60 protein-coding genes and 4 tRNA genes (2 of these 64 cut by a window edge) are annotated in these 54,383 nt (G+C 66.2%); 26 read left to right on the top strand and 38 right to left on the bottom strand.

Annotation, left to right across the window (positions count from 1 at the left end; all coding sequences use genetic code 11):
* Positions 1–1,316 carry the 5' portion of an RNA polymerase sigma factor gene (locus tag MSP7336_RS20040; RefSeq protein WP_113964421.1) on the bottom strand. Its footprint begins 379 nt before the window's first position, so only the first 1,316 of its 1,695 coding nucleotides appear in the window; the start codon lies at positions 1,314–1,316; its stop codon lies off the left edge, out of view.
* 193 nt (positions 1,317–1,509) lie between these two features.
* A complete protein-coding gene (ppgK, locus tag MSP7336_RS20035) occupies positions 1,510–2,280 on the bottom strand; it encodes a polyphosphate--glucose phosphotransferase (RefSeq protein ID WP_069396606.1) in 771 nt (256 codons plus the stop codon).
* A 95-nt stretch (positions 2,281–2,375) separates the two neighbouring features.
* On the opposite strand from ppgK, the gene MSP7336_RS20030 reads away from it, so the two are divergent.
* The gene (locus MSP7336_RS20030; protein WP_113964420.1) at positions 2,376–3,245 is read left to right on the top strand and encodes an inositol monophosphatase family protein; all 870 of its coding nucleotides are present in this window, start codon (positions 2,376–2,378) and stop codon (positions 3,243–3,245) included.
* 5 nt (positions 3,246–3,250) lie between these two features.
* Here the strand turns inward: MSP7336_RS20030 and cei are convergent, their stop codons facing one another.
* Complete coding sequence (gene cei, locus MSP7336_RS20025) at positions 3,251–3,898, bottom strand: envelope integrity protein Cei (protein ID WP_069396608.1); 648 nt, start codon at positions 3,896–3,898, stop codon at positions 3,251–3,253.
* Between the two features lie 185 nt (positions 3,899–4,083).
* Between cei and MSP7336_RS20020 the strand changes: the two genes are divergently transcribed.
* Positions 4,084–4,386 carry a DUF4193 domain-containing protein gene (locus MSP7336_RS20020; RefSeq protein WP_069396609.1) on the top strand — a complete coding sequence of 101 codons (303 nt, stop codon included), beginning with the start codon at positions 4,084–4,086 and terminating at the stop codon, positions 4,384–4,386.
* A gap of 17 nt (positions 4,387–4,403) precedes the next feature.
* On the opposite strand, the gene MSP7336_RS20015 is transcribed toward MSP7336_RS20020, so the two are convergent.
* Positions 4,404–4,880, bottom strand: coding sequence for a DUF3093 domain-containing protein (locus tag MSP7336_RS20015; protein WP_069396610.1), 477 nt, complete (start codon positions 4,878–4,880; stop codon positions 4,404–4,406).
* 25 nt (positions 4,881–4,905) lie between these two features.
* On the opposite strand from MSP7336_RS20015, the gene dut reads away from it, so the two are divergent.
* Together dut and MSP7336_RS20005 are read left to right on the top strand one after the other, a co-directional pair.
* Positions 4,906–5,370, top strand: coding sequence for a dUTP diphosphatase (gene dut / locus MSP7336_RS20010; protein ID WP_069396611.1), 465 nt, complete (start codon positions 4,906–4,908; stop codon positions 5,368–5,370).
* A 135-nt stretch (positions 5,371–5,505) separates the two neighbouring features.
* Complete coding sequence (locus tag MSP7336_RS20005) at positions 5,506–6,252, top strand: DUF3710 domain-containing protein (RefSeq protein WP_069396612.1); 747 nt, start codon at positions 5,506–5,508, stop codon at positions 6,250–6,252.
* 20 nt (positions 6,253–6,272) lie between these two features.
* Here the strand turns inward: MSP7336_RS20005 and MSP7336_RS20000 are convergent, their stop codons facing one another.
* Positions 6,273–6,974, bottom strand: coding sequence for a hypothetical protein (locus tag MSP7336_RS20000; RefSeq protein WP_069396684.1), 702 nt, complete (start codon positions 6,972–6,974; stop codon positions 6,273–6,275).
* A gap of 136 nt (positions 6,975–7,110) precedes the next feature.
* Between MSP7336_RS20000 and MSP7336_RS19995 the strand changes: the two genes are divergently transcribed.
* Both MSP7336_RS19995 and MSP7336_RS19990 read left to right on the top strand, forming a co-directional pair.
* Positions 7,111–7,482 (top strand): OB-fold nucleic acid binding domain-containing protein, encoded by a 372-nt coding sequence (locus MSP7336_RS19995; protein ID WP_069396685.1) that lies wholly within the window; start codon positions 7,111–7,113, stop codon positions 7,480–7,482.
* A 44-nt stretch (positions 7,483–7,526) separates the two neighbouring features.
* On the top strand, positions 7,527–8,126 hold the full coding sequence (locus MSP7336_RS19990; RefSeq protein ID WP_069396686.1) for a DUF3159 domain-containing protein: 600 nt from the start codon (positions 7,527–7,529) through the stop codon (positions 8,124–8,126).
* Between the two features lie 97 nt (positions 8,127–8,223).
* On the opposite strand, the gene MSP7336_RS19985 is transcribed toward MSP7336_RS19990, so the two are convergent.
* Together MSP7336_RS19985 and MSP7336_RS19980 are read right to left on the bottom strand one after the other, a co-directional pair.
* Positions 8,224–8,886, bottom strand: coding sequence for a potassium channel family protein (locus tag MSP7336_RS19985; protein WP_069396613.1), 663 nt, complete (start codon positions 8,884–8,886; stop codon positions 8,224–8,226).
* A gap of 40 nt (positions 8,887–8,926) precedes the next feature.
* Positions 8,927–9,601: a potassium channel family protein gene (locus MSP7336_RS19980; protein ID WP_113964419.1), complete on the bottom strand. Its 675-nt coding sequence runs from the start codon at positions 9,599–9,601 to the stop codon at positions 8,927–8,929.
* 80 nt (positions 9,602–9,681) lie between these two features.
* Between MSP7336_RS19980 and MSP7336_RS19975 the strand changes: the two genes are divergently transcribed.
* Together MSP7336_RS19975 and MSP7336_RS19970 are read left to right on the top strand one after the other, a co-directional pair.
* Entirely contained in the window at positions 9,682–11,676 is a 1,995-nt protein-coding gene (locus MSP7336_RS19975; RefSeq protein ID WP_113964418.1) for an APC family permease, read from the top strand.
* Entirely contained in the window at positions 11,673–12,851 is a 1,179-nt protein-coding gene (locus tag MSP7336_RS19970) for a class I SAM-dependent RNA methyltransferase (RefSeq protein ID WP_113964417.1), read from the top strand. Before MSP7336_RS19975 ends, MSP7336_RS19970 begins: the two co-directional genes overlap by 4 nt.
* 6 nt (positions 12,852–12,857) lie before the next feature.
* Here the strand turns inward: MSP7336_RS19970 and MSP7336_RS19965 are convergent, their stop codons facing one another.
* From MSP7336_RS19965 to MSP7336_RS19955, 3 genes are all read right to left on the bottom strand, one after another.
* The gene (locus MSP7336_RS19965) at positions 12,858–14,186 is read right to left on the bottom strand and encodes a PPE family protein, SVP subgroup (RefSeq protein WP_113964416.1); all 1,329 of its coding nucleotides are present in this window, start codon (positions 14,184–14,186) and stop codon (positions 12,858–12,860) included.
* A gap of 10 nt (positions 14,187–14,196) precedes the next feature.
* Positions 14,197–14,496, bottom strand: a complete 300-nt coding sequence (locus tag MSP7336_RS19960) for a PE family protein (RefSeq protein WP_113964415.1) — start codon at positions 14,494–14,496, stop codon at positions 14,197–14,199.
* Positions 14,497–15,047: 551 nt separating this feature from the next.
* Positions 15,048–16,337: an ArsB/NhaD family transporter gene (locus tag MSP7336_RS19955; protein ID WP_113964414.1), complete on the bottom strand. Its 1,290-nt coding sequence runs from the start codon at positions 16,335–16,337 to the stop codon at positions 15,048–15,050.
* Positions 16,338–16,689: 352 nt separating this feature from the next.
* Between MSP7336_RS19955 and dxs the strand changes: the two genes are divergently transcribed.
* Positions 16,690–18,603, top strand: coding sequence for a 1-deoxy-D-xylulose-5-phosphate synthase (dxs, locus tag MSP7336_RS19950; protein ID WP_113964413.1), 1,914 nt, complete (start codon positions 16,690–16,692; stop codon positions 18,601–18,603).
* 14 nt (positions 18,604–18,617) lie between these two features.
* Here the strand turns inward: dxs and MSP7336_RS19945 are convergent, their stop codons facing one another.
* From MSP7336_RS19945 to MSP7336_RS19920, 6 genes are read right to left on the bottom strand one after another with little or no spacing between them, the layout of a single operon-like run.
* Positions 18,618–19,871 (bottom strand): HRDC domain-containing protein, encoded by a 1,254-nt coding sequence (locus MSP7336_RS19945; RefSeq protein WP_113964412.1) that lies wholly within the window; start codon positions 19,869–19,871, stop codon positions 18,618–18,620.
* Between the two features lies 1 nt (position 19,872).
* Entirely contained in the window at positions 19,873–20,475 is a 603-nt protein-coding gene (locus tag MSP7336_RS19940) for a DUF3000 domain-containing protein (RefSeq protein ID WP_113964411.1), read from the bottom strand.
* 33 nt (positions 20,476–20,508) lie between these two features.
* Positions 20,509–21,324, bottom strand: a complete 816-nt coding sequence (locus tag MSP7336_RS19935; RefSeq protein ID WP_069396688.1) for an enoyl-CoA hydratase/isomerase family protein — start codon at positions 21,322–21,324, stop codon at positions 20,509–20,511.
* Between the two features lie 10 nt (positions 21,325–21,334).
* Complete coding sequence (locus MSP7336_RS19930) at positions 21,335–23,023, bottom strand: GMC family oxidoreductase (protein WP_113964410.1); 1,689 nt, start codon at positions 23,021–23,023, stop codon at positions 21,335–21,337.
* Positions 23,016–23,753, bottom strand: a complete 738-nt coding sequence (locus tag MSP7336_RS19925; protein ID WP_069396623.1) for a gluconate 2-dehydrogenase subunit 3 family protein — start codon at positions 23,751–23,753, stop codon at positions 23,016–23,018. Before MSP7336_RS19925 ends, MSP7336_RS19930 begins: the two co-directional genes overlap by 8 nt.
* 2 nt (positions 23,754–23,755) lie before the next feature.
* Positions 23,756–24,220: a hypothetical protein gene (locus tag MSP7336_RS19920; RefSeq protein WP_244917567.1), complete on the bottom strand. Its 465-nt coding sequence runs from the start codon at positions 24,218–24,220 to the stop codon at positions 23,756–23,758.
* Between the two features lie 135 nt (positions 24,221–24,355).
* Between MSP7336_RS19920 and hemE the strand changes: the two genes are divergently transcribed.
* From hemE to MSP7336_RS19900, 4 genes are read left to right on the top strand one after another with little or no spacing between them, the layout of a single operon-like run.
* The gene (hemE, locus tag MSP7336_RS19915; protein WP_113964408.1) at positions 24,356–25,405 is read left to right on the top strand and encodes a uroporphyrinogen decarboxylase; all 1,050 of its coding nucleotides are present in this window, start codon (positions 24,356–24,358) and stop codon (positions 25,403–25,405) included.
* Positions 25,399–26,742 (top strand): protoporphyrinogen oxidase, encoded by a 1,344-nt coding sequence (locus tag MSP7336_RS19910; RefSeq protein WP_069396689.1) that lies wholly within the window; start codon positions 25,399–25,401, stop codon positions 26,740–26,742. Before hemE ends, MSP7336_RS19910 begins: the two co-directional genes overlap by 7 nt.
* Before the next feature lie 4 nt (positions 26,743–26,746).
* Positions 26,747–27,442 (top strand): hydrogen peroxide-dependent heme synthase, encoded by a 696-nt coding sequence (hemQ, locus tag MSP7336_RS19905; protein WP_069396626.1) that lies wholly within the window; start codon positions 26,747–26,749, stop codon positions 27,440–27,442.
* Complete coding sequence (locus MSP7336_RS19900) at positions 27,439–28,179, top strand: class I SAM-dependent methyltransferase (protein WP_113964407.1); 741 nt, start codon at positions 27,439–27,441, stop codon at positions 28,177–28,179. Before hemQ ends, MSP7336_RS19900 begins: the two co-directional genes overlap by 4 nt.
* Positions 28,180–28,220: 41 nt before the next feature.
* Here MSP7336_RS19900 and msrB read toward each other — a convergent pair whose 3' ends face one another.
* From msrB to MSP7336_RS19880, 4 genes are read right to left on the bottom strand one after another with little or no spacing between them, the layout of a single operon-like run.
* On the bottom strand, positions 28,221–28,655 hold the full coding sequence (msrB, locus tag MSP7336_RS19895) for a peptide-methionine (R)-S-oxide reductase MsrB (protein WP_069396627.1): 435 nt from the start codon (positions 28,653–28,655) through the stop codon (positions 28,221–28,223).
* Positions 28,652–29,926, bottom strand: a complete 1,275-nt coding sequence (gene aftC / locus MSP7336_RS19890; protein WP_113964406.1) for an arabinofuranan 3-O-arabinosyltransferase — start codon at positions 29,924–29,926, stop codon at positions 28,652–28,654. The genes msrB and aftC overlap by 4 nt, the downstream gene beginning before the upstream one ends.
* A 12-nt stretch (positions 29,927–29,938) precedes the next feature.
* On the bottom strand, positions 29,939–31,495 hold the full coding sequence (locus MSP7336_RS19885; protein ID WP_069396629.1) for an alpha/beta fold hydrolase: 1,557 nt from the start codon (positions 31,493–31,495) through the stop codon (positions 29,939–29,941).
* A gap of 44 nt (positions 31,496–31,539) precedes the next feature.
* Positions 31,540–32,283: a pyrimidine reductase family protein gene (locus tag MSP7336_RS19880; protein ID WP_113965122.1), complete on the bottom strand. Its 744-nt coding sequence runs from the start codon at positions 32,281–32,283 to the stop codon at positions 31,540–31,542.
* A 34-nt stretch (positions 32,284–32,317) separates the two neighbouring features.
* Between MSP7336_RS19880 and zapE the strand changes: the two genes are divergently transcribed.
* Entirely contained in the window at positions 32,318–33,337 is a 1,020-nt protein-coding gene (gene zapE, locus MSP7336_RS19875; RefSeq protein ID WP_113964405.1) for a cell division protein ZapE, read from the top strand.
* Here zapE and MSP7336_RS19870 read toward each other — a convergent pair.
* From MSP7336_RS19870 to MSP7336_RS19860, 3 genes are read right to left on the bottom strand one after another with little or no spacing between them, the layout of a single operon-like run.
* A complete protein-coding gene (locus MSP7336_RS19870; protein ID WP_113964404.1) occupies positions 33,318–33,815 on the bottom strand; it encodes a GNAT family N-acetyltransferase in 498 nt (165 codons plus the stop codon). The genes zapE and MSP7336_RS19870 overlap by 20 nt on opposite strands.
* Positions 33,803–34,327 (bottom strand): hypothetical protein, encoded by a 525-nt coding sequence (locus MSP7336_RS19865; RefSeq protein ID WP_113964403.1) that lies wholly within the window; start codon positions 34,325–34,327, stop codon positions 33,803–33,805. The genes MSP7336_RS19870 and MSP7336_RS19865 overlap by 13 nt, the downstream gene beginning before the upstream one ends.
* Before the next feature lie 52 nt (positions 34,328–34,379).
* Positions 34,380–35,093, bottom strand: coding sequence for a Clp protease N-terminal domain-containing protein (locus MSP7336_RS19860; RefSeq protein WP_069396633.1), 714 nt, complete (start codon positions 35,091–35,093; stop codon positions 34,380–34,382).
* A gap of 94 nt (positions 35,094–35,187) precedes the next feature.
* Here MSP7336_RS19860 and MSP7336_RS19855 point away from each other — a divergent pair, with 94 nt between their 5' ends.
* The gene (locus MSP7336_RS19855) at positions 35,188–35,457 is read left to right on the top strand and encodes a hypothetical protein (protein WP_142706820.1); all 270 of its coding nucleotides are present in this window, start codon (positions 35,188–35,190) and stop codon (positions 35,455–35,457) included.
* A gap of 3 nt (positions 35,458–35,460) precedes the next feature.
* Here MSP7336_RS19855 and MSP7336_RS19850 read toward each other — a convergent pair whose 3' ends face one another.
* Positions 35,461–35,940 carry an SRPBCC family protein gene (locus MSP7336_RS19850; protein ID WP_113964401.1) on the bottom strand — a complete coding sequence of 160 codons (480 nt, stop codon included), beginning with the start codon at positions 35,938–35,940 and terminating at the stop codon, positions 35,461–35,463.
* Between the two features lie 106 nt (positions 35,941–36,046).
* Here MSP7336_RS19850 and MSP7336_RS19845 point away from each other — a divergent pair, with 106 nt between their 5' ends.
* Complete coding sequence (locus MSP7336_RS19845) at positions 36,047–36,403, top strand: DUF732 domain-containing protein (protein ID WP_113964400.1); 357 nt, start codon at positions 36,047–36,049, stop codon at positions 36,401–36,403.
* On the top strand, positions 36,400–36,588 hold the full coding sequence (locus MSP7336_RS19840) for a hypothetical protein (RefSeq protein WP_113964399.1): 189 nt from the start codon (positions 36,400–36,402) through the stop codon (positions 36,586–36,588). Before MSP7336_RS19845 ends, MSP7336_RS19840 begins: the two co-directional genes overlap by 4 nt.
* Positions 36,589–36,594: 6 nt before the next feature.
* On the opposite strand, the gene MSP7336_RS19835 is transcribed toward MSP7336_RS19840, so the two are convergent.
* A complete protein-coding gene (locus MSP7336_RS19835; RefSeq protein WP_181786860.1) occupies positions 36,595–36,828 on the bottom strand; it encodes a DUF732 domain-containing protein in 234 nt (77 codons plus the stop codon).
* Between the two features lie 208 nt (positions 36,829–37,036).
* On the opposite strand from MSP7336_RS19835, the gene MSP7336_RS19830 reads away from it, so the two are divergent.
* Complete coding sequence (locus tag MSP7336_RS19830; RefSeq protein ID WP_069396692.1) at positions 37,037–37,315, top strand: hypothetical protein; 279 nt, start codon at positions 37,037–37,039, stop codon at positions 37,313–37,315.
* A 91-nt stretch (positions 37,316–37,406) separates the two neighbouring features.
* On the opposite strand, the gene MSP7336_RS19825 is transcribed toward MSP7336_RS19830, so the two are convergent.
* The 3 genes from MSP7336_RS19825 to MSP7336_RS19815 all read right to left on the bottom strand — a co-directional run bounded on the left by MSP7336_RS19825 (position 37,407) and on the right by MSP7336_RS19815 (position 37,666).
* Positions 37,407–37,481: transfer RNA gene (locus MSP7336_RS19825), tRNA-Val, on the bottom strand.
* 16 nt (positions 37,482–37,497) lie between these two features.
* Positions 37,498–37,568 (bottom strand) — tRNA-Cys (locus MSP7336_RS19820).
* 25 nt (positions 37,569–37,593) lie between these two features.
* Positions 37,594–37,666: transfer RNA gene (locus MSP7336_RS19815), tRNA-Gly, on the bottom strand.
* A gap of 168 nt (positions 37,667–37,834) precedes the next feature.
* On the opposite strand from MSP7336_RS19815, the gene MSP7336_RS19810 reads away from it, so the two are divergent.
* Positions 37,835–37,909 (top strand) — tRNA-Val (locus MSP7336_RS19810).
* A 33-nt stretch (positions 37,910–37,942) separates the two neighbouring features.
* Here MSP7336_RS19810 and MSP7336_RS19805 read toward each other — a convergent pair.
* Positions 37,943–39,640 (bottom strand): DUF7159 family protein, encoded by a 1,698-nt coding sequence (locus tag MSP7336_RS19805; RefSeq protein WP_113964397.1) that lies wholly within the window; start codon positions 39,638–39,640, stop codon positions 37,943–37,945.
* Between the two features lie 206 nt (positions 39,641–39,846).
* Positions 39,847–40,959: an enolase C-terminal domain-like protein gene (locus MSP7336_RS19800; protein WP_113964396.1), complete on the bottom strand. Its 1,113-nt coding sequence runs from the start codon at positions 40,957–40,959 to the stop codon at positions 39,847–39,849.
* 43 nt (positions 40,960–41,002) lie between these two features.
* On the opposite strand from MSP7336_RS19800, the gene MSP7336_RS19795 reads away from it, so the two are divergent.
* Positions 41,003–42,778, top strand: a complete 1,776-nt coding sequence (locus tag MSP7336_RS19795) for a glycoside hydrolase family 15 protein (protein WP_113964395.1) — start codon at positions 41,003–41,005, stop codon at positions 42,776–42,778.
* A gap of 9 nt (positions 42,779–42,787) precedes the next feature.
* On the opposite strand, the gene MSP7336_RS19790 is transcribed toward MSP7336_RS19795, so the two are convergent.
* The gene (locus MSP7336_RS19790; RefSeq protein ID WP_113964394.1) at positions 42,788–44,746 is read right to left on the bottom strand and encodes a SpoIIE family protein phosphatase; all 1,959 of its coding nucleotides are present in this window, start codon (positions 44,744–44,746) and stop codon (positions 42,788–42,790) included.
* A 123-nt stretch (positions 44,747–44,869) separates the two neighbouring features.
* On the opposite strand from MSP7336_RS19790, the gene MSP7336_RS19785 reads away from it, so the two are divergent.
* The 3 genes from MSP7336_RS19785 to MSP7336_RS19775 are packed head-to-tail and all read left to right on the top strand — an operon-like array spanning position 44,870 to position 47,162.
* Positions 44,870–45,355, top strand: a complete 486-nt coding sequence (locus MSP7336_RS19785; RefSeq protein ID WP_342353141.1) for an oxidoreductase — start codon at positions 44,870–44,872, stop codon at positions 45,353–45,355.
* Positions 45,352–46,842, top strand: coding sequence for a molybdopterin-dependent oxidoreductase (locus tag MSP7336_RS19780; RefSeq protein WP_069396642.1), 1,491 nt, complete (start codon positions 45,352–45,354; stop codon positions 46,840–46,842). Before MSP7336_RS19785 ends, MSP7336_RS19780 begins: the two co-directional genes overlap by 4 nt.
* 2 nt (positions 46,843–46,844) lie before the next feature.
* Positions 46,845–47,162 carry a hypothetical protein gene (locus tag MSP7336_RS19775; protein ID WP_069396643.1) on the top strand — a complete coding sequence of 106 codons (318 nt, stop codon included), beginning with the start codon at positions 46,845–46,847 and terminating at the stop codon, positions 47,160–47,162.
* Here the strand turns inward: MSP7336_RS19775 and MSP7336_RS19770 are convergent.
* Entirely contained in the window at positions 47,098–47,466 is a 369-nt protein-coding gene (locus MSP7336_RS19770; RefSeq protein ID WP_069396644.1) for a hypothetical protein, read from the bottom strand. The genes MSP7336_RS19775 and MSP7336_RS19770 overlap by 65 nt on opposite strands.
* Before the next feature lie 10 nt (positions 47,467–47,476).
* Positions 47,477–48,529, bottom strand: a complete 1,053-nt coding sequence (locus MSP7336_RS19765) for a YncE family protein (RefSeq protein ID WP_069396645.1) — start codon at positions 48,527–48,529, stop codon at positions 47,477–47,479.
* Positions 48,530–48,652: 123 nt separating this feature from the next.
* Between MSP7336_RS19765 and MSP7336_RS19760 the strand changes: the two genes are divergently transcribed.
* On the top strand, positions 48,653–49,210 hold the full coding sequence (locus MSP7336_RS19760) for a hemerythrin domain-containing protein (RefSeq protein WP_069396646.1): 558 nt from the start codon (positions 48,653–48,655) through the stop codon (positions 49,208–49,210).
* 5 nt (positions 49,211–49,215) lie between these two features.
* Complete coding sequence (locus MSP7336_RS19755; protein WP_113964393.1) at positions 49,216–49,878, top strand: UdgX family uracil-DNA binding protein; 663 nt, start codon at positions 49,216–49,218, stop codon at positions 49,876–49,878.
* On the opposite strand, the gene MSP7336_RS19750 is transcribed toward MSP7336_RS19755, so the two are convergent.
* From MSP7336_RS19750 to MSP7336_RS19740, 3 genes are all read right to left on the bottom strand, one after another.
* Positions 49,875–50,924: an SDR family oxidoreductase gene (locus tag MSP7336_RS19750; RefSeq protein WP_244917497.1), complete on the bottom strand. Its 1,050-nt coding sequence runs from the start codon at positions 50,922–50,924 to the stop codon at positions 49,875–49,877. The two genes, MSP7336_RS19755 and MSP7336_RS19750, sit on opposite strands and share 4 nt — an antisense overlap.
* 61 nt (positions 50,925–50,985) lie before the next feature.
* Positions 50,986–51,426, bottom strand: coding sequence for an anti-sigma factor antagonist (locus tag MSP7336_RS19745; RefSeq protein ID WP_113965114.1), 441 nt, complete (start codon positions 51,424–51,426; stop codon positions 50,986–50,988).
* Positions 51,427–51,843: 417 nt separating this feature from the next.
* Complete coding sequence (locus MSP7336_RS19740; RefSeq protein ID WP_113964392.1) at positions 51,844–52,500, bottom strand: DedA family protein; 657 nt, start codon at positions 52,498–52,500, stop codon at positions 51,844–51,846.
* Positions 52,501–52,586: 86 nt separating this feature from the next.
* Here MSP7336_RS19740 and MSP7336_RS19735 point away from each other — a divergent pair, with 86 nt between their 5' ends.
* Positions 52,587–53,366: an IclR family transcriptional regulator gene (locus MSP7336_RS19735; protein ID WP_113964391.1), complete on the top strand. Its 780-nt coding sequence runs from the start codon at positions 52,587–52,589 to the stop codon at positions 53,364–53,366.
* 40 nt (positions 53,367–53,406) lie between these two features.
* Here the strand turns inward: MSP7336_RS19735 and phtC are convergent, their stop codons facing one another.
* Positions 53,407–54,159 carry a 3,4-dihydroxyphthalate decarboxylase gene (phtC, locus tag MSP7336_RS19730; RefSeq protein WP_113964390.1) on the bottom strand — a complete coding sequence of 251 codons (753 nt, stop codon included), beginning with the start codon at positions 54,157–54,159 and terminating at the stop codon, positions 53,407–53,409.
* A protein-coding gene (hcaB, locus tag MSP7336_RS19725; RefSeq protein ID WP_069396651.1) for a 3-(cis-5,6-dihydroxycyclohexa-1,3-dien-1-yl)propanoate dehydrogenase crosses the window boundary here: on the bottom strand, positions 54,156–54,383 show its end. 555 nt of this gene lie beyond the right edge of the window; only the last 228 of its 783 coding nucleotides appear in the window; its start codon lies off the right edge, out of view — the gene reads right to left on this strand; the stop codon is at positions 54,156–54,158. Before hcaB ends, phtC begins: the two co-directional genes overlap by 4 nt.

The raw sequence follows: 54,383 nt of genomic DNA, 5'->3' as shown, positions 1-54,383 counted from the left end.
ATCTCCTTGGCGAGCTCCTCCGGCGTGGGCTCGCGGCCCAGATCCTGCAGCAGCTCGCGCTGGATGCGGCCCAGCTTGTTGATCACCTCGACCATGTGGACCGGGATGCGGATCGTGCGGGCCTGGTCGGCCATCGCGCGCGTGATCGCCTGGCGGATCCACCACGTCGCGTAGGTCGAGAACTTGTAACCCTTGGTGTAGTCGAACTTTTCCACCGCGCGGATCAGACCCAGATTGCCTTCTTGGATCAAGTCCAGAAACGCCATGCCGCGACCGGTGTACCGCTTGGCCAGCGACACCACCAACCGCAGATTCGCTTCCAGCAGATGGTTTTTCGCACGGTCGCCGTCTCGACAAATCCACGCCATGTCGCGGCGCTGCGCGGCGGGCAGCTTCTCGCCACGTTCGGCCATCTCGGCCATCAGCTGCGTGGCGTAGAGGCCGGCTTCGATTCGCTTGGCCAGCTCGACCTCTTCTTCGGCGTTGAGCAGTGCCACCTTGCCGATCTGCTTGAGGTACGCACGCACCGAGTCCGCCGAGGCGGTGAGCTCGGCATCCTTGCGGGCTTGGCGCAACGCCTCCGACTCGTCTTCGTCCCACACGAAATCGCCTGAGGCTTTGTCCTTTTCGGACGGCTCGGCGAGTTCGTCCTCCTCTTCCTCGTCCTCAGCGACGGGTTCGGCGGTCGCCACCGGCGGCACCACCTCTGCATCCTCGGCGACGGCCTCCTCGAGCTCGGTGTCGTCGTCGGCCGACACCTCCACCTCGAGTTCTTCGAGGTTCAGGTCTTCGGCGTCGAGCTCGATAACTTCGTCCGGCTCCACTTCGAGATCGGGCTCGCCGTCGAGGTCCTCGAGAATCTCGTCGGTGTCGACCGCATCGGGCTGGATCTCAGTGTCTTTGGCGCCTTTGGCGGCTTTGGTGTCTTTGGCGGTTTTGGTCGTTCGGGTGGTTTTGGCGGCTTTGGTGGTTTTGGCGGCTTTGGTGGCTTTGGTGGTCTTGGTGGCTTTGGTGGTCTTGGTGGCCGTGGTGGCGGCTTTGGCCGCAGGGGCTTTCTTCGCAGGACCACCGGCAGTTTTGGTACCGGTGCTCTTGGCCGATGCGCGGCGCTTGCTGTCGGCGCCGTTGGCCGGCGCCTTGGCCGATTTGGCCGGAGTCTTGGTGGCTCGTGTTGCTGTTTTGGTGGCCCGTTTGGCAGGAGCGGCGCCATTGGGAGACTTGACCGTGGATCGCTTCGCCCCGTCTTTAGCGGGCGACTTGGTAGCGTTACGCTTTGCCGGCTCGTCTGTTGCCGGGCGTGCTTTGGTCGCTGCCAACGTAAATCCCTTCGGTATGACTTAGTTGTTCGGGCCGAGCCTTCGGCGCTGCTGGCACGCGCTACCGAAAGTGTCGCCTATGTCGGATGTCGGCCTTGGTATCAGCGTGGATGCTCGCCGCTGTTGGTCCGGCGGTCGCCGGTGACCATTGTAACGACACAGCCCGCCCACACCGGGTACCGCACGCAAAAATTCAGTGGGTGACGTCGCTGGTCGCCGCCATCGCCGCGCCGACGATTCCCGCGGTGTTCAGCAACGCTGCCGGGACCACCGGGGTCCGGTTTTCCAGCAACGGAACCCATTTCTCGGCCTTGCGGCTGATTCCACCTCCGGCGATGAACAAATCCGGCCAAAACGCGTTCTCGAGGGCGATCAGGACCCTGGTCACCTGCTTGGCCCACTGCTTGTAGCTCCACCCCATTTTGTCCCGGACTGACGACGCGGCCCGGTGCTCGGCTTCTTTGCCGCCCACCTCGAGATGACCGAATTCGGTGTTGGGCAGCAAAATCCCGTTGTGGATCAGGGCCGAGCCGATCCCCGTCCCGAATGTGAGCAGCACCACCACGCCGGATTGGTTCTTGCCCGCGCCATACCGTTCTTCGGCCAGTCCGGCGGCATCGGCGTCGTTCAGGACGACGACATGCCGACCGTTTAACTCCGCGCTGATGACGTCCCGTGCGTTAGTGCCGATCCACGACTTGTCGACGTTTGCTGCGGTGCGGGCGACGCCCTCGATGATGACACCCGGATAGGTGACACCGAGCGGCCCCGACCAGCCGAATTCGTCGACCACGGCAGCGACGGTCTTCGCGACCGCCGCGGGAGTGGCAGGCTGCGGGGTCGGCAGCTTGAACCGATCGCCGATCAGTTCGCCGGTGTTCAGGTCGACAATGCCGCCCTTGATGCCGCTGCCACCGACGTCGACGCCGAACGCACGACGCGCGGTCGAGTCGGTGCTGGTCATCGGACCTCCTCGGCGAGACTTGAATTGTCCGCCCACACACTAATGCGTCGACGCGCGGTTGGCGGGCGTGTGAGCCGCTGTGCTGCGATAGGTCGGTGACCACAGCTGACAACCACCCCGCCCGGCTGCGTTCGGTGGCCGAATCGCTGGCCGCCGAAGCGGCGGCGTTCGTGCGTCGTCGCCGCGCGGAAGTGTTCGGCGCCGATGCGCGCCCGCAGGGGAGCGAAGCGGTGCGGACCAAAACCACCCCGACCGACCCGGTGACCGTCGTCGACACCGAAACCGAGCGATTGCTGCGAGATCGACTGGCGCAACTACGATCTGGTGATCCTGTTCTCGGTGAGGAGGGCGGTGGGCCGGCCGATCCCACCGCAACCGCCGCCGACAAGGTGACGTGGGTGTTGGACCCCATCGATGGCACGGTGAACTTCGTCTACGGTGTGCCGGCCTATGCGGTTTCGGTGGCCGCGCAAGTCGGCGGCGTGTCGGTCGCGGGCGCCGTGGCCGACGTCGTCGCGGGGCGGGTGTACTCGGCGGGCGCCGGGCTCGGTGCGCACGTCAGTGACGATCAGGGCACCCGCCGGTTGCACTGCACGGCGATCGACGATCTGTCGTTGGCGTTGCTGGGCACCGGGTTCGCATACTCTCGCCGCCGGCGCAGCGCACAGGCGACGCTGCTGGCCCAGATGCTCCCCGTGGTGCGCGATGTCCGCCGGATCGGTTCTGCCGCACTCGATCTGTGCATGGTCGCCGCCGGCCGGCTCGACGCGTACTACGAGCACGGGCTGCACGTGTGGGACTGCGCGGCGGGAGCGTTGATCGCGGCCGAGGCGGGTGCCCGGGTGATGTTGCCCGAACCGGGAGGACCCGCCGCCGGGCTGGTGTTCGCCGCGGCGCCCGGGATAGCTGACCAGTTGCTCGCCACCCTGGAGCGAGCCGGCGGTCTGAAGCCAATCGCAGACTAGGCCGATCAGCAGGTGTTGGCGTGGACCTTGGCCACCAGCGCGGGATCGGCCGGTTCGGCGCCGGGCCGCAGCCCGGCCAGTACCGCATCGATGTCATCGCTGTGGGCGAGCGCGGTGAATTCGGTTCCCAGCGCCAGATCGACGGAGTCGTCGGGGCGGTCATCGCGGAACAACTCGGCGCAGGGCACCACCAGCCACACTGCCGCCGCAGCGGCCTGACCGATCTCCCCGAAGCGGATCTGGCCTTCACAGGTCAACCGGGTGTTGGCGTAGATTGGGTCGTTCGCAGCGGTCGGCTGGGCGAAGCCAAGATCACGCAGCGCGCCGGCCACGTCCGCGGCCTGACCGCCGCGGCCGCTGGCGTTGAGCACCCGGATCCTGGTGTCGGCCAATTTGGCCGGGCTGACGTTTGCCATGGTGCTGCGCAGAACCGGCTCGCCCAGCCGCGGTTGAGCCGGGTCCGTCTGCTCTGGCGGCGGATTGCACACCACCGCCTCGTGCACGTCGGGCGGACGGGTCAGCGCGATCGTCCATACCAGCGCGGTGAGCACCACGAGAACGATCAGCGCAAAGATGGCGGGCCGGGCGTTACGACGCCGGAAGGGCCGGCCGTGCTTGTCGAAAGCCGTGCCTTCTGTGATTTGCGCGACCACGTGAGCACTCTAATCGGACGAAGATGGCCAGGTTTAAGACGCCAGACCATGGTCAACGCATAGTTGTGAGGTAAATCACACTTGAATAGCCCGGCATACGGGCACGAATCGTTTGGCGGATGCGTTCGACGCTGGTACAAAGCGTTGCCTGCACAGTTACAAGGGGGAGCGAGGGGAGAAGCCGAATGGCTACCGACTATGACGCCCCACGGCGAACCGAGACCGACGACGTCTCGGAAGATTCGCTTGAGGAGCTCAAAGCGCGGCGAAACGAGGCGGCCTCAGCGGTGGTCGACGTCGACGAATCCGAGTCCGCTGAATCGTTCGAATTGCCTGGCGCCGACTTATCCGGCGAAGAGCTGTCGGTGCGCGTTATTCCGAAGCAAGCTGATGAGTTCACCTGCTCGAGTTGCTTTCTGGTCCAGCACCGCAGTCGGCTCGCTAGCGAGAAGAACGGCGTGATGATCTGTACCGACTGCGCGGCTTGAGCGCCCACGGGTGGGACTCAGCTGCGCAATGCCGACAGCACCCGGTCCGGGTGGCGGCAGCTCACCAGCCAGTAGGGCGTCGGGTCATCCGGGTCGTCCAGGACGACTAGCACCATGGGACCGACCCACGCCCGATGCAGCACGTAGGCTGCGGGATCGAGCTGGCGCCCGAGCGCCGCTGACTTGGCCGAGCGGGGAACCTCCGCGGATCGAGCGATCACGGTGACGGGCAGGTGCGCCTGGTCGGCCCACAGTTCGACGCCGTCGTCGCCGACGCTGACGCGGACCTCCATTCGCCCCAGCCACAACAACGCACCCGCGGCGACGGCGAACAACACCACGAACGGTAACCAGTCGGGCAAACTGGGCACCCCCTGGTTGACCTCCAAGGCGATGATCGCCGCGGCCGCGAAACCCAGCGGCCACCACCACCACGGCACCCACAACCGTTCGCGATACCGCACGCTCTGCGGCGCGACGCGCGTACTCGACACGCGGTCAAGGGTAATCTGTGGCCCCGTGTCGACCAGTCTGGCGATTGTCCGCCTCGACCCGGAACTGCCGCTCCCCAGCCGTGCCCATCACGGCGACGCCGGTGTCGATCTCTTCAGTGCCGAGAATGTTGAACTCGCGCCCGGGCATCGTGCCTTGGTGCGCACAGGGGTCGCGGTGGCAATCCCGCACGGAATGGTCGGCTTGGTGCATCCGCGATCGGGATTGGCTGCGCGCGTAGGACTTTCGATCGTCAATAGTCCCGGCACCATCGACGCCGGGTATCGTGGCGAGATCAAGGTCTCGCTGATCAACCTCGACCCGGTGACGCCGATCGTCATACATCGCGGCGACCGCATCGCCCAGCTGCTGGTGCAGCGGGTCGAGTTAGTCGAACTGGTCGAGGTGGCGTCGTTCGACGAGGCCGGGCTGGCGGATACATCCCGTGGCGACGGTGGCCACGGTTCCTCCGGCGGACATGCGAGCTTGTGACCCGCTTCCGACGATGCAGAGGGCTTCCGACAATGCAAAGGGCTTCCGACAACGCAAAGGGCTTCCGACAACGCAAAGGGAGAGCGCGATGAGGTGGCCGTACCACCCGCGTGCGGGGGATAGGGGCGGCGAGTAATGGCATTCGGTAGACGCAAAGCCAAGGCCGACCAGTCCACTTCGGTACAGCCGGACGCGGCAGACGCACACCAGCCTTCGGATATGCCGGTCGAGCCGCAGTCCGAGGACCTGGAAGGCCCGTTCGACATCGAGGATTTCGACGATCCCGCGGCCGCTCAAGTCGCCCGCCTGGACCTCGGTTCGGTGCTGGTGCCTATGCCGCCCGCGGCCCAGCTGCAGGTCGAACTCACCGACACCGGTGTGCCGAGCGCGGTATGGGTCGTCACGTCCAACGGCCGCTTCACCATCGCGGCCTACGCCGCGCCCAAAACCGGCGGGCTGTGGCGTGCGGTGGCCGCCGAACTCGCCGACTCACTGCGCAAAGACGGTGCCCAGGTCACCATCCAGGACGGCAAGTGGGGCCGGGAGGTGGTCGGAACCGCAGCCGGCGTGGTGCGTTTCATCGGGGTCGACGGGTATCGCTGGATGATCCGCTGCGTGGTGAACGGCTCAAGCGAAACCATCGACGCGCTGGCCGAGGAAGCCCGAGAGGCCTTGGCCGACACCGTGGTTCGCCGCGGCGACACGCCGCTGCCGGTTCGGACCCCGCTGCCGGTGCGGCTGCCCGAGGCGATGGCGGCCCAGCTGCAACAGGCGGCCGCACAAGCGGCCGCCCAACAAGGGCAAGCTGCAACCGCACCTGCCCAACGCCGCGGCGCCTCCGGATCGGCGATGCAGCAGTTACGCAGCACCACAGGCGGTTAGCGCTTGGCCCTAGAGTCGCTTCAGAGCAGGTCGTCCAGCGCGGCCAGGCAGGCGGCACCGAGTGCGGCGGGTTCGGCGCCAATCTCGTCGAGCGTCAGCGTGCGCAACGCAGCGCGGGGGGCAGCGTTGACCCATTCGACCCCGACCGCCAGCGGATGGATCGGATCGTCGATCGCCGCGGCGACCCCCAGCGGTGCGGCCAGGCGCCCCAGCTCGGCTTGGTTCGGCGCGATATAGCCAGCGGCTTCGTCCATCGCGTCGGGTAGCTGCGGCCATTGCCCGCGCCAGGAGCGAGCCAACTCCTCGCCCAGCCAGGGCGGGCTCGACGCCCGCATTTGTGCCGTGGTCCGCGCCAGTCCCTGGCGGCGCAGCTGATCCGCGGAGTGCCGCGCCGCAAGCGCGGCCGGAGCGCCGTCCGGTGCGCCCGTCCAGGCAGGCAGCGCGGCGAGTACGGCCAGCGTCCGGTCCGGATGCTGTAGTGCCCAGGCGGCGGCGACCGCGGCACCGATCGATATGCCGCCGACGGCGATCGGACCTGCGTGGGCGGCATCGTCCAAAGCGGCGCGGTAGCCCGCGACGAGCCGGTTTGGGCGCGGCGCCGGCGTCAGCACCCTCGCGCCGCTGTCAGCCAACGGGCCGGCGAATGCCCGCGCGGCGTAGTCGTCGTCGGACCCGGTACCCGGCAGTATGACGGTTTTCACACCGCGCAAATCCGCAGCCACAGCGTCGATACTGCCCGGCTTCGGTGGGTACTGGACCGGCACCCCGGCGATCTCGTGGCGAATGGGAACCAACAGGTCTACGGTGTCCGTTGGCATGTTGTGGATCGGCTAGACCGAATGGGTTTTGAACGAGGTGATGGCGACGGCCGAAGGTTATCTGCGCCGGCTGACCCGTCGGTTGACGGAGGACCCTGAGCAGCGCGACGTCGAGAAGCTGTCCGAGGAGGCGGTCACTACTGGCGCGCAGCGCGCGATCGACTGCGAGCGCGGCCAAGAGGTGACGATGGTCGGCACTCTGCGCAGCGTGGAGACCAACGCCAAAGGCTGTGCCGGCGGCGTGCGCGCCGAGTTGTTCGACGGCACCGACACGGTTGCGTTGGTGTGGCTGGGTCAGCGCCGAATCCCGGGAATCGAGTCGGGTCGCACGCTGCGGGTGCACGGGCGGCTGGGCAAGCTGGACAACGGCACGAAGGCGATTTACAACCCGCACTACGAAATTCAGCGGTGACCGGTCGCAAACCGGCCACCGACCGCAGCGCCGTCGACCAGGTAATGGCCCAGTTGGGCGGCGTCAGCGGGCTGATCTATTCCTCGCTGCCGGTGGTGGCTTTCGTGGGGGTTTCCAGCGTGTCGGGTTTGCGCCCGGCCGTCGGCGCTGCGCTCGGAGTGGCCGCGCTCGTCCTCCTGTGGCGGCTGATCCGCCGGCAGTCCACGCAGCCGGCAGTGTCTGGATTTGTCGGCGTCGCGATCTGCGCAGCGATCGCGTATGCCCTGGGGCAGTCCAAGGGCTACTTCCTGCTTGGCATTTGGATGTCGTTGGTGTGGGCCGCGGTGTTCGCGGTGTCGGTGCTGATCCGCCGGCCGGTCGTGGGTTACCTGTGGAGTTGGGTCGGCGGACACGACCGAAGCTGGCGTGAACAGCGCCGCGCCGTTTACGTCTTCGACATCGCCACGCTGACCTGGGTGCTGGTTTTCGCGGCTCGATTCGTGGTGCAGCGGCTGCTCTACAACGCCGACCAGACGGGCTGGCTGGCGGTGGCCCGGATTGCGATGGGCTGGCCGCTGACGGCGTGCGCGGGCGTCGTGACGTATCTGGCGATCAGGGCCGCGCGACGGGCGTTGAGTTCGGCTCCGGCGCCGAGTGTGAAATGACGGTTGTCAGTGTGAATCCAGGGCGGTTTCTGGCGCCCCCGAAATCCCGCTCTGCGTTCACACTGGGCGCCAACGATTCACGCTGGGCGTAACGGCGTCAGCGCGCCGGCAGCAGCAGCGCCCGCAACTCCTCCTCCACCTCGGTAGCCGCGACGAAGAGCAACTCGTCGCCACCCTCGAGTGGCTCGTCGGCCTGCGGCACGATCACTCGCGCGCCGCGCAGAATCGTCACCAGCGCAGCGTCCCGCGGCAACTGAAGTTTGCGCACCGGCTTGCCGCCCCAAGGCGTGTCGTCGGGCAGCGTGATCTCAACCAGGTTGGCCTGTCCCTTACGAAATTCCATCAGCCGCACCAGGTCTCCGACCGCGACGGCCTCTTCGACCAGGGACGCCAGCATCCGCGGGGTGGACACCGCCACATCGACACCCCAGGCATCGGTGAACAACCATTCGTTGCGGGGATCGTTGACCCGCGCCACCACCCGGGGCACAGCGAACTCCGTTTTGGCCAGCAGGCTCAACACCACGTTGGCTTTGTCGTCGCCGGTGGCGGCGACCACGACGTCGAACTCCTCGAGGTGAATCGACTCCAGCAGGCTCAGCTCGCAAGCGTCGCCCAACCGCCAGTGCGCGGCCGGTATGGCGTCGACGTCGAGATGTTCGGGGTTGCGCTCGATCAGGCTGACCTCGTGGTTGCTCTCGATCAGTTCCCGGGCTATCGACCGGCCGACCGCGCCGGCCCCTGAGATCGCAACTTTCATCGGGTCCGCTCCTCAATCCGGCGGCTGCGCCCTCGGCGCGTCACGACTCGAGATCCTCACTGGGTGGCATGGCGGCGATGGCGCTCGCCTCCGCGGCGTGACCGGCGATCGCGGCGACATAGACCTGATCGCCGGCCTGGATGACCGTCTTAGGCTCGGGCAGCAGCCCGCTGCCGAACCGAATCATGAACGCGACCCGGGCGCCGGTGGCGGCCTCCAGCTCGGTGACGCGGTGTCCCACCCAGTCCTCGTGCAGCACCACTTCGACGACGGCGACGGTGCCGGTCGGGTCGCGCCACTTGGTGGTATCGGCTGCCTCGCGGGTGAGCGCGTTGAGCAAACGATCGGTGGTCCACGGCACGGTGGCGATCGTCGGGATGCCCAGCCGCTCATAAACGGCGGCGCGTTTGGCGTCGTAGATCCGGGCCACCACGCGCTGCACGCCGAAGGTCTCCCGGGCCAGCCGGGCCGAGATGATGTTGGAGTTGTCGCCGGAGGACACCGCGGCGAAGGCGTCGGCCTCTTCGATGCCCGCCCGCAGCAGCACATCGCGGTCGAACCCGACGCCGAGCACCCGCTCGCCGGCGAAGTCCGGGCTCAGCCGGTTGAAGGCGGTGCCGTCGCGGTCGATGACCGCAACGTCATGGCCGATCCGGGACAGGCCGTCGGCCACCGACGACCCCACCCGGCCGCACCCCATCACCACTACCCGCACCTGAGGTCCTCATCTCTGTGTGCTATGTCCGGTCTACGGAACGCTACCGGCAACCGCCGGTGGGCTTACTCTTGGCTCTCGTGTCCAAACTATCCACTGCGGCGCGCCGGTTGGTGCTGGGTCGGCCATTTCGCAGCGACCGACTGAGTCACACTCTGCTGCCGAAGCGGATCGCGTTGCCGGTGTTCGCCTCGGACGCGCTGTCGTCGGTCGCTTACGCTCCCGAGCAAGTGTTTTTGATCCTTTCGATGGCTGGGCTGGCCGCGTACTCGTTGACGCCGTGGATCGGTCTGGCGGTGGCCGCGGTCATGCTCGTGGTGGTGGCCAGCTACCGGCAGAACGTGCATGCCTACCCCTCCGGAGGCGGCGACTTCGAGGTGGTCACCACCAACCTCGGGGACAACGCGGGCTTGACGGTCGCCAGCGCGCTGATGGTGGATTACGTTCTGACCGTCGCTGTTTCGACAGCGTCCGCCATGTCCAACATCGGCTCGGCAATCCCGTACGTGGCAGAACACAAAGTGTTGTTCTCGGTGATCGCCGTCTTGTTGGTAACGGCGATGAATCTGCGTGGGGTCCGCGAATCCGGTGTGGCATTTGCCATTCCGACGTATGCCTTCATCATCGGGATGGGCGCCATGCTGGGGTGGGGGTTCTTCCGGATCTTCATGCTCGGCGACCAGCTGAAAGCCGAATCCGCGGGTTTCGAAATGCAGGCCGAACATGGCAAGATCGCGGGCTTCGCCCTGGTATTTCTGGTGGCCCGGTCGTTTTCGTCCGGATGCGCGGCGCTGACCGGTGTCGAGGCGATAAGCAACGGGGTGCCGGCGTTTCGTAAGCCCAAGTCCCGCAACGCCGCCACCACACTGCTGATGTTGGGAACCATCTCGGTCACTCTGCTGATGGGCATCATCCTGCTGGCCAACAAGACCGGGGTGCAGATAGCGGAGAACCCCGCAAAGCAGCTTTCCGGTGCACCGCCGCACTACATTCAGAAAACCCTGGTCGCCCAGTTGGCGCAGACCGTATTCGGCAGCTTTCACATTGGCTTCTTGCTGGTCACCGCGGCGACCGCGCTGATCCTGGCACTGGCGGCCAATACCGCGTTCAACGGCTTCCCGGTACTGGGCGCGGTACTCGCCCAGCACAGCTACCTGCCGCGCCAGCTGCACACCCGCGGCGATCGATTGGCTTTCTCCAATGGCATCGTGTTCCTTTCGGTAGCAGCCCTGTTGGCCATCATCTCGTTCAGCGCCGAGGTCAGCGCGCTGATTCAGCTCTACATCGTCGGGGTTTTCATCTCGTTCACGCTAAGCCAGATCGGCATGGTCAGGCACTGGACTCGCTTGCTGCACAACGAAACCGAACCGGTGGCGCGGCGCAAGATGATCCGTTCGCGGATCGTCAACACCATAGGGTTCCTGTCCACCGGCACGGTATTGCTCGTCGTGTTGGTGACCAAGTTTGTCGCCGGGGCATGGATCGCGGTGGTGACGATGGCGGCGCTGTTCATCTTGATGAAGGCGATTCGCAGGCACTACGACGCGGTCTCGCGTGAACTGCGCGAGCAGGAAGCCGAACGTGAGGAAATGGTGCTGCCCAGCCGCAACCACGCCCTGGTACTGGTTTCGAAGTTGCATCTGCCGACACTGCGGGCACTGGCTTACGCCCGCGCCACCCGCCCCGATGTGTTGGAGGCCATCACCGTCAGCGTCGACGACGCGGAAACCCGTGAGCTGGTGCGTAAATGGGAGGACAGTGACATCACTGTGCCACTCAAGGTCATCGCCTCGCCGTACCGGGAGATCACCCGTCCGGTACTTGACTACGTCAAGCGACTCAACAAGGAATCGCCGCGCACCGTGGTGACGGTGTTCATCCCGGAGTATGTCGTGGGCCATTGGTGGGAACAGCTGCTGCACAACCAGAGCGCGTTGCGGCTCAAGGGCCGGCTGCTGTTCATGCCGAACGTCATGGTGACCTCGGTCCCGTGGCAGCTGTCGTCGTCGGAGCGCCTGAAGCCAATGCAGCCTCATCTGGCTCCGGGGGATGCCCGGCGAGGTATTTTCGATTGATCGAACTCACCCTGACCACCGGCGCGCCGGCCAACGGGGGCAGCTGCGTGGCCCGCCATGACGGCCGGGTTGTTTTCGTTCGCTATGCGCTGCCCGGCGAACGCGTACGGGTGCGCGTCACCGCGGATCGTGGTTCCTACTGCCACGCTGAGACGCTCGAGGTGCTCGAGGCGTCAGACGATCGAATCGACTCACTGTGCCCGATCGCCGGCGCGGACGGCTCGGGATGTTGCGACCTGGCGTTTGCGCAGCCCGAGGCTGCGCGTGCGCTCAAGGCCGAAGTGGTCGGCAATCAGCTTGCACGCCTTGGTAATTACCAGTGGTCGGGCGTCGCCGAGGCGTTATCGGAGGCGGGTCCGACCGGTTGGCGTACCCGGGTTCGGCTCGGTGTGGGTGACGACGGTCGCGTCGGCTTCCATCGTTACCACAGCGACGAATTGGTCACCGAACTGAACTGCGCCCAGTTGCTCACCGGGATGACCGACGGTCTGGCCGAGACGGACTGGCCGCCGGGCGCGCATGTGCATGTCGTCGTCGACGACGACGCGCAACGGCACGTGGTGTGCAGCATGCGGCAGGGCCGACGGACCTCGACGGAGGTGATCGAGGGCAGCTACCAGGCGCTGCAGCGGGCGGGTCGGCGCAGCTGGCGGGTGCCGGTGACCGCGTTTTGGCAGGCTCACCGCGACGCGGCAGACTGCTATAGCTCGCTTGTCAGCGAGTTCGCGCAGGCCGGCCACGGCATGATCGCGTGGGATCTCTACGGCGGTACGGGGGTGTTCGCGGCGGCCTTGGCCAAGGCGGTGGGGGAATCCGGACGGGTGGTGACGGTCGATACGTCGCGGACGGCGTCGCGCGCTGCGCGAGCGGCATTGTCCGACCTCCCGCAGGTGTACGTGATCAACGATTCGGTGCGCCGCGCGCTGGCCGCCGAATCTGACCGCGCCGACGTGGCGGTCCTGGACCCGCCGCGCGGGGGCGCCGGTCGCGACGTCATCAACATGCTGGCCGACGCCGAAGTTTCTCGTGTGATGCACATTGGTTGTGAGGCGGCATCATTCGCGCGGGATATCGGTCTGTATCAAGGACACGGCTATGTCGTCGAAAACATCCGGGTGTTCGACTCGTTCCCGCTGACGCATCACGTCGAGTGCATAGCGCTGCTGACGCGCTGACGGCCATCACTGACCGAGCAGGCGTCGTTTCTGCTCGGTGAACTCGTCGTCGGTCAGGATTCCGGCGTCCCGAAGGTCGGCGAGTTCGCGCAGTTCGGCCGAGATGCTCGTGATGGGGCCGCTCGGCGACCGTTCTGGCGCCCCGGCCCGCTGGCGCATCGGCGTGCCGGGCTGGTCGCGACGCCGCCCGCCAACTGTGCCGGCCAGGGCGCGCCCAGCCATGCCCGCCAACGCCATCTCGCTGAACGTGGTCCCCGAGCTGGCCGCCAGGCCCTCAGCCGCGGCGCCGGCACCGGTGATTGGCGTTGTCACCGCGGCGGTGTGGAACGCCGGGGCGGCCGCAGCCCAGCCGGGCGGCACCGACAGCCGACCCACAGTGCTCGCCTCGCCGAGACCCGCAGACACCGACGTACCCCAGCCCGGAAACACTTCGAATCCCGGGTACACGCCACCGGTCTCAATCTGCGCGGCCTGCAGGGCAACACCGATGCCGGCGACATCTACGCCGAATGAGCCGGCCGTATCGATACCGAAGGTTCCGAGTCCGTCCACCGCTAAGGCACCAAATGCACTGAAACCCAAGCCCGCCAGGCCAAGGGCAAGGCTGGGGTCGATGGCTTGGGCCGGCGCGGCAGGCAACGACGTGACTGCAGCTGTTGGAACCGCAGACGATGATGAGGTCAGCGACGTCGCCCCTTCCAATGCCGTGGGCAAGCCCGAGGTGAGCTGTGACATCGCCGTCGACGTGTTTTGGGTGGCCGAGGCACCGGTGGCTTGGCCGACCGCCGCGGCCTGAGCCGCCAGCCCCGCCGGATCGGCGCCCTGGTCCGGGGGGTTGAACGGTGCCAAGGCCGACGCCGCTGCAGAGTTGCCAGCGTAGCTATACATCGCCGCGGCATCCTGAGCCCACATTTCGCCGTACTGAGCCTCGGTGGCCGCGATCGCGGCGGTGTTCTGACCGAAGAAGTTCGTCGCCACCAGTGACGCCAATTGGGCGCGATTGGCCGCGATCACCGGTGGGGGAACCGTCATCGCGAACGCCGCTTCGTAGGCGGCGACGGCGGCTTTGGCCTGGGTGGCTGTCTGTTCGGCTTGGGCGGCGGCGGTGTGCATCCACTCCGCATGGGGCGCGGCTGCGGCCGCCATCGCCGTCGATGCCGGCCCGAGCCACCCTTCGGACAGTCTGGTGATCACGGATTCGTAGGAGGCTGCTGCCGAGTTCAATTCGGCGGCGAGCCCGTCCCAAGCCGCCGCCGCGGCCAGCATCGGGCCGGAACCTGGACCGACGTACATCAGCCCGGAGTTGACTTCCGGCGGTAACATCGCGAATTCCATCACTTCCCCTTCACCTGGTCACGGCAGCATTGGCTGCCTCAGTGCTCGCATACGACCCAGCGCTGATCCCGAGGGTGGCTGCGAATTGTTCGCGAATTGCCGCGGCCTGCGCGCTGAGGGCCTGATACCGCTGGGCATGTGCCGCGAATCGTGCTGCGGTCACGACTGATACGGCATCGGCAGCCGCGGGCTGCACCCCTGTCGTCGGGCCGGCTGCGGCGGCGCTTGCGGCGCTCAGTGCTGAGCCGATGCTCCGCAAGTCGTCGGTGGCTGCCGCTAGCACCTCCGGCTGCACTCTTACGAAAGACAATGCTCTCTCCTAACTCCCTCCAATCGAGGGCAATCTGATGAACCCACGTAATCGACTACTGAATGGGGCGCTGCGGCGGGCCTCTCACCCCCCTTCGAGATGCCGAGCCGAGCGTTCGGCCACTTGTCGCGCGCTGATCTTGCAGCCAAGCTGCGCCACAACGGCTCTGGAGGCTATTGGCATTTGTCTCGAGCGCACTGTGAATCATCAGGCGCGGCAGCATTGTTTTACGACGAGTGGTTTGAACAGAACGTTCCGGGAACCGGCAGGGCGCCTTTCGGACGGACGGAGTTGATCACGACGTGAATCGCCTTTGTGGCGACGGGGTCGGCGACTATGGCGGTACCGGTTTGCATACCGTGGCCTTCCGGTCGGCGCGGTACGTCAGGCTTCGCCACCGTACCGCTTGAAAGATGCATACTTAATTCCGACCAGACTTCCCGGAGCGCCGCGTGTCACTGTATCGAATCAGCGGAATTCACTGACTTGAGGCCTCGGAATTTGCTGAATAATTTCACGCGGCAGCGAAGTGAGCAACGCTGCTCGATCATTCATCCCATGACCAAGTAGCGCAGCCAAAGATAACCCGCCGAAAGCGCGATCGATACCGCTGTGACTACTGCGCCTTTGCGGGTGAATTCCCAAAATGAGATGGGATGGCCTGCGCGCCTTGCGATGCCAAGCATGACGACGTTGGCACTGGCTCCGACTGCAGTCAGGTTGCCGCCGAAGTCGGCGCCCAGTGCCAACGCCCACCACAGTGTGTCGGGGTGTATGTGACCCGGCATCGCCGTGACCAGTTCGGTGACGATCGGCGCCATCGTGGCGACATAGGGGATGTTGTCGATAATGCCTGACACCGGTGCGGAGATGCCGAGGATCAGCATTACGGTCAGTGACTCATTGCCGCCGGTCGCTTCGGTCGCAGCCCTTGCCAGCTCATCAACGACACCTGTTTTCACCAACGCACCGACCATGATGAACAGGCCGGCGAAAAACAGCAGCGTGTCCCACTCAACGCTGGACAGGTAGTCCGATCGCTGCAAGCCCGAAATCACGATCAGTACGCCGGCGCCCAGTGACGCGACGACAGACGGCTGTATATGCAGAACCGGATGGGCGACGAAGCAGGTGAACACCAGGAGCAGGACGATGCCGCACTTGATCAGCAGCCCGCGATCGCGAATGCTCTCGCGTTCGTCCAATGACATGACGTCGGCCACCCGCCCGGCGTCGACGGAGAAAGACCCACGAAACAAGAGCGGCAACAACGCGACGAAGACGATCATGACAATCAGGACGATGGGTGCCATGTGCACGAGGAAGTCGTTGAAGCTCAGCCCCGCTCGGCTGGCGATGATGATGTTGGGTGGGTCGCCGACCAGTGTCGCCGCACCACCGATATTGGAAGCGAACACTTCGGCCATCAAAAGCGGCGCCGCGTTGATCGCCAGTCGGTCGCACACCAGCAGGGTGACCGGGGCGATCAGCAGCACCGTTGTGACGTTGTCCAGCAAGGCCGACCCCAACGCCATCACAACGACCAGCAGGATCATTATCCGCAGCGGAGAGCCACCGGCGCGTTTGGTCGCCCAGATCGCGACGTATTCGAAGACGCCGGTTTGGCGGAGCACACTGACGATGATCATCATGCCGAGCAGGAGAAAGACGACGTCCCAATCGATTCCGGTTGTGTGGGAGTAGAAGGCGTCATCGGTTTGGATTACCGGCAGGGTCAATACGATGGCAGCGCCCGCCAGTGCCACCCGGGTCTTGTTGACACGGTCACTGGCGATAAGCGCATAGGCGACCACGAAAACGGCGATCGCGATAACACTCATCAGCTGTACTGCCTGGGTTCGGCCGGCCCGACGTCGGCGCTGATCACGACCGGCGCCAGCCGGATCTGGAGGTCGCCGACATCAATGCGTCAGTGCCGTGGTCAGCAGCCACGACCCCGTCGGGCCAGCCGGACGGGGTCGTGACCACAATCCCGTCTGCGGCGACGTCCTCGGCCGGCGTGTCGCGATGTCACGTCGGCACAAACTGCCGGTAGCAAATGTCATGGCGTACCCCTGGTCGCAGAACAACGACGCCGACCAGGCTTCCCGGCTCACCGCGACCAAACCTATACCAGCAAGAACCGCCGATCGGTACGTGGTTCACCGCTGGCAGGCTGCGTAGGATGGCGGGATGCTTGAACAGATCCGCGGGCCCGCCGATCTGCAGCACCTTTCGCAGCGGGACCTACGTGGTCTGGCTGCGGAGATCCGCGAGTTCTTGATTCACAAGGTCGCTGCCACCGGGGGACATCTGGGGCCGAACCTGGGCGTCGTCGAGCTGACGCTGGCGCTGCACCGGGTGTTCGACTCACCGCATGACCCGATCATCTTCGACACCGGTCACCAGGCCTATGTGCACAAAATGCTGACCGGGCGCGCCGTCGATTTCGAGACCCTGCGCAAGCGCGGGGGGCTGTCCGGATATCCGTCGCGCTCTGAGAGCGAACACGATTGGGTGGAGTCCAGCCATGCCAGCGCGGCGCTGTCCTACGCCGACGGGCTGGCCAAGGCGTTTGAGCTGACCGGGCACCGCAACCGCCACGTCGTCGCGGTGGTCGGCGACGGCGCGCTCACCGGTGGGATGTGCTGGGAGGCGCTGAACAACATCGCGGCGTCCCGTCGTCCGGTGATCATCGTCGTGAACGACAACGGCCGCAGCTACGCCCCCACGTTCGGTGGCTTCGCCGATCACCTGTCCAGGCTGCGGCTCCAGCCCAGCTATGAGCATCTGCTGGAGCGCGGCCGCACCGCGGTGCGCGGAATGCCGGTGATCGGCGAGCTGGTCTACCACTTCATGCACAGCGTCAAGGCCGGCGTCAAGGATGCGTTGGCGCCGCAGCTGCTGTTCACCGACCTCGGGCTCAAATACGTCGGTCCGGTCGACGGCCACGATGAACACGCCGTGGAGACCGCGCTGCGCAGTGCCCGCGGGTTCGGCGGCCCGGTGCTCGTGCACGTCGTCACCCGCAAGGGCAACGGCTACGGCCCGGCGGAGGATGACGACGCCGAGCAGATGCATTCCTGCGGGGTGATCGACCCGGTCACCGGACAGGCCACCAAGGTGGCGGGCCCGAGCTGGACAGCGACGTTCTCCGAGGCGCTGATCGACTACGCGAAGAAGCGCCGCGACGTCGTCGCGATTACCGCAGCCATGCCCGGGCCCACCGGGCTGACGGCCTTTGGGCAGCGGTTCCCGGATCGGTTGTTCGACGTCGGCATCGCCGAACAGCACGCGATGACGTCGGCGGCCGGGCTGGCGATGGGCGGGCTGCACCCGGTGGTGGCCATCTATTCGACGTTCCTCAACCGGGCGTTCGACCAGATCATGATGGATGTGGCGCTGCACAAGCTGCCGGTCACGATGGTGCTCGACCGGGCCGGGATCACCGGGCCCGACGGGGCCAGCCATAACGGCATGTGGGATCTGTCGATGCTGGGCATTGTCCCCGGCATCCGGGTGGCCGCGCCCCGCGACGCAACCCGGCTGCGCGAGGAACTCGGTGAGGCACTCGATGTCAGCGACGGCCCTACCGCGATCCGCTTCCCGAAAGGCGATGTGGGTGAAGATATTCCGGCCCTCAAGCGGCGCTCCGGCGTGGATGTGCTCGCGCTGCCGGCCGAGGGGCTGGGCGACGACGTGCTGCTGGTGGCGGTCGGGGCGTTCGCGTCGATGGCGCTGGCGGTGGCCGAGCGGCTGCGCAACCAGGGCATCGGGGTGACGGTGATCGACCCGCGCTGGGTGCTGCCGGTCTCGGATACGGTGCGTGACTTGGCCACCGCACACAAGGTGGTCGTCACTCTGGAGGACAACGGCGTCGCCGGCGGGGTGGGCTCCGCGGTGTCGTCAGCGCTGCGCCGCGCGGAGATCGACGTGCCCTGCCGCGACGTCGGGCTGCCGCAACGGTTCTTCGACCACGCCTCGCGCGGGGAGGTGCTCGCCGAAGCGGGCCTGACCGAGCAGGACGTGGCCCGCCAGATCACCGGATGGGTTGCAGCCCTGGGTAATACGGTGACCGAAGCCGAGATCCGCGAGCACTTGGACTAGGCCGAGCAGACGCGTTAGCCCAGCGCCGCGGCCAAGACCGGAACAACTAGCTCCCGCTGCCATTTTCGGGCTTGGCCGGCACGCAGAAACTCGTCGACGGCCTGCACGCCGCCACCTTCCCAGTCCCAGCACAGCCGTCGCACCAAATCGGGAGAGACCAGGTTTTCCACCGGCACCGCCACCCGCTCCGCGACCTTCGCCAGCGCGGCGCGGGCCGCCTCCAGCCGGGCCGCGGCCTCGGGTCTGCGCCGCGACCAGCGCGCCGGCGGCGGCGGGCCGTTCGGTGGTTCGATTTCCTCGACCGGGTCGTGGCTCTGCCGGGCGGCCTCCAGGGCCGCGAACCAGACTGCTGCGTTGCGGCGCTGCCTGCGCCCGCCGAATACCGGCAGGGCGAGCAGGTCGTCGATGGTTGCCGGGTCGGCGAGGGCGGCCTCGATGATCGCCGAGTCGGGCAAGATCCGGCCCGGCGCGATGTCGCGTCGCCTTGCTATGCGGTCACGTACCATCCACAGTTCCCGGACCGCGACCAACCCGCGTTGGGTGCGCACCTTGTGAATGCCCGACGTGCGTCGCCAGCGGTCGCGCCGGGTGGGCTGAGCCTCTGCGGCGGCTATCCGTAAGTATTCGAATTCCTCTGCCGCCCAGGAACTTTTGTGCTGATCGGCCAGCACGTCGGCGATGGCCTCGCGCAGATCGATGAGCACTTCGACGTCCAGGGCCGCGTAGTTGAGCCAGGCTTCCGGCAGCGGCCGCTTGGACCAGTCCGCCGCGCCGTGGCCCTTGACCAAGCCCAGCCCCAGCAGCCGCTGCACCTCCGCGGCCAGATTCACCCGGTCGAATCCGGCCAGGCGCCCGGCCAGCTCGGTGTCGTACAGACGCGGCGGGCGCATGCCGACGTCAGCCAGGCAGGGCAGATCCTGGTCGGCGGCGTGCAGGATCCATTCGTCCTCGGTGAGCACCTCGGCCACGGGTCGCAGCACGGTCAGCGGGTCGCCGCCATGGCTCACCGGGTCGATGAGCACCGTGCCGGCACCGGTCCGCCGGATCTGGATCAGGTAGGCGCGATTGGAGTAGCGGAACCCCGACGCCCGCTCGGCGTCAACCGCGAACGGTCCGCGCCCGCCGGCCAGCTGCTCCGCGGCCCCGGCGATCTGGTCCGGGGTCGTCGAGAGCTCCGGCACACCGTCGGCGGGATGCAGCAACGGTGTGACGTCGGCTTCTTTGGCCTCGGGTTCCGTGCTGTCGGGTTGAACGGGCTCGTCGGACATCTCAGGCGCGGGATCGCGACCCGAGGTCGGTCACCCCCACCGGCGGCAGCCCGGCGGCATGTTCGAGCACCTCACAGAACGCTTCAACATGGGTGTCGATGTTAGGAGTCGTCGCGGTCCAGGATGCCCGCAGCTCCAATTGATGAGCGCGCGGCGGGCCGGAGATGTCGCCGTAACGCACCGAGGTGGTGGCGGTGACTGTTCCGCCCAGCGCGGTGACATGGTCGGCGCGCGCGTCGAGCGCGTCGACCAGCCAGCTCCACGCCACCTCCGGCAGCAGGGGGTCGACGGCTTCGCTGGAGTCGAGGTCTGCCTGGATGTAGGCGACCAGCCGCATGGTGCCGTCCCAGGCGTCGGTGCCATCCGGGTCGTACAGCAGTATCAACCGGCCGAAGGCGTCACCATCGGAGCGCTCCGGGATTTCCGCGACGTCGGGATGCTTGACCTCCGCGCCGAGCGCATAGCTGTACGGCGCGAGACGTTGCGGCGGCCGGATCGGGCCCAGCTCGATCTCGGACCGAACGCTGGCGCCGTTCATGGCCGCCACTGCCTCGCGGAAGGGCGCCGGTTCCGCTGAAGTCACGTCAGTTGACGGTAGACCCATTCCCTGACACCGGGAAACAGGCGCGCCGCCTGCTCAGCTCCCCGCGGAGAACCGCGCTGGTCGCTTCTCGCGGTGTGCGGCCAGACCCTCTCTGGGATCGGGACCGGTGAACCCGAGAAACTCCAGGCCGAGAGCCGTTTCGAAGGCCGGCGCGAACATCCGGTACCAGTGGTTGAGGCTGTGTTTGGTGAACCGGATCGCGGTCTGCGCGCCCTGCGCGAGGTCACCGGCGATGCGGGCGGCGGTGCCCAGCACCTCCTCGTCGTCAACGCAGGTGGAGACCAGCCCGATTCGCTCGGCTTCCTCCCCGGACAACGGTTCGCAGGTGAGTAGGTAGTACTTTGCCTTGGCCATGCCGACCAGCAGCGGCCAGCAGATCGCGGCGTGGTCGCCGGCGGCTACCCCCAGCTTGGTGTGCCCGTCGATGATCTTCGCGGTGCGGCCGGCCACCGAGACGTCGGCCAACAGCGCCACCACCAGGCCCGCGCCCACCGCTGCGCCGTTGATCGCCGAGACCACCGGCTTGTCGAAGTTGACCATGTTGAGCACCAGATCGCGGGCCTCACGCATGATGCGCATCCGGTCAACGAAGTCGCCCATGGTCTCCTGGATCAAATCGAAGCTGCCGCCGGAGGAGAAGGCTTTGCCTTCGCCGCGGACCAGCACCGCTCGCACGTTCGGGTCGCGGTCGATGGCCGGCCAGATGTCGGCGAGATCCCGGTGCATCTGCGGCCCCACCGCATTCAGCCCGGGCGCGTCGAGAACCACCTCGAGGACGCCGTTCTCGCCGGATTCGATTCGCAGACTGGGAAACTCGTCGTAGTTGACTTCAGGTTGCTGTACGGGCATACCGATGAGGTTACGCAGTGGCCAACCGGCCCCCGACATCCGCCTTGATGTCGCCACGGACGATCCGTTCGGCCAGCCGCGATGCCAGCGCCATGATGGTCAAGGCGGGGTTGGCGCTGCCCTGCGTGGGGCACACCGACCCATCGGCCAAAAACAGGTTGGGCACCGCCCAGCTCCGCTGGTCGGAGTTCACGACACTGGTTTCGGGGTCGCTGCCCATCCGGGCGCCGCCGATGAGGTGCGCGAAGCGCTGGATGGTCAGCATATCCTGCGCGTCGGCCGCCGCCAGGATGTTGGAGATCACCTTGGTGGAGTACTGCATGTTGGCTTTGTCGTTGTCCGACAGCGAGTATGCGAAGTGAGCGACGGGAATCCCGTACGGATCGGCCTCCTCAGCCAATGTGACTCGGTTGTCCGGGTGGGGGAGCAGCTCGTTGAGCACACCGATGGTGGCCCAATGGTTGTAGTCGCGCATGTATTCGCGCAGGGCCGCGCCCCAATGCCCTTCGGCGAGGACATGTTCGGCCCATCCGATCGGTAGCGGCGAGACGGTCTGGATGGAGAATCCGCGTGCAAACCCGCGGTCGGGGTCGGTTTCGTAGAACTGCTCGGAGGACACCTCCGGGGGCGGCGCCTTGTACATCCGCAGCTCCTCGGGCCAGCGGCCGGCGGACTGCGACGCGCCCTGGACCATGACGTAGCGGCCCACCTGGTCGTCGTTGTTGCACAGTCCGTTCGGGAACCGTGGACTGGACGAGTTCAATAGCAACCTTGGTGTTTCGATCGAATACCCGGCCACAGCAACAACTTTGGCGCGCTGGAACCGCTCCTGGCTGTCCTGCTCAGCGAAATAGGCGACACCGCTGGCATTTCCGGTTTCATCGAGCTCGACGCGGGCCGCCATGCAGTTTGCCCGGATCTCGACGCCGTGGGCCAGCGCGTCGGGCAGGTGGGTGACGTACGGGCTGGCCTTGGCGTTGACCTTGCAGCCCTGCAGGCAGTAGCCGCGGTAGATGCAATGCGGCCGGTTGCCGAACGTGCCGTTGACGATCCCGACCGGCCCGACCCGCATCTCGATGCCGAGGTTGAGCGCGCCCTCCCACAACTTCATCGCTGCACCCGAAACAGGATGCGGCGCATGGGGATAGCGGTGCGGATCGCCCCACGGCCAGTCCTGCCCGGCGACCGGCAGCTCGGCCTCTAGGCGCTCGTAGTGTGGCCGCAGGTCGGCGTAGCTGATCGGCCAGTCGGCGCCCACGCGGTCCCGGCTGAATGTCTCGAAGTCGCTGGGATGAAACCGCGGTGTGTAGCCGGCGTAGTGCACCATGGATCCGCCCACGCCGCGGCCGGAGTTGTTCTTGCCCAATTCGATCGGATCCGAGCCGCCGATGATCCGCTTCTGTGTCCAATACAGCTGGTGTGATCCGGCTTCGTCGGACACCCAATCCTCGTCGGGATGCCAGAACGGGCCGGCTTCCAAGATCACGATCCGCCAGCCGGCGCGGGCCAACCGCTGCGCCAGCACCGAGCCGCCCGCTCCGGCGCCGACGATGACCAGGTCGACCTCCTCGTCGTCGTGATAGCGGCGCATGGTGGCCTCGCCGGGCAGGTCGCGCGAGTGCACGTCGAGCAGAAATCGTGAGTCGTTGTCCGGGGGGCCGACCGCCCCCTTGAGCAGGCCGCGCCAGAAGTCACCCATCGATATCTTCCTGTTCGACCGTCTCGACCGGGTCTTCGGAAGTGGCCCCGGGCATCTCGAACGGCTCGCGGATTCCGACCCCGCCGAGTCGCATGAATCCGCGTGGGTAGGCCGGGCCGCCGAACCCGATCTCGTTCCATGCCCAGGGGTGGCTGTAAAAGCCACTCAGCGCCATCCGCATCACCACCGACCAGGCGCGCGAGACGTTCAACTTCTCCCAGCTGCCGCCGTACAGTTGCGCGTCGGCAAACCGTTGGACGACGGATTCGCGGGTCTTGGCGTCCGCGGCAGCGAATGACTCCGCGCCGGTGTCTGCCGCGGCTTCGTCCAGCCCGGCCAGCACCAGCCGCCAGGTGTCGCGGTCGTCGGGCATATCGTCGTACTGGTAGCCGTCCAGCTTGCCGTCGGCGAGCTTGGCGTCGACGAACTCGGCCACCGGTATCCGCGGCTCACCGTCTTGGGCGAGCGCGGTGTCGCAGAAGGCGCGCAGCGTCGGCTCGGCCGCGGAGTCGAAGAACCGCAGCGGGCCCGGCTTGTCAAGCCGGGCCAAGACAACCTTCCTGGTCGCCTCGTCCCAGGTGTCGACGGTCGACAGCACGTCATAGTCGGGGTAGCGGCCGATCATCTGCGGCGTTTTGCCGCGACGCTGACGCGGCAGCCACGACGGGTGTAGCGGTTTGCCGTCCGGTCGCAGGTTGGGCAGGTGTTCGCCGCCGGCTATGTCACGCATGCTCACTTCTCGCGGCGCAGAATCGCGGCCAAAAGACCCATCGCTCCGACGATGCTCATCAGCCCTGGGGCGGCGATCGGCGGCCCCATCGGCACGTTGTAGGTGGCCAGCCGCCAGCCGCCTGGCCTGCGGGCCACGCCGCGAGCATGGAAGTACTGGCCCATCAACCCGTTCGCGGCATAGATGCCGGCGGTGATCGGCAGCCACCGCTTGGCCCAGCGCTTCGAGAACACCCCGCCCACGCCGGCGACCACCACCGGCGGGGTCACCACGATCGGGCTCCACATCCATTTGTTGCCGAAGCTGGCGCGGTAATGCTCGAAATAGACCTCCGCCGTCGTCACCAATGCCGCGAAGGCAGTCAACCCGGCCAGCGACCGTTCGAAGCGACCGTGAGCGATATTGCGCAACGCGTGGTCGACGAAGTATTCCGCTTCCTCGACCACACCGTTTCTCGACTTGTCCATGAGCAACATCAGCCGTCGTCCTTTCTGTGGCGACCCGCTGCGCCCGGCTTCGCCGCGCTTGCTCCTTCCGAGTCGTCGCACTGCGCATTCCCCGAAACGGCCGTGCGCACACGTCGCGTGGCAGCATTGAGCCCGATGACTAAGCGTCGCGACCTTCCCGGGTCGCCGTATCTGGCCGCGGCCACGGGCCGCAAGCCGCACCGGATCCCGGTGTGGTTCATGCGGCAGGCCGGCCGTTCGTTGCCCGAATACCGGGCACTGCGGGCGCAGCAGAGCATGATGGAGGCCTGCTTCGACGCCGAGGTGATCTGCGAGGTCACTCTGCAGCCGGTGCGCCGCCACGACGTGGACGGGGCGATCCTGTTTTCCGACATCGTGGTGCCGTTGCGCGGCGCGGAGATCGACCTGGACATCGTGCCCGATGTCGGGCCGGTCATCGCTGCGCCGGTGCGCACCGCAGCCGACGTCGCCGCATTGAAACCCCTTGACCCACAACGAATTCAACCGGTATCGGACGCCGTCGCGCTGCTGGTGGCGGCCCTGGGCGAGGTTCCGCTGATCGGGTTCGCCGGCGCGCCGTTCACGCTGGCTTCCTATCTGGTCGAAGGCGGCCCGAGCCGCCACCACGCCCGCACCAAGGCGATGATGCTGGCCGAACCGGACAGCTGGCATGCGTTGATGGAAAAGCTGACCGACCTCACCATCGGCTTCCTGCGGGTCCAGCTCGATGCCGGGGTGGACGCCATCCAGGTTTTCGACTCGTGGGCGGGCGCGCTGTCGCTGCCCGACTACTGCAGCTATGTCCAGCCGCACAGTGCGCGGGTGTTCGCCGCATTGGCCGATGACGGCGTGCCGATGACGCACTTCGGGGTGGGCACCGGCGAACTGCTGGGCGCGATGTCGGCCGCGGGCGCCACCGTGGTCGGGGTAGATTGGCGGACCTCGCTGTGCGACGCCGCAGCACGGGTCAAGACCGGCACGGCGCTGCAGGGCAACCTCGATCCCGCCGTGCTGCTGGCCGGCTGGCCGGTGGTCGAGCGGGCGGCCCGCGCCGTGGTCGACGACGGGCGTCGCGCCGTGGACGCCGGTGCGGCCGGACACATCTTCAACCTGGGTCACGGGGTGCTGCCGGACACCGATCCGGGCGTGCTGACCGAACTGGTATCGCTGGTGCACACATTGTGAACTCGTATTGTGTTGTCGGCGGCGGAATTTCGGGGCTGACAGCGGCATATCGGCTGCGGCTGGCTGTCGGTGACGAGGCGACGATCACGCTCTTCGATCCGGCCGATCGGCTCGGCGGCGTGCTGCGGACCGAACAGGTCGGCGGGCAACCGATGGACGTCGGCGCCGAGGCGTTCGTGGTGCGTCGGCCCGAAGTGCCGGCGCTGCTGGCCGAGCTGGGGCTCTCCGACCGGCAACTGGACACCACCGGCGCCCGGCCGCTGATCTACAGCCAGGCTCGACTGCACCCGCTGCCGACCGGCACGGTCGCCGGGATTCCCTCGTCGCCGGAGTCGGTGGCCGGCCTGGTCGACGACGCGACGATGGCGCAGATGGCCGCCGAGCCTGGGCGGCCGCTGAGCTGGCGACCCGGCGGCGACCCGTCGGTGGCCGAGTTGGTGGCCGACCGGTTCGGTGAGCAGGTGGTTTCCCGGTCGGTCGACCCGCTGCTGGCCGGCGTTTACGCGGGCTCGGGGGCCACCATCGGGCTGCGCTCGGCGGCCCCCGCGGTGGCGGCGGTCCTCGACCGCGGCGCGGCCAGTCTGACCGAGGCGGTCAGCACGGCCCTGGCCTCGGTTCACGACGGGCCGGTGTTCGGCGCGGTGCACGGCGGCTACCGGGTGCTCGTCGACGAACTGGTCCGGCGCAGCGGACTGCGCTGGGTGCAGGCCGCCGTGAGCACGATCGAGCCCGGCTGGACGCTGCGCGACAGCACCGGGGCGCAGTGGCGCGCCGACGCCGTCATCCTGGCCGTCCCCGCGCCACGATTGGCGGACCTCGTCGACCCGCTGGCCCCGCGCACTGCTGCGGCGGCCCGTCGGATCACCAGCGCGTCGTCGGTCGTGGTGGCGCTCGCCGTCCCCGCCGGCACGGCGTTCCCGGAGCATTCTGGTGTGCTGGTGGCCACCGGAGAAGAGCTGCGCGCCAAGGCGATCACACTGTCGTCGCGAAAATGGGGGGTCCGCGGCGAGGTGGAGCTGCTGAGGCTGTCGTTCGGGCGATGCGGTGATGACGTAGCGCGCCGCGCCTCCGACGACGAGCTGCTGGCCTGGTCGCGCCAGGACCTGGAGGCGGTGTTCGGTGTGGCCGTCGAGCCGCTGGACGCGCACGTGCGCCGCTGGCTCGATGCGATGCCGCAGTACGGGCCCGGCCATGCCGATGTGGTCGCCGAGCTGCGCGCCGGCCTGCCACCCGGACTCGCGGTGGCCGGCAGCTACCTCGACGGCATCGGGGTGCCCGCCTGCGTCGGGGCGGCCGGCCGGGCGGTCTCGGAGCTGCTGAGCGGCGTGGCACGATAGAGACATGGCCCGCCTGGACTACGACGCCCTCAACGCCACCCTGCGCTACCTCATGTTTTCGGTGTTCTCGGTGCGTCCGGGGGTGCTTGGCGACGAGCGCGACGGTGTCGTCGACGAGACCGCCACCTTCTTCAAGCAGCAGGAGGAGCGCGGCGTGGTGGTGCGCGGCCTCTACGACGTCGCGGGCATGCGTGCCGACGCCGACTTCATGGTTTGGACGCACGCCGAACGCGTCGAAGCCCTGCAGGGCACGTATACCGACTTTCGGCGCACCACCACGCTGGGCCGGGCCTGCACGCCGGTGTGGAGCAGCGTCGCGCTGCATCGGCCGGCGGAGTTCAACAAGAGCCACATTCCGGCTTTTCTCGCCGGCGAGGAGCCCGGCGCCTACATCTGCGTCTACCCCTTCGTGCGCTCCTACGAGTGGTATCTGCTGCCCGAGGAGGAACGCCGCCGCATGCTCTCCGAACATGGGATGGCTGCCCGGGCGTACAAAGACGTCCGGGCCAACACCGTGCCGGCGTTCGCCCTCGGCGACTATGAGTGGATTCTGGCGTTCGAGGCGCCCGAGTTGCACCGCATCGTCGACCTGATGCGCGAGCTGCGGGCGACCGATGCCCGACGTCATACCCGTGCGGAGACACCGTTTTTCACCGGGCCTCGGGTCCCGGTCGAGCAGCTGGTGACCGCGCTGCCATGACTTCCGCCGACCCCGACCGCTTCGAGGCGATGTACCGCGACGAGCGGACGTCGCACGGCCTGCCCGCCGCGACGCCGTGGGACATCGGTGGCCCGCAACCGGTCGTTCAACAGCTGGTGGCACTCGGCGCGATCAAGGGTGAGGTGCTTGACCCGGGCACCGGTCCCGGGCACCACGCGATCTACTACGCGTCAAAGGGCTACTCGGCCACCGGAATCGACGCGTCACCCAGCGGCCTGGAACGTGCGCGGGAAAACGCGCGCCGCGCCGGAGTATCGGTGAACTTCCAGCTGGCCGACGCCACGAAGCTGGACGGGCTGGACAACCGCTTCGACACCGTAGTCGACTGCGCCTTCTACCACGTGTTCAGCGAGGACAAGGAACTACAGCAGTCCTATGCCCGGGCGCTGCACCGGGCCACCAAGCCCGGTGCGCGGCTGTACATGTTCGAATTCGGCGAGCACAACCTCAACGGTTTTCGCATGCCGCGCTCGCTCTCCGAAGACGATTTCCGACAGGTGCTGCCCGCGGCCGGGTGGGAGATCACCTACCTCGGCCCCACCACCTACCAGGTCAACCTGAGCACGGAGAGCTTCGAGATGATGCTCGCGCGCAACCCCGACATGGCCGAGCAACTCAAGCCGCTCATGGAGCGTTTCCGGATCATCGAGCCGTGGCTGGAAGGCGGCCGCGCCCACGCGCCGTTTTGGGAATGCCACGCCACTCGGGTGGACTGATCCCGACTTCTACCGCCGCGAAAGTGCAACTAGCGACGGTCTTACTCGCGAAACGTGTCGGTAGTTGCACTTTCGCGAGGGACTAACACAAGACAGATCGAGTTGATGCAGTAGCGCTGGTCGGTCGGTGTCGGGTAGCCCTCGCCTTCGAAGACGTGACCCAGATGACTGTGGCAGCTGGCGCACAACACTTCGGTGCGGCGCATGCCCATCGAGTCGTCGGGCCGCAGGATCACCGCCTCGGAGTTGGCCGGGTCAAAGAACGACGGCCAGCCGCAATGGGATTCGAACTTTTCGGTGCTGCGGAACAGTTCGGCGCCGCACGCCCGGCACTGGTAGACGCCCTCGGTCTTGGTGTCGGTGTATTCACCGGTGAACGGGGGCTCGGTGCCGGCTCGTCGCAGCACCGCGAACTCCTCGGGGGTGAGCTTTTGACGCCATTCGTCGTCGGTCAGTTGCACCTTGGGAGAGCTCATGCGTCCACGCTAGCGCTCTTGGCGGTGAGGCGCTGCTGCGTCCTCAGCCAGGCCGGATCGATCCCGTCGTCGAGCCGGTTTTCGGCCTTGGCGTCCAGATAGCGGAAGTAGAGCACGCAGAACGTGACGATCAACAGCAACGACCAGCCATAGGTGATCTTCAGGTATTCGAGCGGGCGTCCGATGTACATCCAGTTGAACAGCAGCCAGCGGTCCATCGTCAAGAAGCCGTAGATGCCCAGCCAGGCCGGCCAGTTGCGGATCACCGAGTTGGGCAACACCACCGTCATCAGGAACGGGAACAGCATCATCGAGTAGTAGCCCTGGGCCAGCGACAGCGCCAGCCAGGACCACAGCAGCACCACGCCGGAGGACGTCAGCAGCCAAAACCGTGGATCACGCACCCGGTAGTAGCGGTACAGCAGCCAGAGGCTGCCGATTGCTATCAGCGTGAACAGGATTCGCAGGAACAGGATCAGCCAGGTGGGCAGCCCGAAATACACGCCGTTGCCCAGAATCGAGCTGTTGAAGTAGTCACGCGTACCCAATATGTAGGGCAGCGTGCGGGTGAAGAAATTCATCGGATCGGCCACCAACGGCAGCGCGGCCAGATTGAACACCGCCGGCACCACCAGACCCATGATCACGGCACGCCATTGGCGGTTGACCAGCGGCAGCAACAGCAACGGACCCAGCACCGGTTTGACCACCAACGCCAAACCGATCGCTGCCCCCGCCCACCATTGGCGGCCCGGTGAATTGTCCAGCAGCCACCGGAAGAACAGCACCTCCAACAACAGGATGCAGCCATTGATGTTGGTGAAAACCAGTGTGTTGGTGACCGATTCGGTGCAGAACATGGCCAGCAGCAGCGCCGGTGCCGCCACTGAGGACAGCGCGAACCCGAACATCCGCAGCAGCAGATACCCCGCGACCACGATCGCGATGGTGTTGCACAGGATGAACAGGTAACGCGACTCCGCGAACGACAGATAGCCGAACGGTGCCATGATCAGCGTTCCGCCGGGCGGATACAGGTAGTGCGGATCGACGTAGTCGAAATGCTCGTTGTAGATGTCCCAGCCGTGCCGGAAGTTGAGCACCGCGCGGTAAACCGGCTTGAAATCGTCGGTGATGTTGCCGTTGGTGGTCACCACAATGCTGCGGTGAATGACGGCCATGATGGCCGCCGGCCACAACGCCGACCGCAGTACCGTCGCGGTGCTGGGCGCGCTGGTGCGGGGGCGAAACAGGGACAAAACCGATGTCACCCGCGCAAAGTATCAGGCGGGACAGTAGGTGTCGGTGTCGGGCAGCTTGCCGCTGTCTAGGTATCCGATCAGCGGCGGCAGGGCGCACGACGAGTAGATGCTGGCGCCGTGGCCGATGCCTTGCCACATCACCCGCTTGCTGGCCGCGCTGGCGTTGATGATCGTCGCGGCTGTGGCGGCGACGCCTTCCGAGCCGACGATCGGGTCGTTCTGGACACCCAGCAGCAGCGCATTGGTTTTGAGGTCCTTGGGCGCTTTGGGTGGGGTGGCGCTCGGCCAGTGCACGCACTTGACCAAATCGAGCGCACCGACCGGGCCGAACTGCGGATACAGCTTGCCCCATGCGACCAGCAGTTGGCGCACCCGATCGGGTGTCGGGCGGTTGAGTGCATCACTGCACGAGTTGATGAACTGACCGTCGGTCAAGCGGATCGACTCGGCCCTGTTGACCAGGTTGTTGAGCAAGTTGATGTCACCGGTGCGTGCGCTCGCCAGCGCGTTGGCCAGGTCGGTGGTGGTGCTGACGCGGTCACCGGTCGGGTAGCCCAGCGCGGTGGAGATGGCGTGGGCGAGCGAGGCCACCGACAGGCCGCCGGGCCCGTGCCCGGCGCGGGCGTCGGCGAGCATCGAGCTCACCGCCCCTTTGGGATCTGGCCCCAGCGCGCAGTTGATCGCGGCGCATTGCGCGGAGAACGCGTCCAGCGCCGCCTGCTCGCCCTTGACCCGTTGCTCGGCGGCAGCTTCGGCGCCCGCACCCAGCGGGACCGGTGAGTCCAGGATCAACCGAGACACTTTGTCGGGATGCGACCCGGTGTAGGACAGCGCCACCTGCGCGCCGTTGCCGATCCCGACCAGGGCCAGCGACGGGACGTCCCACATGCTGCGCAGCCGCTCGATGTCGGTGGCGGCGTGCGTGTTGTCGTAATCGGAGTCGCCGGGAGCGATGGTGTCGGTGCAATTGGTGGTGGCGGTCTGGGTGATGTCGGCCAGGTTGGCCACCGGGTCGTCGCCGGCCTCGAACTGCGCCTGGTCGCGCATCTCCTGGCGGTCGAACTGGTCGCGGCAGTCGACCGGGCTCGACATGCCCATCCCGCGACGGTCGACGGCGACGATGGGGTGGCGGCGCAGCACGTCGCCGCCCGCGCGGGAAAGCCAGACCGCCAGTTGCAGCGACGACGGCACATCCGATCCGGTGGTGAACACCACCGGCCCGGCATCGGACGGTGTTTGCACCGACCGGGCGCGTACCACACCGATGCTCAGCGTCCCGGACGCGCCGTTGACCGGGTCGAGGTCGGCGTCGTAGCTGGCACAGTCCAGTTTGATCCCCGGCGTGGCCGGAACCGCCGCGTCGCCGAACACCCGTGACGTGCAATCGCGCCATGGCAGGTCGTTCTTGGGAGCGGCGATCGGCGGCGGACCACTCGGCGGACGTGTCGTCGCCTGGCCTTGCGGTCGCGCGCCGGAGTCGGTGGCGAACCGCGGGTTGGCGCCCAGGCCCGGTACACAGCCGACCAGCAGCGAAGTCACCGCGAGCAAGGTCGCGGCGCGCGTGGCGTGCCGGCTCATGCGACCACAGTAGCCAGTAGCTTGCTGCGCTCGGCTTCTAGCCATCAGTGCCTGACGTAGCGGGTGTACAGATAGCCGTCCTCGTCGCGGAGGATGTGGGCGCAATGCATCCGGGTGTGCACCTGCCCCGGGCCGCTGGCGATCCGCTCGGCCTGACCGCCGACCACACACGGCGCGATGGTCAGGCACAGCTCGTCCAGCATTTCGCGCTCCACCAGCGAGCCGAACAACATGGGGCCGCCCTCGGTCAGCACCCGCGGCAGCCCGCGGTCGATCAGCGCGGCCAGCAGCGCCGCCTCGTCCACCACGTCCGGGTTGCCGGCCGAGCAGTCGATGACCTCGGCAAGCCCGGCCAGCCGGCGCCGCGTCTCCTCGGCGACCGCCCCACAGGTGAGCACCAGCGGCGGCACCTCGGTGCGGGTGAACACCGCCATGTCGCGATCCAGATGACCGGACTTGCTGACGATCGCCAGCGGCGGGACTTCGCTCTGGCCGCGCGCCTGCCGCCTGTGCCGCGCGTCGAGCGTTGGGCGAGCCCCGGAATAGCCTTCGATGCGCACGGTGCCCGCGCCGACCAGAATCACGTCGGCGAGCTCGCGCAGCACGTTGAACAGGAACCGATCGGTCGACCCGCCCAGCCGGCCGGTGGTGCCGTTGACGGTGGCGCCGCCGTCGATGCTGGCGATGAAGTTGGCTCGCACCCACGGCTCGTTGGAGGGGTAGGCGTAGAGCTCTGCCAGTTCGCCATCCATGAGCCGCCTGCCCGACTCCAGCAGCGTGAGCTCCATGAGTTCGATCTCAGCACGTCGATAGGGTGCCTGCATGGGTCGGGTCGGGCATCTGGTGGATCGGCATCCGAGCGTTTCACGCGAGCGGCTGATCGCTCAGCTGATCCCGCCTCCGACATTCGCCGATGTGAGCTTCGCGAGCTATCACCCCGACCCCGCCGAGCCCAGCCAGTCCGCCGCCGTGGAGGCGTGTCGGCGGTTTTGTGAACAGGCGGTCGAGCGCCGGGCGGGCCGGCGCAAGTGGTTCGGCAAGCGAGAAGTGTTGCCCGGCACCGGGCTCTACCTCGACGGCGGGTTCGGGGTTGGCAAAACACATCTGCTGGCCTCTGCGTACCGCGCGGTTCCCAACGACGGCAAGGCTTTTGCGACCTTCATGGAGCTGACCCAGCTGGCCGGTGTGTTCGGTTTCACCGAATGCATTGAACTGCTCAGTGATTACATGCTGGTATGCATCGACGAGTTCGAGCTCGACGACCCCGGCAACACGACGCTGATCGCGCGGATGCTCTCGCAGCTGGTCGAGCGTGGTGTGTCGCTGGCGGCCACTTCCAACACGCTGCCCGAGCAGCTGGGTGAAGGCCGCTTCGCGGCGCAGGACTTTCTGCGTGAAATCACAACGCTGGCGAACATTTTCACGGTAGTGCGGATCGACGGTCCGGACTACCGGCACCGTGACCTGCCGCCGGCGCCCGAGCCGCCTTCCGACGAACAGGTAAAGGCATGGGCCGCAGGGATCGACGGTGCCACCCTCGACGAGTTCGACGCGCTGTGTGCACATCTGGCCAGCATGCACCCGTCGCGGTACCTGGCATTGATCGAAGGTGTGACGGCAGTGTTTCTCACCGGTGTGCACCGCATCGACGACCAGAACGTGGCGCTGCGGCTGGTGGCGCTCACCGACCGGCTCTATGACGCCGGCATCCCGGTCGCGGCGTCGGGGGAGAGTCTGGACCGCATCTTCAGCGACGAGATGCTTGCCGGCGGCTTCCGCAAGAAGTATCTGCGGGCGATCTCACGGCTGCTGTCGTTGAGCGCTACAGCTTTCGGGTCATGACGTAGTCTTGCTCACGGCTGGTACCGACCTGAAATGTCCGGGTGCCGGTGACAGCGAAGCCGTGCTTGCGGTAGAAGCGTTGCGCGCGTTGGTTTTTCTGGTTGACGCCAAGCCAGATGAAGTTGGCGCCGAATTGCGCGGCAGCTCGCAGTGTCGCGTTCATCAATGCCGTCGACACCCCTGTTCCATGCTGTTGCGGCAGGACGTACATTTTGGATAGCTCAACGCCGTCGTCGCGAACGAGCATGGCATAGCCCACAATCCGGTCGTCTCGCCGCGCGACCAGTACGACGTGGTCAGGGCTGGTCAAATATTCGCTGAAGCGTGCGACCGACAGGTTGGCCTCGACGAACGACGCGATGTCCTCCCGTGTCACCGACGGTGGACATGCCAGCGGAAAGGTGCGCGCGGCGACAGTCGCCAGTTCATCGAGGCCGTTGAAGTTCGCCGTGATGCTGTGGACGGTCAGAGGTTCCACTGCGCGAGGTGTACGCCCGTCTTTTTGTCCAGCAGTACGACGTTGGACACCGGGTCGCGGTAAGCATCCCAGTACACGCCGCCGCGGACCACCGATCCGGCGGGCGCGTTCGCCAGCGCGGCGTCCAGTGCGTCGGGCGCGTCGGACGGACGGGGCTTGTACGCGTCGGCGAACGGGGTGACCCCGACAAAGCTGAAATCGGTGGCCATCTGGAATGGGTTGGGGACCTGGATGGCGCGGATCGCCACGTCGGCGCGGTTGACCGCGCTGCCCGGGAAGCTCTTGATCGGAACGCCGCTGCGCTGGTAGCCGAATCCCGGCGGCGGGTCAACCGGCGTGACGCTGGTGACGGTGACGTCGGCGATCAGTTTGCCGGTGTCGACCCGCAACGTGTCGCCGAGTCGCCCGATCGGTGCGTCGCCTGCTGATGCGCGCGGAGCGACCACGAGCCCGGCGACGACGACGACGGCGATCAGCGCTACCAACGCTACCAACCAGCGATGCGCTTTCATTTCTGCGCGCCCTCCTCTGCGACCCTCGCATGATTACACATCGCATGCGCGTTCAGTCAGTTTTGTCAGTCACCAGAGATTCCAGCACTTCGATCAGGTCGGTCTCGGCGCGATCCTTGGCGACACCGGCCCGGTGTAGCGGACCGGCGCCGTCCTCCAGTTCGAGCAGGGCCAGCAGCAGGTGCTCGGTGCCGATGTAGTTGTGCCCCAGCCGAAGTGCTTCCCGGAAGGTCAGCTCGAGCGCTTTGCGGGCCGGGCCGCTGAACGGGATCAGTTGCGGAGGCTCCTCGACCGCCGGCGGCAATGTGACCGCCGCGCGGACGCTTTCGGCGTCAACCCGCTGCGCGGCGAGCAGCTTGGTGGCCAGCGCGTGAGGGTCGCTGAGCACGCCCAGCACCAGGTGATCGGGGGTGATTTCGGCATTGCGCGCCTCGTGCGCGGCGTTTTGGGCGGCGACGACGGCATTGCGGGCGCGGGGAGTGAACCGCTCGAAACCCTGGTCCGGGTCGAGGGTGCGTGGCACGAAGCGCTTCTGGGCGGCCTGCTTGCTGACGCCCATGCTCTTGCCGATATCGGTCCAGGAGGCGCCCGAGCGACGCGCCTGGTCGACGAAGTGACCAATCAGGTGGTCGGCGACTTCGCCAAGATGCTCGGCGACCAGGACCGCGTCGCTGAGTTGGTCGAGCGCATCGGTGTGCGCCCGCTTGATGGCGGTGATCAGCTCATCAAGGCGGACGGGATAGGAGATCTGGGTCGGCTCAGGCATACCGTCAACTTTAGGTTGACCAGGCTAGTGCCGTCAACTGAAGGTTGACGCCTGTTCGGCAGTCCCTGAACGTGTGTCGAATTACACTTGGCCGATGACTCGACGACTGGCTATGGCAGTTGCCTATCTGCTGGCGGTGTCGTGCCTCCCGTTCGTCGCTGTCGTCGGCAGCGCGTCGGAGCCGAGGCCCATGGCCGCATGCGACGACACACAGCCCGACTGTCAGGACACCACGTGTACGTCGGACGACTGTGCAGCGCCGCCGCCCCCGGTCGTCGTTCCCGGCCGCGGGCCCCGTCCGGATATCAATGCGTGCGTCAACCTCGGTGGCCGCCGCCGGGTCAGCGTCAACGGCTGTATCTGAGCCCTATCCTTTCGCGTAACCGCGGTGGACGGTGCGATCCAAGATGCCCAGTGTCGCGCGCAGGGCGAGTTCAGAAATAACCGGGAAAATACCTGCTGCACGCCACTTTTCGTCGATTTCCGACCAGTCATAGAACGACGTCACAACCGTGCCGTTCTCGTCGGGTTCGAGATGGTAGCCGTAGACATGGCCGATCTGCGGTCGAATCTGGCCCAGTACGGTCCAGGAGATCAGCCGGTCGGGCTCGAAGTCGCGAATACTGACCGTGACGTCGTAGCGGCCCAGCTCCGGAAAGTCGTTGAGCGCCTGGCGGTCCATGTGCACCACGAAACTGTCACCGGCCGCGCCGACCGGGGTGCCTTCCGCGTCCTGCAGCATCCCGGACGAGTCGATGGCGACGTGTCCGTGCGGGTCGCACAGTACGCCGAAGATGTCCGCTGCCGGGGCGGCGATGTGGCGCTGAACTTCGATGCGTTCGGTCATGAGTGGCTCCCGCTGGTGTTTGCTCGCAAACGCAGACTATCCGGTGCGCCCTGCAGCGCCGCGGTGCCAACGCGACAACACGGTGCGGGTCGGCGATGATGGAGTTATGAAGTTTTTATCGCCGCTGGCGGCTGCCGCTGCCCTGACCGGCCTGGCGGTACCGGCGCATGCCGAACCGGCCGGGATCGACGTTGAGTTTCTCACCGCGCTCGGCAAGGCCGGCATCACGTTCAGGAATGCGGAAAAAGCCGTGGCGGCCGGTAGAACGGCGTGTGAACTGATGGACTCGGGCCAGCCGGAGTTGGACGTGGTCAAAAGGCTGACCGAGGAAAACCCAGGGTTCACGGTTTCCGGAGCCGCCAAGTTCACCGCGATCGCGGCGAGCGCTTACTGCCCGCAGCATCTGAACGTCGTCAGCGGCCCCGGCGGCAGTGACAACAATCCACCCAGTGGGGGACCATGATGATCAGGAACCGCATTCGCATCTTCATCGGCACCGCCTTGCTTGCCTCTGCCGTGGCGGCACCCGTCTTCGGCCCCGTTGCCGTCGCCAACGGTATGCGTGAACCCATGCCGCAGCGGTGGTGCACCAATGGGATAACCGGGTTTTATTCCAACGGCGATGAGTGCCCGCCGGGCTTCAACTGAATTGAGCTACTTGCTGACCTCAGCCACTTGCGGGTACTTGGGGCAGTAGGTGACGGTCGCCAGCATCAAAAATTTCGCGGCCTCCCGCGGCGCGAATCCAAGGTTGGATTGGGTCAAGTGCGTGACGATGTCTGGCCCGCTCTTGCCACCGTCGAGCATTGTGCACATCGCTTTGCCGTCGGCGATCGGGCCCTCGGGGTTTTTAGGTGATCCCGGCGTTGTCGAGGGCGCGGCGATCATTCCGGCTAGTGCGATTACTTGCCTCGTCGATTGCATTGTCCACGAGTGCGGGCGCTCTCGCCGGACGGTGCCATTCTGGCAACCCGATCCCGCAATTGGTTTGGCTCGGCGATCTTTCGGCGCGAAAGCCCATTTCGATCGAGGGATGTGTTTAAAGTCCGTCCTCGTGGTGTACAGGTACTACCACATCGACGAGGAAAGGCCCACGATGAAGCCAATTGCACCTGCGGCGATCGCGATCGCCATGTTGCTGTTCAGCGGATGCTCTGCTTCAGAGGTCGTCAACACCGGTGGCGACACGAAATGCAAGGACTTCACTACGCAGGACGAGAAGAAGCAAGACTCGGAGATCAGCAAGATGCTCAAGGACAAGAGCGGCGCTGAACCTAGCAATCTGGAGATCTCCGCAACGCGCGTTTCGGTATCGACCTATTGCCAAACGGTCGGGAAACCGGACAGCAAGATCTCTGAGGCGCCGCACGGCTAACCCGGTGATTTCCGGCTGCTAGCCTGCGACGGGGCGACCCGCAACGTCGAAATCACCGCCGGAACAAAAGCTTTCGGGTCCAGCGGGGAAGTGGTGCGCGGTACTGGGATTGAACCAGCGACCTCTTCCGTGTCAGGGAAGCGCTCTCCCGCTGAGCTAACCGCGCCTAGGTCAGAAAATTGAGGTGGAGACGGGAATCGAACCCGTGTGCACGGCTTTGCAGGCCGTTGCCTCACCACTCGGCCACTCCACCGCTGGGGTTGAAACCGCTACCTTCGAGCGGATGACGGGATTCGAACCCGCGACCCTCACCTTGGCAAGGTGATGCGCTACCAACTGCGCTACATCCGCGAGCCACGGACGAGATCGTCGCCCGTCGCGAAGCACGACGATAGTCCACCTGAGCGGGCCCGCACAAATTATTCGGCACATTCGGCAAGCCCACTTCTGGCGGTGCAAACGCGTTCTTCCCGCAACGCCCATGCGTGCTAAGTTCGACGTCGTTCGCCTTTCGGCACCGGTCCTGTAGCTCAGCGGGAGAGCGTCCGCCTCACACGCGGAAGGTCGCTGGTTCGATCCCAGTCGGGACCACCATCAACGCAGTCGGCCGTCGGCCCGAACCCATAGTCAGAAATGGAATGACGGCATCGGCAGTTTGAAGTGCGGCAGTGCCGGAGCCGGCATCGACGGCATTCGCGGCGCCGCCGGAGCCGGCATCGACGGCAGTCGCGGCATCGCAGGCATCTGCGGCATCTGAGGAGCCGGCATCGTGGGCGGCCGCGGAGCCGGCAACTGGATCGGGGGCCTCGGCGCAGGCAGGTTGAGCGGCGGTCGAGGCGTCGGCAGATCGACGGGCGGCCTTGGTGCCTGGGCCGGCGGTGTGGGCAGGTGTATCGGGGGCCTTGGTGCCTGGGCCGGGGGTGTGGGTAGGTCGATGGGTGGTTTGGGTGCCTGGGCCGGCGGTGTGGGCAGGTGTATCGGGGGCCTTGGTGCCTGGGCCGGGGGTGTGGGCGCGTGCGCCGGTGGGTGGGGGACATGTGCAGGTGGCTGGGGAATATGCACCGGCGGCTGTCGAACCGGCTCGCCCACGGGTCCGGGAATCGGCACGTGGATCGGGATCGGTACAGGAACAGGTGCGGGCACTGGTGCGGCGGGAACCGGAACCGGTGGCGGTGCCGCGGGGGGTGGCGGTGCCGCGGGTGGTGGCGGGACAGGAGCCGGCGCGGCGGGCAACTGCGGCGCGGCGACCTGAACCGGCGGAGCTGGTGGCGGTGCCGCGGGTGCGGTCATGTGAATCGCCGGCGGCGTGGGGGCCGAGACCGGAGGAACAGGAGCCTCCTCGGTCGGGATGAGCAGGCGCTGAACCGGCATGGGCAGCAGCCCGACGGCCGCCGGGCGGATTCCCAGCGTCAGCGCCACCTCCAGCGCCAGCGCCGCGGTGACGAAAACCACGGCCAGCATGCTGCCGATCAACAGCATCGGCCTGCGTGCAGGCCCCGTCTCGTCGAGGTCGCCATCCTCGGACACGACCTCACTTTCAGCGTCGTCGTCTGCCGAATCCCCCTCGAGGTAGCCGGATACGACGGCGCCGGGGGTTACCTGGCCGGTGCCGGGATCCTGCGCGTAGGCCAACGCCGCTGTGGACGACGCGAACAACGGCGCATTGGCCGACGCCAGCGCCGCGCCGCGGGCCAGCGCCGTTTCGGGTTCCTCGGCTGCGTTGATCCGCAGCCCGATGGTCGCCTCCAGGGCCGGCTTGATAGCCGCGACGTCGACACCGCAGCCAACCATGAACAGGCCGTCAGGGCGAGTCCCCACATTGTCCAAGTCGCTGATCATCGTCGCGAGCTCAGCCACCAGGTTGTCGCCGCGCAGCGGCCGGCGGTACACGTCGCTGACCGAGCCGTCACGACCATCGACAACACCCAGCGTCGCGGTGTCCGGTTCGACGAAAAGCATCGCGGTGTGCTCGTAACCGAGCGCGTTGCCGACACTTTGGGCCAGGGCGGCCGAGGCCAAGAACGCCGAGACCAGCATGACGTTCTCAACCTTGTGGGCCGCCAGCGCATCACGCAGCGCCGCGGCATCGGTGGGATCGGTCCACGTCACCCCGGTCGACGCCAACTGGTGACCACTCGCGGCAGCGCCTTCCCGAGTGCCGAGGATGGCCGCGATCACCTGATCCGCGGCACTGACGGTCGGTGCCTCGTCGTTCGCGACGTCGAAATCGTCTTCCTCGACCGTGACACCATCGGCGTTTTCGCCCTCGACCAAGACCAGGCGAATCGTCGTCGGCGCCAGCGACACCCCGAGAACGATGTCCATCGCGGCGCCTCCAAAGTTCTCAAGACTGAGTACTTGTTTACTTCGTCGGGCTAATCACAAGCGACGTTACGGCGCCTCGATGAGTGCCAGCTGTGAAGGCCTTATGAGATCGAGTGTGAACCGGGGGCGTCCAGAGTGAAGCCATGGCTTGAGCCTGCCCGCGAAAACCCCGCCATACGATCACACTCGGCGCCAAGGATTCACCCTCAGGCCACCCGGAACTGCTCTAGGTCAGCATGTTTGACGGTCAACCCATGGCCCGGTGCCGTGCGGTCCGGACGCAGGAGGCCACCCGGTTCGGGATCGATGGTGCCGTCGAAGGCCAGCCGCTCGATACGCACGTGGTCGTGGAAATACTCCAGATGCCGTTGGTGCCACACCGCGGTGCCGACCTGGCAACTGATCTGCGGCGCGCAATGCAACGACAGGTCCATCCCGCGCGCGTCGCATAATGCGGCGACCTTGAGAACTCCGGTGATACCCAGCGCACGAGTGACGTCGGCCTGCAGGCAGTCCACCGCACGCGCGGCCAGCATCTGATGGAAATACGGCAGGTGGTAGCCGTACTCGCCGGCGGCGATGTCCATTCCAGCGGGCCCGAGCTCGCAGAGTTGATGCAGGCCGTCGAGATCGTCAGAACTCACCGGTTCTTCGAACCATCGCACGTCGTATTCGGCGTAGCGCCGCGCCCACAGCAGCGCCTGCTTGCGGGTGTAAGCCCCGTTGGCGTCGACGAACAACTCCACGTCTTCGCCGATCGCTGACCGGGCGGCGTCCACCCGTTCGATGTCGGCATCCGGGTCGCGGCCGACCTTCATCTTGACCCGGGGGATGCCGGCGTCGACCCAGCCGCAGAGCTGCTTGCGCAGGGTGTCATTGTCGTAGGAGGTGAATCCGCCGCTGCCGTAGATCGGTGTCGCGTCATGCACCGCGCCGAGCGCGACCACCAGCGGTTCGTCGAGCAACCGGGCGTGCAGATCCCACAATGCGATGTCGACCGCCGAAATCGCGTAGGCCACCGTGCCAGGCTTGCCCATATTGCGCACGGCGTGCTGCATCTCGGCCCAGCGCGCGGGCGGCTGCAGGGCGTCACCGCCGGTGATGACGTCCGCCAACTTGTCGGTCACCACCGTCGTGATGGCGGTGCCGCCGTAGGTGTATCCGGTGCCGGTCTTGCCGCCGGCGTGCACGCTCACCAGCACCAAGGTGGTCGAGTCCCAGGTCAGGGTGCCGTCGGATTCCGGGGCATCGGTGGGGATCGAGTACGCCGCGACGTCGACGGATTCGACGGGGATCGCTGAGCCGGCACGCGCAGTCATTGCCCGGTGACTACCCGCAACCCGATCGGGGTATGCCGCAACGATGGTAGAAGTGGCTGACCAGGTTCCGCCGCACATACTTCGCGAGTACGCGTTGCTCGCCGACGGCGAGCGGGGCATCGTCGTCGGGCCGCGCGGCGACTGCTGCTGGATGTGCATGCCGAGCTGGGACAGCCCCGCGGTGTTCGCAAGCCTGCTCGGCGGCGGCGGTGTCTACGGCGTGGCGCCGCACCACCCGAGCTACGTGTGGGGCGGCCACTACGAGAAGGGGTCGCTGATCTGGCGCTCGCGCTGGGTGACCACCGGCGGGATCGTGGAATGCCGTGAGGCTTTGGCCTTTCCGGGTGATCCACACATCGCCGTGATACTGCGCCGCATCCGGGCACTCGACGAGACGATGCGCATGCGCGTCATGCTCGACGTCCGTGCGCAGTTCGGCACCGAACGTATGCACGATCTGTCCTGCGACGACGGCGTGTGGACCGGACGCAGCGGCCCCCACCGATTCCGTTGGGCAGGTGCGACAAAGGCGCAGCGCGGCGACGACGGATCGCTGCAGATGATCATCGACGTCGCCCCGGGGCACGACCACGACTTGGTCTTGGAGCTTTCTGACCGCGAGTTACCCTCCGACGCGATACGGCCCAACGATGCCTGGCGTACCACCGAAAGCGCTTGGGCACAGGCGGTTCCCACGGTTTCCGGCACGATCGCCGACGACGACACCCAAACGGCCTATGCGGTGTTGCGCGGCCTGACGAGCAGCAGTGGCGGGATGGTCGCGGCGGCGACGATGTCGCTGCCGGAACGAGCCGAGCAAGGGCGCAACTACGACTATCGCTATTGCTGGATTCGCGATCAGTGCTACGCCGGGCAGGCCGTCGCCGTGGCCGGGGCGCTGCCGTTGCTTGACGATGCGGTGCGCTTCGTCAGCGAGCGGGTGCTCACCGATGGCCCCCGGCTCAAGCCGGCTTACTGCGTCACCGGCAGTGCACCGCCCAAAGAGCAAGATCTCGACCTGCCGGGCTATCCCGGCGCCGCGGTCAAGACCGGCAATTGGGTGACCGACCAGTTCCAGCTCGACGCGTTCGGTGAAGCGCTGCTGCTGCTGGCCGCAAGTGCCCGCTTGGATCGCCTGGACACCGAACATTGGCGTGCTGTGGAAACTTTGGTCGATGCGATCGAAAACCGCTGGCGTGAGCCGGACGCCGGGATCTGGGAGGTGGATGACCGGCGCTGGGCGCACTCACGGCTGATCTGCGCGGCGGGATTGCGGCGGATCGGTGACGTCGCACCCGCCCGCCGAGGCGCCCAGTGGCATCACCTGGCGGACAGGTTGATCACCGACGTCGATTCCGATTGCCTGCATCCAAGCGGCAGATGGCAACGGGCACCGGATGATCCGCGCGTCGACGCGGCGCTGCTGACGCCGTCGATCCGTGGAGGGCTGCCGACCGGCGATCCGCGCAGCATCGCCACACTCGAAGCGGTGCGTGCGGACTTGGGGCGGGACGGGTTCGTATATCGGTTTCAGCCGGACGAGCGGCCGTTGGGTGAGGCCGAAGGCGCCTTCTTACTGTGCGGATTCCTGATGGCGCTGGCAGACCATCAGCAGGGTAACGACCTGGCCGCTGTGCGATGGTTCGAGCGCAACCGTACGGCTTGCGGCCCTCCCGGGCTCTTCACCGAGGAATTCGACGTGACCCAGCGGCAACTACGCGGAAACCTGCCGCAGGCGTTTGTGCATGCGCTGCTGTTCGAGGCGGCGCATCGGCTCGTCGAGTGCTCCGGGCCGCCGGTCGGCACTGGCACCGGGTGAGCCCAGTTCTCAGCGTACGGCGGTTTCGCCTTCCGCGATCGGCAACCGGACGAGCGACAAGACGTGGTGCGCCGGGCTGCCGGGCGGCGCAAGCAGGATGCAGTCGGTGTCGTTATGGCGTGCTTGCGCATAAGCGTCTGCCAGCACGCTCACCCCGGCCGATCCCAGGTGCGTGACCGAACTCAGGTCAATCGTGACAGGCTTTGTCCCGGCACGGCTTCCGATGGTTATCTGCTGCCCCAGTTTTGCGGCGGTATCCACATCGACGTCGCCGACTACCACAATGCGCCCAGCGTCATCGACAGCGGTGCGGTATTCGTAGTCAGCGTCGCGCTCGTTGCGGCCCGGGATCACTTTGGGATCGGTAACGATTCGCGCGGGCCTGGTAAGCGGATGGGCGAGCTGGGCCGTTGTCCCGTCGTCGCCGCGGATGACACTGATTTCCGAGACCAGCGCCTTGGCTACTGCAAGCCCGCGCCCGCCGCTTCGGGTCGGATCATCTTCGGGGCGTGGCTCTTTCCATCGCCCGCGGTCGGCGACCGAGGCGCGCAACACGCCGTCGGCGCTGAGAGCCGCCTGCACCACGATGTCGCCCGCCGACCCGTCGCGGTAGGCATGCTCGGCCGCGTTCTCGACGAACTCCGACATCGCATGCACGACATCGGTGACGTCTTGGGCTCCGGCGCCGTTTTCAGACAACCAGTCCCGCAGCCGAGCGCGAACCGTTCGGGCGGCATCAACGGTGGCTCCCAGCGTCATCTGCAGCGGCGCTGTGCTGATACGGCGTTGTGCTGCAAGGAGTGTCACGTCATCGCTGTAGCCGGTCGTGCGTAGCAAGAGTTCCAGCGTCTGGGCGCAGAGGCGATCAATCGGCCTGTCGGCGTCCAGCGGCAGACCGCCGCCACCAAGAATTTTGGCGGCCAGGTCGGCGAACTCTGCCGTGCTGGCGGCCAACGGCCGGCCCGGGCGCTCGATGAGCCCGTCCGTGTAGAGCAGAACGGCGTCACCGATGTCTAAGGTCTCGATGCGCACCGGGAACCCGGTGCCGCTGCCCAGCGGACCACCGCCGGAGGGTTCCAGATACCGCGGTGTCGCGTCGGTCGACACCACCAGCGGTGGCGGATGTCCCACGGTGCAGTATTCGAATTCACCGCTGTCGAGCTCCAGTGAGCCGACGCACAGGGTCGCGGATTTCGACCCGGGAATATGCTCGCGGAAGCGATCCAGGGCCTCGAGTGCCTCGCTGATCGAGCGGCCGTCGAGCAGCTGCATCCGCAGCGCCGTGCGCAGTTGCGACATCACCGCCGCGGCCTCGACCCCATGGCCCACGACATCGCCGACGATGAGTAGCAGTCGCCCGCCGAGTGCTATCGCGTCGAACCAGTCGCCGCCGGCCGCGGTGTCTTCGCTTGCAACCAGGTACTCCGCGGCAATGTCGGCGTCAGGCAGCACGGGTACCGACGGCGCCAGCAGCGCCTGCTGCATGACAGTGGCCGAGTTGCGGACGCTTTGGTAGCGATCGGACAGCTCTTGTGCGCGCGCTTCCGCTGCGATGCGGTCCCGAACCCGGGCGGTGACGTCGTCGACGACAAACTGGACCCCCTCGATCGAGCCGTCCGCACGGCGGCGTGGCGTCGCCAGAAAATCGAAGAATCGTTCTTGGATCTTTCCGGAACCGTCGATGTCCAGCTGTACCCGCCACTCGTTTGCTGCCTGGGGCTCCCCGGTTTGGTACACGCGGTCGAGCATCTCGTGGATGAACTGGCCCTGAAGTTCGGGTGCGACCTTGAGCAGTGGTTCCCCAACCGTGATGACCCTCGGGAACAGCGCGCGGTAGGCGGCATTCACTGCGATGTAGCGGTGGTCATCGCCTTCGAAGCCGACGAGGACGGTCGGGACGTTCTCGAAGACACGCCGTACATCCTCGGCGGTGCCTACCGTCTGGTCCCAGTCCATCTCAGCAGGCATTGGCCGTTCCTCCTACCCTCCCGGACCCCCTCCCGACCCTGTAGCCCTCGCAAAGGCTACCAAGCCGGGTCGACTGCGGCGTTTTGTGGTTTGTCCTGAGGTCGGGCCGGGTACCTCCCGGCGGTGGGCCTGCTCGCGCGCCTGTGGGAACGCAGCCGGGTGTACCGGATGCTGCGCCTGGGCGGCTACGTCGCGTTCGACCTGCCGCGCACGATAACCGCACTCGGCTCCCTGCTGCTGCTCGGCATCGTGGTGACACACCTGTATGTCGTCACCCGCGAAACCGCGCCGCCGACATATTTCGTCGTCTACGCCGTGGTGCTGATCGTCGGATGCCTACTCGCTGCGGCCATGATGTGGCTCAGTGTGAATCCGCGTGTGCCGCAACTCGGCTGGCTGCTGGGTGATGCGGTATCGGTCGTCTTTCTCGGCTTGTATATAGCGAGCAGACCGGTCAGTCTACCGGGGCTGGTGGCTCTGACCGGCCGCTGGGACGTGGCGCCGGGCAATCTGGCAGCGACGTTTGCAATGGGATTCGTCGCAGTCCACCTTTCGGTGCTATCAGGCATCAACGTGGCCTATCCGCAACGGCAGAACTGGCACGACTGATGACGTTCGACTACCCGGTGTGGCTGCGGATCGATCACTGGCTCAATGTGCTGTTTCTGACGCTGCTGTTGCGCAGCGGGATCGAGATTTTGGGCACCCACCCCAAGCTGTATTGGCGCGAGGACAGCAAACCCGGCACCGAGTGGGCACGCTTCACCCCCAAGCAAATGCCGACCAACAAGCTCTACGACACTCTTGACGAGGAAGAGTCCTACAGCTCGATCGTTGCCTTGCCCGGCCACAAGAAGCTGGGCATGGGCCGGCACTGGCATTTCACCGCGGTGATCGGCTGGATTCTGGTCGGCCTGTCGTACTACATCCTGTTGTTCGCGACTGGGCAGTGGCACCGGTACTGGCCCTACTCGTGGTCGATATTTCCCGAGGCGTGGAACGACATCGTCGCCTACATGACGTTCAACCTGCCGCCGCTATTGCCCAGCGAACCGCTGGATGCCATCCAGAAGCTGGCCTACGCCGCGGTCATCTTTGTGCTTGCGCCATTTCAGATTTTGACCGGCGCCGCGCAATCCCCGGCGATCGAGGCACGCTTCCCGTGGTACGTGCGGATGTGGGGCGGACGGCAGTGGGCCCGCAACCTGCATTTCTTCGGGCTGCTCTCTTTCCTGATTTTCATCGTGATCCATTTGTCGATGGTGTTCTTCTGGGGTTGGGGCCAGCTGAATGCCGCGATGATTTTCGGTTCCGTCCGCAACATCAACTGGGCGACGTTCTTGTCGTTGGTGATCGTCGGCGCGATCGTCGCCGTTCACGTCGCCGCGACGGTATGGAGCCTGCGCCGGCCGGTGCAGGTGCACAAAATCCTGGGCGCCATCAACACCCGCGCCAAACTGATGCTGTTGCGGCCGTTGAATTCCCGACAGAACTATCCGGTGACCAAGCTCTCTGAGGAACACCGGGTCAACGGCAAGCCGCCGTGTTCGGACGAGTACAAGGTGATGGCGGTGCACAACTTCGTCGACTACCGGCTACGGGTCGGCGGCCTGGTCGAAAAACCGGTCACACTGGATCTGGCTGGGCTGGCTGCGCTGGGCGAACCGCAAACACAGCGGGTGCTGCACAACTGTGTGCAGGGCTGGACGAGCATTGGTCAGTGGACCGGCATTCACCTGAGCCGGCTGCTGGAGGAAGTCAAGCCGCTGCCGCAGGCCCGGTACATCTGTCTGCTCACCATGCAGGACAACAGCCGCGACGAGCCCAGCTCCGACGGGTTGGGTCAGTTTTACGAGATCATCGACATGGAACTGGCTTACAAACCCCAAACGATTTTGGCCTACGAGATGAACGGCAATCCGTTGCCTATCAAACACGGGGCGCCGCTGCGGCTGCGAGTGGAGACTCAGGTCGGGTTCAAGATGGCCAAGTGGATAAACCAGATCGAGTTGGTCGACGACTACCGTGGAATCGGCATGGGTTTGGGCGGCTGGCGCGAGGACAACATCCACTACGACAAGGACGTGGAGATCTGACGATGACCGGCATGGTTCGCCCCGAATTGGTTTCGCTGACGCCCGCCGAGCGCGATGCGGTTACCGAGCAGCTCACCGCGAAGGGCGGTTACTGCGATGCTTGTGGAGCAACCGAATTCGATGTCGGCGATGCACTTTACCTCGGGTTCCTATTCCTTGACGAGGACGACGACGCCTACATGATTGCGCTGACCTGCCGCAACCCGGATTGCCCTAAGCCGCGCACCGGAATCAGACTGCAGGAGAAGGACTTCCTCATCCGGAACGCAGACGCCCCTCGCGCCGCGAGTTGGACAGTCGAACTCCCCGATGCCGTTTAGCCTTCGCGGGTGGGGGATCGGTGAACATTGGTTGAGCCAGCTCGAATCGATCGATCAGCTCCGAAAGCCGGCGTAGCTCATCACACAGCGCCTGAAACCGGCGCTCGTCGGCCTCGGTGAGCATGCCCTGGGCGCTGTAGTGCACCAGCCGCCGCAGCCGCCCGGACAGGGCCGTGCCCCACCGGATGGAAAAGTCGTAGCGTTCGCCCTCGTCGAGTCCTTCCTTTTCTCCGAGCCGCTTCAGCGCCTGTACCTGCTCGTTGATCCACTCGAAATCGTCATCGACACCGACCGGTACCGTCATCGGTCCTCCCTCACAGATGTGGCTTCGCGACACCGACCACATAATTGGTGCCGCGCAGGGTGAGGAAAACTCGGTGCGGCCCAACCGCGATGCCCGACAGTGCCGCCGACTTTGCTTGGCCGGCAGGCAGATTCGAGCGGTAATCAACCGTGTGGATCACATTCATCTTGTAGTTCGGGTAGCCGGCGAAGCTGGCGATCTCCAGGGTCACCAGTTCGTGGTCGGTCACCGCGTAGATCCGGGTGTCGTCTGTGCCGATGTAGCGGATCGGCGACGACGACACCTGTGCTTGACCGACCAGCTCCATCCCTTGGCCTTCACGGCGGGAATCGATGGCGGACAGAAGGCCGTGGCGGTGGTCGGCGACATAGATGCGGGTGACTTTGGTGCTGTTGCCCGCTGACGCGGCGACGTCCATGGCCAGCGCGCCGCGTTCCTCGGGAGGCGACGAGGGCCCCTTGTAATACCGGATTCCGGATGGCCCGTAGACGTGGTAGTCGATCAAGCGTCCGCGGTTGGAGCCGTCGATCGAGTCCGCGCGACCGCCGGTGATGTCGGCGGTCGCCAACTTCCGGTAGCCGTGCTCCTCCACCGGTGTCACCGATGACCCGTCGGCCGACAGCGCCAGCAGGATGCGCATCCCGGCGTCCTCGGACAGGTAATCGGGAGCGGGACCGGCGTCGAAATCGCCGACGGATTGCAGGCTGGCGATGTCGACCACCGCCACCCGATTTCGCCGTGGCTCCGGCACGTAGACGTACCGGTCGTCCATCTGGCTGATTTGCAGATTGCGGCCGGCATCGAGTGGCGTCGACAGCGCGGTCTGTGCCGTGTGCACGGCCGCACTGCTTTCCGCGCCGCTGATCTTCGCCAATCGGCGATCGTCGGTGAGCGCCAGCAGGGTGTGATCGCCGTAGGACCAGATCGGGCTGTGCAGTGCTGCGCCGACTTCGACGAGGGTCACCTCGGGCGTGCTTTCCGGCTGCTGGGGCGACGAACACCCCCCGACCACAACAGCGACGGCGGCCGTGGCGGTACACCAGTGCCGGAATGCGGTGACCACGTTCGATGAGGTACCCCGGGCAGCCCGCCGGTACACGCGTTTCGTGGCCAGACCCGTCGGGTAGCCGTCTTTTTTGCGCGCATCGACAGCCCGCGCGCCACTCCCTATGTGAGGAGGCAACCAATGCCGGACGCCGCCAAGACACCGACCGACGTCGTCGAGTTCCTTGTCAGCCAGCACGAACAGATCAAGGGACTGTTCGACGAGACCCTCAATGCCACGGGCGACGACCGTCAGGCGCCGTTCGTCAAGCTGCGACGCCTGCTTGCAGTGCATGAGACGGCCGAGGAGGAAATCGTCCACCCGCGCGCCAAGCGCAAGCTGTCTAACGGCAAAGACGTGGTAACTGCCCGGCTCAAAGAAGAACACGCCGCGAAAGTGACCCTCACCCTGTTGGAGAAGCTCGACGTCGGCTCGCCCGAGTTCGCCACTGAACTGACGAAATTTCGTGACACCGTGGCCAAGCATGCCGAACGAGAAGAAAAGCAGGAGTTCGCCAAGCTACAGCGCGAACTGAGCAGCGACGAACTCGAAAAGATGGGTCGCGCCGCCAAGCTCGCCGAAGCGATCGCGCCGACCCATCCGCACCCGGGCGTGGAGTCCCAGCTCGCGAACCTCATGGCGGGGCCGTTCGCGGCGATGCTTGATCGCGCCCGCGACATCGTCACCGGCAATCGCTGATTCCAATGGCCGGGGCGGCCGGGCTGGCCGGGGCGGAAGGCTATCTGCCCGACAATCGCAGCTTGGCTTCGCTGGAAGCCGCGGCAAGCTGCTGCCACGGCTGCACGCTCTACAAGAACGCATCCCAGACCGTCTTCGGGCATGGGCAGCCGGATGCACCGCTCATGCTGGTCGGCGAACAGCCCGGCGACCGCGAGGACATCGAGGGACTGCCCTTCGTCGGGCCGGCCGGCCGGCTGCTGGCGCGCGCGCTCGACGACGCGGGCATCGATCCGGATCTGACGTATCAAACCAATGCCGTCAAGCACTTCAAGTTCACCCGCAAGAACGGCAAACGACGAATACACCAAAAACCCAGTCGCACCGAAGTCGTGGCCTGTCGGCCCTGGCTCATCGCCGAGATCGACGCGCTGCAACCCGAGCTGATCGTGCTGCTCGGCGCCACCGCGGCCCAAGCAGTGCTGGGCCCGGCATTTCGGGTATCGGCACACCGGGGAGAGCTGCTGCAGCTGCCTGACGGCCTCGGTGTGCGGGCCGACCCCACGCCGCAGCTGGTAGCCACCGTGCACCCGTCGGCGGTACTTCGTGACCGCACCGATCGGGAGAAGGCGTTCGCGTCATTCGTCGATGATCTGCGCAGCGCCCGCAGCGGGTTATCCACCGGTTAACGGCGGCGCAGCGGCGAAGAGCCGGCGGGCCGAAAACTACGCCCGGCGGCGAGCAGACCCGCCATCAGGCCGGCCGCAACCAACGAGCGACGATGTCGAGTCAGCCAGAACTGCGCACAGTGCCCATGTGACTCGTCGTCGAACACGCCATGGGCGCCATGGTCTGTGCCGCCTGGTCCGTCGAGCGGTTCCCAAAGGTTCGCCGGGTTACCGGAGCGAACCCTTTGATCGGTTTGTTGCGACTCGTATCCGGTACGCGCCAGATAGCGGTCGAGCACCGCGGGCACCATCCGCTGTCCCATGATCGTGCCGACGGTGCTTGCGCCGACCCAATACTGCTTGCGGCGCGGATGATCGAGCGCATGCAGCACCCCGCGTGCCGCTACCTCAGGCTGATAGATCGGCGGCACAGGTTGTGGGTGTTTGTCCAAACGTGATAGCACCCAAGAAAATTGGGGAGTGTTGACCGCCGGCATCTGCACGATGGTGACTCGTACTCTGCTGTTCTCGTGCAGCAGTTCGGTTCGCAGCGATTCGGTGAAGCCGTTGATGGCGTGTTTGGCTCCGCAGTACGCGGACTGAAGCGGAATGGCGCGATCGCCCAACGCCGATCCCACTTGCACGATTGTCCCGGCGTTGCGCGCCCGGAGCCGCTTGAGTGCAACCATCGTCCCGTACACGAAGCCGAGGTAGCTGATCTCGGTCACCCTGCGAAACTCGTCCGGTGTGATCTCCGCGAACGGTGCGAACACCGAACTGAAGGCGACGTTGATCCATGCGTCGATCGGCCCGAAGCGTTCCTCGACGCGTTGCGCTGCCTGCTCGACGGCGTCGTAGTCCGATACGTCGGTAGGGATCGCCAGCGCCTCGCCGCCGCCGGTCAGAACGTCGGCGGCCGCCCCGTCCAGACCCGTCTCGCCGCGTGCCAGCAGGCCGACATGGGCGCCTCGCTGGCCGAGTAGTTGCGCCGTGGCGCGACCGATTCCAGCGCTGGCGCCGGTCACGACGACGACCTGTCCTTGTTTGGAAGCGCCTTTGATGCCCACGGTTTTACGATGCCCGATCTGTCGAGCGGTAAACCTTGGCGGCAGGAGGTGAGGCGAATTCTTACCAGTCGACTGGCTCGCCGGCGGGAAGCGCGGCGTCCAGGCTGGCGTCGACGGGCAGCAGTTCGCTCAACCCGCACGCGTTGACAACCCGACCAACTCCGGGCTGGTTGCTGACAAGGCGCAACTCCACGCCGCGACGCCGGCAGCGCTCGGCTTCTTCGGCGAGGACTTCGTAGGCACAGCAAGCCATGAAGTCCAGGCCGCTGGTGTCGACGACGAGCGCTCCGGGTGGGCTCGTGCGGCCTGCGGCCTCGGTCAGTAGGTGACGCCAGGTGGCCTCGTTCGAGGCGTCGACTTCGCCTCCGGCATAAACGATTACGGACGGACCGTTGCGCTCTGTGGTGGTCCGTAGGGTGCTACGTGCATTCGCCAGTTCGGAAACCAGACGGCTGCTCAGCATCAAGTGACTGGACGGTGTTTCTGCTGTGGCAAAGCTCATGGTGAACTCCTGATCGCTCGGCATAAAGCCGCGAAGGATGCCCGCCCTAGTGCCTGAAGACAGACGTCGTATTTACAGATCTCATTCATATAACACCAATGCGCGCCAAGAGTCCATGGGCGGATGGTTAAGAAAGCACTGAGCATGCGCTGAGAGGTCGCCACACCTAGTAAATTCGGCTTTTTTAAAAGTCAGCGAGCGAACATCAGCCGGGGGTTGCGCCGAGCCGGCTCGTCGCCGTCGGAACCCCGTTCGGCCGCGGGTGGAACGATTCGCCAAAACCGCGCTGCGCTAGTGGATTAACGACGTTAAGTCATGGTCCGGCCGAGTTCGTTGGGTAGCCGGCCGCAGCCAAATTTGACAACGCGTGATAGCAAACTTGTGCCCGAGCGACCGGGACACCCGCAAAAGCGTTATCTAAACAGTCGTATGGCCGGATTCCTGACGCTGTTCCGCTTCGAATTCCGCAATTGCTTGTGCGGTGCGTTTACGCAGCGTGACGGCGGCGGCGGTGGCGGCCAGCACAGCGACCACCAACGCGATCCAGGAGAACCGCTCGAGCCAACGCTCGGCCGCGATCCCGGCGTAATAGATCAGCGCGGTGGTGCCCCCGGCCCAACACATCGCTCCGGCAACGTTGGCGGCCAGGAAACGTCGATACGGCATCTTCAAGGCGCCGGCGAGCGGTCCGGCCAAGATCCTCAACAGTGCGATGAACCGGCCGAAGAACACCGCGTACGAGCCCCACCGCATGAATACGCGTTCCGCGAGACCCACGTGTCCCGGGCCGAAATGCCGCGGAAACCGTCGGCCCAGCCAATCGAACAACGGCAGACCGAACCGCCTGCCGATCGAATAGCCGATCGAATCACCGACAGCCGCGCCCATCACCCCGGCCACGCCGACGCCAAGCGGGTTGACCGCCAGCTCGTGGCGTGACGACAGCAGCGCCGCTGCGACCAGCACGATTTCGCCCGGCAGCGGGATTCCCAGGCTCTCGATCGCCACCACGATGCCGACGACGAAATACACCGTCAGCGGAGGGATCGAGTGCAGCAGGGCATCCACCGTCATGGCTCAAGGATGCCCGACCGGGTTCGGATGTGTAGTCAGCGACTCAACGTGGCAGCTCGTACCGCGTGGCAGGTACCGTTTCTGCCATGCAGAAACAGGATCGGGGAGCGGCTGCGCCCCAGTACCCGATCGAGTCGGTCGACAAGGCGCTCAGGTTGTTGCTGCTGCTGGGCGAAAAACCTGAGATCCGATTGACCGAGGCAACTCGCTACCTGGGCGTGGCGTCGTCGACCGCGCACCGGCTGTTGGCGATGCTCGCCTACCGCGGTTTCGTACGGCAGGACCCGGTCTCGAAGGCCTACTTGCCGGGTCCGGCGTTGACCGGTGTGGCGTTTGCGATCTTTGGACGCATCGACATTGCCGGAACGGCCGCGCCGGTAATGCGCAGTCTCAGGGAGCGGCTGCGGGAGACGATTCATGTCGGGATGCTCGACGGCGCCGCTGTTCGCTTCATCGCTGCGGTCGAGGGCCCAGCAGCGGTGCGGGTGGCTTCCAGGCTGGGGCGCAGCATGCCCGCACATTGCACCTCGACCGGCAAGGTCATGCTCGCGCAGCTGCCCCAGCCCGAGCTGCATCAGTTGCTGTCCGACGAGAAACTGGAGCGCATCACCCCGCGATCGATTGGCAACCGCGCGGCGCTGGAAGCCGAGTTGGCCCGGATTCGCGAGCAGGGTTACGCGGTCAACCGGGAAGAGAGCGAGGAAGGGGTTGCGTCGGTCGCAGTCCTGATCCCGACGCGGGCGCCGGGACTTCGCTTGGCGCTCAACGCCGCAGCGCCCCAGCATCGGCTGACCAAGTCGAAATATTCGACGGTGGCAGCCGCACTTATGGAGGCGGCCAAGGAAATTGGCGATCAGCTGGGTTGATTTGCCCAGCTTGCCCCCGCAAGCGGGAGGTGCCCCCACCTCATCGCGCTACGCGCTCTGCATCGTCGCCGGGCGGTTGAGCCAACCGGGCTACCTCATGTCGCCAGGCCGCTTCGACGGTGAACGCCGAGCCCAAATCGGGCAGATCATCCCAATCCCGGTCAGCGATATCACGCAGCGCGCCGCCCGTGGCGACCACGCGCAGCGCCATGCGGGCCAGTTCGTCGAGGCTGATCGCCTGCAGCACGGCTTGTTCAACGGTGGCCGCGGCACTGGTGATGCCATGGCCGCGGCAGATCACGACGGGACGGTCACGCATCGCTGCCACCATTTCCCGGCCCAACTGAGCATCACGGATCAGTACCGCCCGCTCATAAACGGGGATACCGCCCCGGGCAAGCCAGGCGCCGGCGATGTCGTAGGCCCCGTAGATCGGCCGGAGGGTGATACCAGCGAGATCGGCGGCGACGACCGCGGGCGGATGTAGGTGCGCCACCGCCCGGTATCGGGGATTGGCCCGCAGGGTTTCGACGTGGATCGGAAGCTCGTTGGGCACCCGGTAACCGTCGAGTTCACCTGCGGCACCGGCAGTTCCGTCAAGCTTGATGAGACGGATGTCATCTGGCCGGGTGAACGCCACACCGGTGTCGGAGTCACTGCGGCAACGAACCAGCAGTCGCTCGTCGTCGACACGCAGACTCAGGTGACCGAGGATGCCGTCGACCAATCCGCGCGCAGCGGCGACCCGGCACGCCAATGCAACCAGCGAGCGCTCGTCCTGCAGAATGCTCACAGCCCGAATCCACCGTCTGGATGCGCGGTGTCGCCGGTGATCCCGCGGGACCGATCCGAGGCGAAGAACACGAAACTCCAGGCATGGTCTTGCCCGGAGAGTGCGACGTTCAACGGGGTACGCGATGCCAGCTCACGTTCGCGATCGGGGTTGTCGTCGAGGCGAATATCGGCGAGTCCCAGGCTCTTCAGACCGCGCAGGTCGGTGTTCAGCGTTCCACCCGG

It is taken from the genome of Mycobacterium shimoidei, assembly GCF_900417275.1.
Taxonomy (GTDB): domain Bacteria; phylum Actinomycetota; class Actinomycetes; order Mycobacteriales; family Mycobacteriaceae; genus Mycobacterium; species Mycobacterium shimoidei.
Note: the sequence above shows the minus strand (reverse complement) of the source record. Positions and strands in the feature narration are given on the sequence as shown.

Coding starts and splice junctions, on each gene's coding strand:
- ppgK (WP_069396606.1), bottom strand. CDS start 2,280: ATGACCAGCACCGACTCGACCGCGCGTCGTGCGTTCGGCGTCGACGTC.
- MSP7336_RS20020 (WP_069396609.1), top strand. CDS start 4,084: ATGGCTACCGACTATGACGCCCCACGGCGAACCGAGACCGACGACGTC.
- MSP7336_RS20005 (WP_069396612.1), top strand. CDS start 5,506: ATGGCATTCGGTAGACGCAAAGCCAAGGCCGACCAGTCCACTTCGGTA.
- MSP7336_RS19995 (WP_069396685.1), top strand. CDS start 7,111: ATGGCGACGGCCGAAGGTTATCTGCGCCGGCTGACCCGTCGGTTGACG.
- MSP7336_RS19990 (WP_069396686.1), top strand. CDS start 7,527: ATGGCCCAGTTGGGCGGCGTCAGCGGGCTGATCTATTCCTCGCTGCCG.
- MSP7336_RS19985 (WP_069396613.1), bottom strand. CDS start 8,886: ATGAAAGTTGCGATCTCAGGGGCCGGCGCGGTCGGCCGGTCGATAGCC.
- MSP7336_RS19965 (WP_113964416.1), bottom strand. CDS start 14,186: ATGGAATTCGCGATGTTACCGCCGGAAGTCAACTCCGGGCTGATGTAC.
- MSP7336_RS19955 (WP_113964414.1), bottom strand. CDS start 16,337: ATGAGTGTTATCGCGATCGCCGTTTTCGTGGTCGCCTATGCGCTTATC.
- dxs (WP_113964413.1), top strand. CDS start 16,690: ATGCTTGAACAGATCCGCGGGCCCGCCGATCTGCAGCACCTTTCGCAG.
- MSP7336_RS19945 (WP_113964412.1), bottom strand. CDS start 19,871: ATGTCCGACGAGCCCGTTCAACCCGACAGCACGGAACCCGAGGCCAAA.
- MSP7336_RS19940 (WP_113964411.1), bottom strand. CDS start 20,475: ATGGGTCTACCGTCAACTGACGTGACTTCAGCGGAACCGGCGCCCTTC.
- MSP7336_RS19935 (WP_069396688.1), bottom strand. CDS start 21,324: ATGCCCGTACAGCAACCTGAAGTCAACTACGACGAGTTTCCCAGTCTG.
- MSP7336_RS19930 (WP_113964410.1), bottom strand. CDS start 23,023: ATGGGTGACTTCTGGCGCGGCCTGCTCAAGGGGGCGGTCGGCCCCCCG.
- MSP7336_RS19925 (WP_069396623.1), bottom strand. CDS start 23,753: ATGCGTGACATAGCCGGCGGCGAACACCTGCCCAACCTGCGACCGGAC.
- MSP7336_RS19920 (WP_244917567.1), bottom strand. CDS start 24,220: ATGGACAAGTCGAGAAACGGTGTGGTCGAGGAAGCGGAATACTTCGTC.
- hemE (WP_113964408.1), top strand. CDS start 24,356: ATGACTAAGCGTCGCGACCTTCCCGGGTCGCCGTATCTGGCCGCGGCC.
- hemQ (WP_069396626.1), top strand. CDS start 26,747: ATGGCCCGCCTGGACTACGACGCCCTCAACGCCACCCTGCGCTACCTC.
- MSP7336_RS19900 (WP_113964407.1), top strand. CDS start 27,439: ATGACTTCCGCCGACCCCGACCGCTTCGAGGCGATGTACCGCGACGAG.
- msrB (WP_069396627.1), bottom strand. CDS start 28,655: ATGAGCTCTCCCAAGGTGCAACTGACCGACGACGAATGGCGTCAAAAG.
- MSP7336_RS19885 (WP_069396629.1), bottom strand. CDS start 31,495: ATGAGCCGGCACGCCACGCGCGCCGCGACCTTGCTCGCGGTGACTTCG.
- MSP7336_RS19880 (WP_113965122.1), bottom strand. CDS start 32,283: ATGGAGCTCACGCTGCTGGAGTCGGGCAGGCGGCTCATGGATGGCGAA.
- zapE (WP_113964405.1), top strand. CDS start 32,318: ATGGGTCGGGTCGGGCATCTGGTGGATCGGCATCCGAGCGTTTCACGC.
- MSP7336_RS19865 (WP_113964403.1), bottom strand. CDS start 34,327: ATGAAAGCGCATCGCTGGTTGGTAGCGTTGGTAGCGCTGATCGCCGTC.
- MSP7336_RS19860 (WP_069396633.1), bottom strand. CDS start 35,093: ATGCCTGAGCCGACCCAGATCTCCTATCCCGTCCGCCTTGATGAGCTG.
- MSP7336_RS19855 (WP_142706820.1), top strand. CDS start 35,188: ATGACTCGACGACTGGCTATGGCAGTTGCCTATCTGCTGGCGGTGTCG.
- MSP7336_RS19850 (WP_113964401.1), bottom strand. CDS start 35,940: ATGACCGAACGCATCGAAGTTCAGCGCCACATCGCCGCCCCGGCAGCG.
- MSP7336_RS19845 (WP_113964400.1), top strand. CDS start 36,047: ATGAAGTTTTTATCGCCGCTGGCGGCTGCCGCTGCCCTGACCGGCCTG.
- MSP7336_RS19840 (WP_113964399.1), top strand. CDS start 36,400: ATGATGATCAGGAACCGCATTCGCATCTTCATCGGCACCGCCTTGCTT.
- MSP7336_RS19835 (WP_181786860.1), bottom strand. CDS start 36,828: ATGATCGCCGCGCCCTCGACAACGCCGGGATCACCTAAAAACCCCGAG.
- MSP7336_RS19830 (WP_069396692.1), top strand. CDS start 37,037: ATGAAGCCAATTGCACCTGCGGCGATCGCGATCGCCATGTTGCTGTTC.
- MSP7336_RS19805 (WP_113964397.1), bottom strand. CDS start 39,640: ATGGACATCGTTCTCGGGGTGTCGCTGGCGCCGACGACGATTCGCCTG.
- MSP7336_RS19800 (WP_113964396.1), bottom strand. CDS start 40,959: ATGACTGCGCGTGCCGGCTCAGCGATCCCCGTCGAATCCGTCGACGTC.
- MSP7336_RS19795 (WP_113964395.1), top strand. CDS start 41,003: ATGGTAGAAGTGGCTGACCAGGTTCCGCCGCACATACTTCGCGAGTAC.
- MSP7336_RS19790 (WP_113964394.1), bottom strand. CDS start 44,746: ATGCCTGCTGAGATGGACTGGGACCAGACGGTAGGCACCGCCGAGGAT.
- MSP7336_RS19775 (WP_069396643.1), top strand. CDS start 46,845: ATGACCGGCATGGTTCGCCCCGAATTGGTTTCGCTGACGCCCGCCGAG.
- MSP7336_RS19770 (WP_069396644.1), bottom strand. CDS start 47,466: ATGACGGTACCGGTCGGTGTCGATGACGATTTCGAGTGGATCAACGAG.
- MSP7336_RS19760 (WP_069396646.1), top strand. CDS start 48,653: ATGCCGGACGCCGCCAAGACACCGACCGACGTCGTCGAGTTCCTTGTC.
- MSP7336_RS19755 (WP_113964393.1), top strand. CDS start 49,216: ATGGCCGGGGCGGCCGGGCTGGCCGGGGCGGAAGGCTATCTGCCCGAC.
- MSP7336_RS19745 (WP_113965114.1), bottom strand. CDS start 51,426: ATGAGCTTTGCCACAGCAGAAACACCGTCCAGTCACTTGATGCTGAGC.
- MSP7336_RS19740 (WP_113964392.1), bottom strand. CDS start 52,500: ATGACGGTGGATGCCCTGCTGCACTCGATCCCTCCGCTGACGGTGTAT.
- MSP7336_RS19735 (WP_113964391.1), top strand. CDS start 52,587: ATGCAGAAACAGGATCGGGGAGCGGCTGCGCCCCAGTACCCGATCGAG.